At 74.6% G+C, this 54,986-nt stretch carries 51 protein-coding genes and 3 pseudogenes (2 of these 54 running past the window's edge); 20 read left to right on the plus strand and 34 right to left on the minus strand.

The genetic code is table 11. The annotated features are described in order from the left end of the window. Positions 1-137, minus strand: partial view of a hypothetical protein gene (locus ACH4PU_RS19465; protein WP_004947742.1) — the 5' portion only. The gene continues 34 nt to the left of window position 1, outside the view; the window shows 137 of its 171 coding nt (coding positions 1-137); the start codon lies at positions 135-137; the stop codon falls past the left edge of the window. Positions 138-351: 214 nt separating this feature from the next. Between ACH4PU_RS19465 and ACH4PU_RS19470 the strand changes: the two genes are divergently transcribed. Then, the gene (locus tag ACH4PU_RS19470) at positions 352-525 is read left to right on the plus strand and encodes a CsbD family protein (protein ID WP_004947741.1); all 174 of its coding nucleotides are present in this window, start codon (positions 352-354) and stop codon (positions 523-525) included. A gap of 105 nt (positions 526-630) precedes the next feature. Here ACH4PU_RS19470 and ACH4PU_RS19475 read toward each other — a convergent pair whose 3' ends face one another. Then, the gene (locus ACH4PU_RS19475) at positions 631-1,080 is read right to left on the minus strand and encodes an SRPBCC family protein (RefSeq protein WP_185945016.1); all 450 of its coding nucleotides are present in this window, start codon (positions 1,078-1,080) and stop codon (positions 631-633) included. 268 nt (positions 1,081-1,348) lie between these two features. Between ACH4PU_RS19475 and ACH4PU_RS19480 the strand changes: the two genes are divergently transcribed. Further along, positions 1,349-1,615, plus strand: coding sequence for a hypothetical protein (locus ACH4PU_RS19480; RefSeq protein ID WP_398273136.1), 267 nt, complete (start codon positions 1,349-1,351; stop codon positions 1,613-1,615). A gap of 45 nt (positions 1,616-1,660) precedes the next feature. Here ACH4PU_RS19480 and ACH4PU_RS19485 read toward each other — a convergent pair whose 3' ends face one another. The 11 genes from ACH4PU_RS19485 to gvpO form a co-directional block, all read right to left on the minus strand. Continuing rightward, complete coding sequence (locus ACH4PU_RS19485; protein ID WP_398273138.1) at positions 1,661-3,718, minus strand: phosphocholine-specific phospholipase C; 2,058 nt, start codon at positions 3,716-3,718, stop codon at positions 1,661-1,663. A 191-nt stretch (positions 3,719-3,909) separates the two neighbouring features. Next, entirely contained in the window at positions 3,910-5,721 is a 1,812-nt protein-coding gene (locus ACH4PU_RS19490) for an FAD-dependent oxidoreductase (protein ID WP_398273140.1), read from the minus strand. A gap of 418 nt (positions 5,722-6,139) precedes the next feature. Beyond that, positions 6,140-6,526 (minus strand): hypothetical protein, encoded by a 387-nt coding sequence (locus ACH4PU_RS19495; protein ID WP_398273143.1) that lies wholly within the window; start codon positions 6,524-6,526, stop codon positions 6,140-6,142. Between the two features lie 133 nt (positions 6,527-6,659). Next, the gene (locus ACH4PU_RS19500; protein WP_398273145.1) at positions 6,660-6,947 is read right to left on the minus strand and encodes a gas vesicle protein K; all 288 of its coding nucleotides are present in this window, start codon (positions 6,945-6,947) and stop codon (positions 6,660-6,662) included. A 7-nt stretch (positions 6,948-6,954) separates the two neighbouring features. Beyond that, positions 6,955-7,185 carry a gas vesicle protein gene (locus ACH4PU_RS19505; RefSeq protein ID WP_398273147.1) on the minus strand — a complete coding sequence of 77 codons (231 nt, stop codon included), beginning with the start codon at positions 7,183-7,185 and terminating at the stop codon, positions 6,955-6,957. After that, positions 7,182-8,099 (minus strand): GvpL/GvpF family gas vesicle protein, encoded by a 918-nt coding sequence (locus ACH4PU_RS19510; RefSeq protein WP_398273149.1) that lies wholly within the window; start codon positions 8,097-8,099, stop codon positions 7,182-7,184. The genes ACH4PU_RS19505 and ACH4PU_RS19510 overlap by 4 nt, the downstream gene beginning before the upstream one ends. Then, a complete protein-coding gene (locus tag ACH4PU_RS19515; RefSeq protein ID WP_398273151.1) occupies positions 8,096-8,482 on the minus strand; it encodes a gas vesicle protein in 387 nt (128 codons plus the stop codon). Before ACH4PU_RS19515 ends, ACH4PU_RS19510 begins: the two co-directional genes overlap by 4 nt. Positions 8,483-8,581: 99 nt before the next feature. Beyond that, positions 8,582-8,788 (minus strand): gas vesicle protein GvpG, encoded by a 207-nt coding sequence (locus ACH4PU_RS19520; RefSeq protein ID WP_004947707.1) that lies wholly within the window; start codon positions 8,786-8,788, stop codon positions 8,582-8,584. Further along, positions 8,788-9,507 (minus strand): GvpL/GvpF family gas vesicle protein, encoded by a 720-nt coding sequence (locus ACH4PU_RS19525; protein ID WP_398273153.1) that lies wholly within the window; start codon positions 9,505-9,507, stop codon positions 8,788-8,790. The genes ACH4PU_RS19520 and ACH4PU_RS19525 overlap by 1 nt, the downstream gene beginning before the upstream one ends. Beyond that, on the minus strand, positions 9,504-9,920 hold the full coding sequence (locus ACH4PU_RS19530; protein ID WP_185945007.1) for a gas vesicle structural protein GvpA: 417 nt from the start codon (positions 9,918-9,920) through the stop codon (positions 9,504-9,506). The genes ACH4PU_RS19525 and ACH4PU_RS19530 overlap by 4 nt, the downstream gene beginning before the upstream one ends. Before the next feature lie 161 nt (positions 9,921-10,081). Beyond that, entirely contained in the window at positions 10,082-10,453 is a 372-nt protein-coding gene (gvpO, locus tag ACH4PU_RS19535) for a gas vesicle protein GvpO (protein WP_398273155.1), read from the minus strand. Positions 10,454-10,649: 196 nt separating this feature from the next. Here gvpO and ACH4PU_RS19540 point away from each other — a divergent pair, with 196 nt between their 5' ends. Continuing rightward, a complete protein-coding gene (locus ACH4PU_RS19540; protein WP_398273157.1) occupies positions 10,650-11,105 on the plus strand; it encodes a VOC family protein in 456 nt (151 codons plus the stop codon). A gap of 38 nt (positions 11,106-11,143) precedes the next feature. Here ACH4PU_RS19540 and ACH4PU_RS19545 read toward each other — a convergent pair whose 3' ends face one another. Both ACH4PU_RS19545 and ACH4PU_RS19550 read right to left on the minus strand, forming a co-directional pair. Then, positions 11,144-12,484 (minus strand): UDP-glucose dehydrogenase family protein, encoded by a 1,341-nt coding sequence (locus ACH4PU_RS19545; RefSeq protein WP_398273159.1) that lies wholly within the window; start codon positions 12,482-12,484, stop codon positions 11,144-11,146. A 530-nt stretch (positions 12,485-13,014) separates the two neighbouring features. After that, entirely contained in the window at positions 13,015-14,127 is a 1,113-nt protein-coding gene (locus ACH4PU_RS19550) for a PP2C family protein-serine/threonine phosphatase (protein ID WP_398273161.1), read from the minus strand. Positions 14,128-14,251: 124 nt separating this feature from the next. Here ACH4PU_RS19550 and ACH4PU_RS19555 point away from each other — a divergent pair, with 124 nt between their 5' ends. Together ACH4PU_RS19555 and ACH4PU_RS19560 are read left to right on the plus strand one after the other, a co-directional pair. Next, positions 14,252-15,049 carry a maleylpyruvate isomerase family mycothiol-dependent enzyme gene (locus ACH4PU_RS19555; RefSeq protein ID WP_398273163.1) on the plus strand — a complete coding sequence of 266 codons (798 nt, stop codon included), beginning with the start codon at positions 14,252-14,254 and terminating at the stop codon, positions 15,047-15,049. Between the two features lie 573 nt (positions 15,050-15,622). Next, complete coding sequence (locus ACH4PU_RS19560) at positions 15,623-16,195, plus strand: signal protein (protein ID WP_398273165.1); 573 nt, start codon at positions 15,623-15,625, stop codon at positions 16,193-16,195. Between the two features lie 15 nt (positions 16,196-16,210). On the opposite strand, the gene ACH4PU_RS19565 is transcribed toward ACH4PU_RS19560, so the two are convergent. Then, the gene (locus ACH4PU_RS19565; RefSeq protein ID WP_398273167.1) at positions 16,211-16,717 is read right to left on the minus strand and encodes a hypothetical protein; all 507 of its coding nucleotides are present in this window, start codon (positions 16,715-16,717) and stop codon (positions 16,211-16,213) included. Between the two features lie 173 nt (positions 16,718-16,890). Beyond that, entirely contained in the window at positions 16,891-19,548 is a 2,658-nt protein-coding gene (alaS, locus tag ACH4PU_RS19570; protein ID WP_398273486.1) for an alanine--tRNA ligase, read from the minus strand. Between the two features lie 210 nt (positions 19,549-19,758). On the opposite strand from alaS, the pseudogene ACH4PU_RS19575 reads away from it, so the two are divergent. Beyond that, positions 19,759-20,346, plus strand: a pseudogene (locus ACH4PU_RS19575) (phosphatase PAP2 family protein); the annotation flags it as partial. Between the two features lie 245 nt (positions 20,347-20,591). On the opposite strand, the gene ACH4PU_RS19580 reads toward ACH4PU_RS19575, so the two are convergent. The 3 genes from ACH4PU_RS19580 to ACH4PU_RS19590 all read right to left on the minus strand — a co-directional run bounded on the left by ACH4PU_RS19580 (position 20,592) and on the right by ACH4PU_RS19590 (position 23,873). Further along, entirely contained in the window at positions 20,592-21,305 is a 714-nt protein-coding gene (locus ACH4PU_RS19580; RefSeq protein WP_398273489.1) for a response regulator, read from the minus strand. 16 nt (positions 21,306-21,321) lie between these two features. Continuing rightward, positions 21,322-22,746 (minus strand): sensor histidine kinase, encoded by a 1,425-nt coding sequence (locus tag ACH4PU_RS19585; protein WP_398273169.1) that lies wholly within the window; start codon positions 22,744-22,746, stop codon positions 21,322-21,324. A 191-nt stretch (positions 22,747-22,937) separates the two neighbouring features. Then, positions 22,938-23,873: an NADP-dependent oxidoreductase gene (locus ACH4PU_RS19590; protein ID WP_398273171.1), complete on the minus strand. Its 936-nt coding sequence runs from the start codon at positions 23,871-23,873 to the stop codon at positions 22,938-22,940. A gap of 117 nt (positions 23,874-23,990) precedes the next feature. Between ACH4PU_RS19590 and ACH4PU_RS19595 the strand changes: the two genes are divergently transcribed. Then, positions 23,991-24,389: a winged helix-turn-helix transcriptional regulator gene (locus tag ACH4PU_RS19595; protein ID WP_398273173.1), complete on the plus strand. Its 399-nt coding sequence runs from the start codon at positions 23,991-23,993 to the stop codon at positions 24,387-24,389. Between the two features lie 27 nt (positions 24,390-24,416). Here the strand turns inward: ACH4PU_RS19595 and ACH4PU_RS19600 are convergent, their stop codons facing one another. Both ACH4PU_RS19600 and ACH4PU_RS19605 read right to left on the minus strand, forming a co-directional pair. Then, a complete protein-coding gene (locus ACH4PU_RS19600) occupies positions 24,417-24,893 on the minus strand; it encodes a VOC family protein (protein WP_398273175.1) in 477 nt (158 codons plus the stop codon). A 139-nt stretch (positions 24,894-25,032) separates the two neighbouring features. Further along, positions 25,033-26,805, minus strand: a complete 1,773-nt coding sequence (locus tag ACH4PU_RS19605) for a protein-arginine deiminase family protein (protein WP_398273177.1) — start codon at positions 26,803-26,805, stop codon at positions 25,033-25,035. A gap of 580 nt (positions 26,806-27,385) precedes the next feature. Between ACH4PU_RS19605 and ACH4PU_RS19610 the strand changes: the two genes are divergently transcribed. Together ACH4PU_RS19610 and ACH4PU_RS19615 are read left to right on the plus strand one after the other, a co-directional pair. Next, entirely contained in the window at positions 27,386-28,873 is a 1,488-nt protein-coding gene (locus ACH4PU_RS19610; RefSeq protein ID WP_398273179.1) for an amino acid permease, read from the plus strand. Between the two features lie 359 nt (positions 28,874-29,232). Then, entirely contained in the window at positions 29,233-29,991 is a 759-nt protein-coding gene (locus tag ACH4PU_RS19615) for a transglycosylase SLT domain-containing protein (protein WP_398273181.1), read from the plus strand. A 76-nt stretch (positions 29,992-30,067) separates the two neighbouring features. Here the strand turns inward: ACH4PU_RS19615 and ligD are convergent, their stop codons facing one another. Next, the gene (ligD, locus tag ACH4PU_RS19620) at positions 30,068-31,030 is read right to left on the minus strand and encodes a non-homologous end-joining DNA ligase (protein ID WP_398273183.1); all 963 of its coding nucleotides are present in this window, start codon (positions 31,028-31,030) and stop codon (positions 30,068-30,070) included. Positions 31,031-31,605: 575 nt separating this feature from the next. Between ligD and ACH4PU_RS19625 the strand changes: the two genes are divergently transcribed. From ACH4PU_RS19625 to ACH4PU_RS19645, 5 genes and pseudogenes are all read left to right on the plus strand, one after another. Further along, entirely contained in the window at positions 31,606-32,418 is an 813-nt protein-coding gene (locus ACH4PU_RS19625) for an ABC transporter ATP-binding protein (RefSeq protein ID WP_398273493.1), read from the plus strand. Positions 32,419-32,423: 5 nt separating this feature from the next. Next, complete coding sequence (locus ACH4PU_RS19630; protein ID WP_398273185.1) at positions 32,424-34,976, plus strand: FtsX-like permease family protein; 2,553 nt, start codon at positions 32,424-32,426, stop codon at positions 34,974-34,976. 36 nt (positions 34,977-35,012) lie between these two features. Further along, a pseudogene (locus tag ACH4PU_RS19635) lies at positions 35,013-35,435 on the plus strand (erythromycin esterase family protein); the annotation flags it as partial. A gap of 196 nt (positions 35,436-35,631) precedes the next feature. After that, positions 35,632-38,001 carry an Orn/Lys/Arg decarboxylase N-terminal domain-containing protein gene (locus ACH4PU_RS19640; protein ID WP_398273187.1) on the plus strand — a complete coding sequence of 790 codons (2,370 nt, stop codon included), beginning with the start codon at positions 35,632-35,634 and terminating at the stop codon, positions 37,999-38,001. A 277-nt stretch (positions 38,002-38,278) separates the two neighbouring features. Then, positions 38,279-39,076 (plus strand): maleylpyruvate isomerase family mycothiol-dependent enzyme, encoded by a 798-nt coding sequence (locus tag ACH4PU_RS19645; protein ID WP_398273189.1) that lies wholly within the window; start codon positions 38,279-38,281, stop codon positions 39,074-39,076. A 309-nt stretch (positions 39,077-39,385) separates the two neighbouring features. Here ACH4PU_RS19645 and ACH4PU_RS19650 read toward each other — a convergent pair whose 3' ends face one another. Continuing rightward, a complete protein-coding gene (locus ACH4PU_RS19650; RefSeq protein WP_398273191.1) occupies positions 39,386-41,497 on the minus strand; it encodes a HelD family protein in 2,112 nt (703 codons plus the stop codon). 57 nt (positions 41,498-41,554) lie between these two features. Then, positions 41,555-42,550: an Acg family FMN-binding oxidoreductase gene (locus tag ACH4PU_RS19655; protein ID WP_398273496.1), complete on the minus strand. Its 996-nt coding sequence runs from the start codon at positions 42,548-42,550 to the stop codon at positions 41,555-41,557. Between the two features lie 203 nt (positions 42,551-42,753). Between ACH4PU_RS19655 and ACH4PU_RS19660 the strand changes: the two genes are divergently transcribed. The 3 genes from ACH4PU_RS19660 to ACH4PU_RS19670 all read left to right on the plus strand — a co-directional run bounded on the left by ACH4PU_RS19660 (position 42,754) and on the right by ACH4PU_RS19670 (position 44,753). After that, positions 42,754-43,599, plus strand: coding sequence for an RNA polymerase sigma-70 factor (locus tag ACH4PU_RS19660; RefSeq protein ID WP_398273193.1), 846 nt, complete (start codon positions 42,754-42,756; stop codon positions 43,597-43,599). Between the two features lie 62 nt (positions 43,600-43,661). Then, on the plus strand, positions 43,662-43,928 hold the full coding sequence (locus ACH4PU_RS19665) for a hypothetical protein (RefSeq protein ID WP_398273195.1): 267 nt from the start codon (positions 43,662-43,664) through the stop codon (positions 43,926-43,928). 27 nt (positions 43,929-43,955) lie between these two features. Continuing rightward, a complete protein-coding gene (locus tag ACH4PU_RS19670; protein ID WP_398273197.1) occupies positions 43,956-44,753 on the plus strand; it encodes a DNA-formamidopyrimidine glycosylase family protein in 798 nt (265 codons plus the stop codon). Between the two features lie 10 nt (positions 44,754-44,763). On the opposite strand, the gene aac(6') is transcribed toward ACH4PU_RS19670, so the two are convergent. Beyond that, positions 44,764-45,246, minus strand: coding sequence for an aminoglycoside 6'-N-acetyltransferase (gene aac(6'), locus ACH4PU_RS19675; RefSeq protein ID WP_398273199.1), 483 nt, complete (start codon positions 45,244-45,246; stop codon positions 44,764-44,766). A 106-nt stretch (positions 45,247-45,352) separates the two neighbouring features. Between aac(6') and ACH4PU_RS19680 the strand changes: the two genes are divergently transcribed. Further along, complete coding sequence (locus tag ACH4PU_RS19680; protein WP_398273201.1) at positions 45,353-45,988, plus strand: TetR/AcrR family transcriptional regulator; 636 nt, start codon at positions 45,353-45,355, stop codon at positions 45,986-45,988. Between the two features lie 98 nt (positions 45,989-46,086). Next, positions 46,087-46,533, plus strand: coding sequence for a hypothetical protein (locus tag ACH4PU_RS19685; protein ID WP_398273203.1), 447 nt, complete (start codon positions 46,087-46,089; stop codon positions 46,531-46,533). A 30-nt stretch (positions 46,534-46,563) separates the two neighbouring features. Here the strand turns inward: ACH4PU_RS19685 and ACH4PU_RS19690 are convergent, their stop codons facing one another. Genes ACH4PU_RS19690 through ACH4PU_RS19705 form a run of 4 tightly spaced genes read right to left on the minus strand, consistent with a single transcriptional unit; the run spans position 46,564 to position 49,734 of the window. Further along, positions 46,564-46,767 carry a hypothetical protein gene (locus ACH4PU_RS19690; RefSeq protein ID WP_398273205.1) on the minus strand — a complete coding sequence of 68 codons (204 nt, stop codon included), beginning with the start codon at positions 46,765-46,767 and terminating at the stop codon, positions 46,564-46,566. Continuing rightward, positions 46,743-47,558 (minus strand): hypothetical protein, encoded by an 816-nt coding sequence (locus ACH4PU_RS19695; protein WP_398273207.1) that lies wholly within the window; start codon positions 47,556-47,558, stop codon positions 46,743-46,745. Before ACH4PU_RS19695 ends, ACH4PU_RS19690 begins: the two co-directional genes overlap by 25 nt. Before the next feature lie 29 nt (positions 47,559-47,587). After that, positions 47,588-48,562, minus strand: coding sequence for a 2-hydroxyacid dehydrogenase (locus ACH4PU_RS19700; protein WP_398273209.1), 975 nt, complete (start codon positions 48,560-48,562; stop codon positions 47,588-47,590). Then, complete coding sequence (locus ACH4PU_RS19705; RefSeq protein ID WP_398273211.1) at positions 48,559-49,734, minus strand: lactate 2-monooxygenase; 1,176 nt, start codon at positions 49,732-49,734, stop codon at positions 48,559-48,561. Before ACH4PU_RS19705 ends, ACH4PU_RS19700 begins: the two co-directional genes overlap by 4 nt. 114 nt (positions 49,735-49,848) lie before the next feature. Here ACH4PU_RS19705 and ACH4PU_RS19710 point away from each other — a divergent pair, with 114 nt between their 5' ends. Beyond that, on the plus strand, positions 49,849-51,012 hold the full coding sequence (locus tag ACH4PU_RS19710) for a PucR family transcriptional regulator (RefSeq protein WP_398273213.1): 1,164 nt from the start codon (positions 49,849-49,851) through the stop codon (positions 51,010-51,012). 277 nt (positions 51,013-51,289) lie between these two features. Here the strand turns inward: ACH4PU_RS19710 and ACH4PU_RS19715 are convergent, their stop codons facing one another. The 4 genes and pseudogenes from ACH4PU_RS19715 to ACH4PU_RS19730 all read right to left on the minus strand — a co-directional run. Then, on the minus strand, positions 51,290-51,808 hold the full coding sequence (locus tag ACH4PU_RS19715) for a hypothetical protein (protein WP_398273215.1): 519 nt from the start codon (positions 51,806-51,808) through the stop codon (positions 51,290-51,292). A gap of 228 nt (positions 51,809-52,036) precedes the next feature. Continuing rightward, positions 52,037-52,364 (minus strand): annotated as a pseudogene (locus tag ACH4PU_RS19720) (hypothetical protein); the annotation flags it as partial. A 294-nt stretch (positions 52,365-52,658) separates the two neighbouring features. After that, on the minus strand, positions 52,659-54,161 hold the full coding sequence (locus ACH4PU_RS19725; protein WP_398273217.1) for an MFS transporter: 1,503 nt from the start codon (positions 54,159-54,161) through the stop codon (positions 52,659-52,661). Positions 54,162-54,468: 307 nt separating this feature from the next. Next, positions 54,469-54,986, minus strand: the 3' portion of a protein-coding gene (locus ACH4PU_RS19730) for a hypothetical protein (RefSeq protein WP_398273219.1). Its footprint extends 34 nt past the window's final position; the window shows 518 of its 552 coding nt (coding positions 35-552); its start codon lies beyond the right edge, outside the window; it ends in the stop codon at positions 54,469-54,471.

A 54,986-nucleotide genomic window follows, 5' to 3' on the forward strand; every position in this document is an offset into this window, starting at 1 on the left:
GAGTCGACGGAGCGCACGAGGAAGCCGAGCAGCCAGATGACAAGCACCGCCACCGCGACCCACCACAGAATCTTCACGGCGAATCCGGCACCGAAAAGGATCAGGGCGAGGAGCAGGACGAGAAGAAGGGGAACCATGTAAATCAACCTCCGACGTGTCGTCTTCCCGATGCTTTCGCTTTTATCCGCGCTTCCTTTCTTCATGCCAGGCCGATGCGGATTCGAGACCGAACTAGCCCGGCGCGCGTACGACTTCAGTGCGCCGGTGACCGATGGGTTTACGGGGAGCCGGCCCGGGCAGCCGCCCGGATGAAATCGACACGACCGCCATCGACACTGAGGAGTTATCGAGATGAGCGCTCAGGAGAAGGCCAAGGCCAAGGCGGAGCAGGCCAAGGGCAAGCTCAAGGAGCAGGCCGGCCGGGCCGTCGGCAACGAGAGCAAGGAGGCCGAGGGCCGGGCCGACCAGGCCAAGGGCGACCTGCGGGGCGCCAAGGAGAAGGCGAAGGACGCGTTCCGCGACTGACCTTCTTCCGGTGGGACCCCCGAGGGGGCCGCGGTCCTCGGACCGCGGCCCCCTCGCCGTTCCGGAACGCGGTGCGCTCCGGGCGCGCACCCGGCTCGCTCGGGCTTACACCCGGCCGCGCCACCGGCCCGTCTCCAGGCCGCGCGACTCGATGAACGTCTTGAACCGCTCGAGATCGCCCTTGGCCTGCCGGCGGACGAACCCCAGCTTGTCGCCCACGGTGTCCACCACGCCCTCCGGCGTGTGGTCGAACTGGAGCATCACCTTGGTGCGGGCCGCGTCCAGCCGGTGGAACGTGACGACGCCGGCCTGCCGGACGTCACCGTCGACCGTGGTCCACGCCACCCTTTCGTCCGGGATCTGCTCGGTGATCACCGCGTCGAACTCCCGGCGGACGCCGTCCGTCTTGGTCACCCAGTGCGTCAGCGTCGGCGAACGCTGCTCGATCCGTTCCACGCCCTCCATGAATTGCGGGAACTCCTCGAACTGTGTCCACTGGTTGTACGCGGTGGTGACCGGAACGGCGACCTCGACGGATTCCTCGATCTGCGACATGCTGCCTCCTCGCGCGGTACGTACGCGCTGTGTGTAGGGGAGGAAAGGCGGACACCTCGCGGATGCCCGGGAATCCGGCGGGCAGGCGTGCCTTTTCGGCGATGTGGAGGGGCACATTCGTCGCCGGAGAACCACACGTCCCGGCGGCAATGCCGGGAACACCCCTTTGCGTGCGCCCTTTTCCGCGCCGGTACGCGCCCCGCAGAATGGACGCCCCGGCGGCACGGGAAGGAATGTACGGAAAGTATGACGAGAGGGACGGAAGCGGATGAATCACGCCCATGCGGACCATCCGGGTTTCGTCGCCCTCTCGGCCCGGCTGACCGGGCGGGACGAGGACGAGCTGCGGGCGACCGGGCTCGTCCGGCTGTACCACGACGCCACGCTGGAGCGGGTCGGCCGGGAGGCCGTCGGGCGGTTCCTCGACGACCTCGACGCGGCCGGCGGCGACCCCGACGCGCTGGTGGACCCGGAGTCGCGCGGGATCGCCCGGGCCATCGTGCACCTGTGGCGGACGGGCGTCTGGCCGCCCTGACCCGCGAGCGGTGACGGGGGGAGCGGCCGGACGCCCGGACCGGGATCAGCGGGTGGCGATGGCCGGGTCGCTCACTCCGGAGGCGCCCGTCTCGACGTGCCCGGCGAAGCGTCTCAGGAACACACCGTCCTCGTGCGACACCACCGACACGTCGTACCAGCGCTTGCCCGCCCGCGTCCGCACCGTGTGCCGCACGGTGGCGCCCGGCCGTACCGTCACGGTCTCGGCCGGGCCGCCGTAGGCGTCGGTGACGGTCAGATGGCAGTCGGCCGTGCCCCGCTGGGTCAGCGTGAGGTCGAGGTCACCGGTGGCCGCGTTGTGGCGGGCGGTGACCTCGGGGCCCGCGGTGCCGCCGGGGCCCCTGAAGCTCCGGAGGAAGCCGTTCGGGCCGTGCACCGTGAGGTCGTAGACGCCCTTGGAGTAGGCCGTGTTCCAGGTGTCGGCGATCGTCTTCCCGGCCTCCGCGGTGTACGTCCACGGGCCGTCCGTGCGGTTGGGCGAGGTGACGAGGAACTGTGCGCCCGCCGCCTCCCCGCCGCCGAACGCCAGGGTGAACCGGCCGGTCGCCGGCGCCGCCGCCCCGTCGGTGAACGGCGCGTAGGGCAGCGGCCGGGTGGGACGGGAGCCCGGCTCCTGGCGGGGGAGGGTGCCGGTCGCGGGCGGCTTCGGTACGTAGTCGGGGTGGCGCAGCCGGTCCGGGGGCCGGTAGCCGTCCGTGGACGGCAGCGCGGCGGTCCCGGTGCTCGCCCGGCTGAAGTCGAAGGCCGAGGTGAGATCGCCGCAGACCGCCCGCCGCCACGGCGAGATGTTGGGCTCGCGCACCCCGAAGCGGCTCTCCATGAACCGGATGACCGAGGTGTGGTCGAAGACCTCGGAGCACACGAAGCCGCCGGTGCTCCACGGCGAGACCACCAGCATCGGAACGCGCTGCCCCAGCCCGTACGGGCCCGCCGCCTTGCCGATGCTCCCCTTGTAGAGGTCAGGCCCCGGGTCGACGGTGGACAGTCCCTGAGCCGCGGACGCGGGCGGGAAGGGCGGGACGACGTGATCGAAGAAGCCGTCGTTCTCGTCGTAGGTGATGAACAAGGCGGTGCGGCTCCACACCTCCGGGTCGGCGGTCAGCGCGTCCAGCACCTGCGCGATGTACCAGGCACCGTAGTTGGCGGGCCAGTTCGGGTGCTCGCTGTACGCCTCCGGCGCGGCGATCCAGGAGACCTGCGGCAGCCGGCCGGCCTTCACGTCCGCCTTGAGGACGTCGAAGAGGCCGTCGCCCTTGCGGACGTCGGTCCCGGTGCGGGCCTTCTCGTACAGCGGGTCGCCCGGCTTGGCGTTGCGGTACGCGTTGAAGTAGAGGAGCGAGTTGTCGCCGTAGTTGCCGCGGTAGGCGTCGCCGGTCCAGCCCCACTTGCCCTTGGCGTCCAGGCCGTCGCCGACGTCCTGGTAGATCTTCCACGAGACCCCGGCCTTCTCCAGCCGCTCGGGGTAGGTGGTCCAGCCGTACCCCGCCTCGTCGTTCCCGAGGACCGGGCCGCCGCCCTTGCCGTCGTTGCCGGTGTACCCGCTCCACAGGTAGTAGCGGTTGGGGTCGGTGGACCCGATGAACGAGCAGTGGTACGCGTCGCAGAGGGTGAACGCGTCGGCGAGGGCGTAGTGGACCGGTATGTCCTCGCGGGTGAGGTACGCCATGGTGGTCGCCGTCTTGGCCGGCACCCACTGGTCGTAGCGGCCCTTGGCGAACGCCCGCTGGCCGCCCGCCCAGTCGTGGTTGAGGTCCTGGAGGAACTGCATGCCCAGGTGGTCGGCCTCGGGGCGGAACGGCAGGATGTCGCGTTTGCCGTCCGACTGGTGCCAGACGGACTTTCCGCTGGGCAGGGTCACGGGCCGCGGGTCACCGAAGCCGCGGACGCCCCGCAGGGACCCGAAGTAGTGATCGAAGGAACGGTTCTCCTGCATCAGGACGACGATGTGCTCGACGTCCCGGATGCTGCCGGAGCTCCGCCGGGCCGGAATGGCGGCGGCGCGGGCGATGCTGCCGGACAGCGCGGTGAACGCGGCGGTGCCGCCGGTCAGCTGCAGGAACCGCCGGCGGTCGATCTCTCCCATGGGCAAGGTGACCTCTGAGGGTGTGTGGGGGAAGGGGGACGAAGCGCTCCAAGGACAGCGAGGCGGGTGGAAGGGGTGATGGCGACACTGTGACGCCGGGGGGTACGGGAGGGGAACAGGGTGTCCACGCCATACCGGAGCCCCTGGAACTCCGGAGCCCTGGAACCCCGTAGCCCCCGGCGCGTTCTGGGTCAGCCGACGTCCAGAATGTGTCGCAGCCCCTGCCGCCAGCGCTGCCGGTCCAGCGCCCGGGCCGCGGCGAACTCCGGCGCCTCGTACCCCCGGAACGTCCGCACCTCCGCCCCGCCGCCCCCGCCCGTACCGCCCGCCGCGGCCAGGATCGCCCCGGCGGCCCGGCGCCCGGCCTCGTTCGCCGTCTCCATCGACGCGAAGTCGATGTTGCTGTACGTCCGGACGTGGTCGGCCGCCAGGAACAGGTTGCCCACGGCGGTGGTGGCCTCCGGGCGCAGGTCCCAGGAACCGGCGGTGTTCATCAGGAACGGATCGTCGTCGCGCAGGCCGCCGCTTCCGTCCTCGGTGATCGCCTCGTCCAGGTACCAGGTCTCCAGCAGGGCGTCGTCCAGCGGGGCGTGGTCGGCGAGGTGCGCCTTCATCTGCGCCCACACCTCGCGGGCGACCTCGGCCCGGGTGCAGCGCCGGGCGGGCTTGCCGTAGAGGATGCCCGGTGTCTCCCACTCGGAGATCACCACGGACAGCGACTCCCGCACCCGCCCGTCGCCCCAGGTCCGGGCGAAGGGCGCCGACCAGACCCGGGACTGGGCGATGGACGCCAGCTTCCAGGGGGAGTCCACGTGCACGACGTGGCCCCGGATGCCGGGGGCCTGCTCACGGAGGTAGTACTGGATGCCGCTGCACCAGGTGTGCCGCAGCCCGTCCATGGCCGCCAGCCGGGGGTCGGCCGACCGGAGGGCGGGGTTCCAGAGGCGGACGGCCCGGTCGGCGGGGAGGGCGACGACGAACCAGTCGGCGTCGATCCGTTCCGTCGTGCCGTGCGCGGTCCGGGCCGTCGCGGAGGCGATCCGGCCGCCGCTCAGGTCGAGCCGCTCCACGGTGCGGCCGAAGGCGAACCGCACACCGAGCGCTCGCAGGTGGGCCGCCCAGGGGTCGAGCCACGCCTCGCTGGTCGGCGCGTCGAAGACCCGGTCGAACGGGCCGCCGGCGTCACTGCCGCGGCCCGCCAGGTCGTAGAGGATGGACTCCATGCCCTGGCCGCAGGTCCGGGTGCTGGCGACGGGCGCGCGGAGCGCCTGCAGCAACTGGACGCCGCCGCCGAGGAACTTCTGGTAGTCCTCCGACATCCCGTCCGCCCGGATGAAGTCCCACCAGCGCACGTACTCCCACTGCCCGAACCGGCGTTCCGTACAGCTCGTCAGGAGCATCACCGCCTGCTTGGCGAAGAACAGCGCCTCCCACGGTGGCAGGCGCACGCCCTCCTGGAGCAGGCCGGCGAGCGAGGCGATCAGCAGGTTCGCGTCGGAGAGCGACGACGGGACCCACCGGTCGACGGGGACGGGGATGTCCGGACGCCCCGGGACGCGGGCGAACTCGACCCACCGCACGGGGGTGAGGCGGGAGTGGACGCTCTCCCCGCCGGGCAGCGGGATGCGGCGGAGGGTGTCCGGGAGGTTGTGGTAGAAGCCGAACACCCCGCGGTGGCCGTGCTCGCCGGGCAGGTCCCGGCGGCCCCCGGTGCCGGTGTGCGGGACGTACAGGGAGCGCGCCTTGCCGCCGGGGACCGTGCGCCGCTCGTACACCGTCACCGCGAAACCGCGCTCCGCGAGCTCGTGGGCGACGGTGAGACCGCCGACGCCGGCGCCGATCACGGCGACGCGGCGGCCGCCGGCCGACCGGGCCGTCCGCCGGACCGCGGACCGCGCGGTGCCCGGCGCCAGGCCGGACGCGGCGCCCGCCGCCGCCCCGAGGAGCAGGGCGCGACGGCGGGGGACCGCGGACGGTCCGGCGGCTGCGGGCAGTTCGGGCATGGAGCGCACCCCTTCCTCCGGAGCCCGGGCCGGACGGGCCCGGGTGCTCACGGCGGACGCTACGGGCCGGGTGTGCGCCGGGGGCGGAAAACACCGCCGGGTCCGTCGAACGGGTTGCGGCAGCGCCCGCGGCTGCCACCGTCCCACCTGCCGGTACGACCATGGGAACATCGTTTGATGAGGAAGCGGGAGCGCGCGTGCGAGCGCTGCGGACGGCTCGGCCGGAGACGCCGGCGCACGTGCCGGAGGTGCCGGACCGAGCGGTTCGAGGCGGCGGACGCCGTGGCTGACATCGCCGAGACGGCGGTGGAGGTGGGGGCGCTGCGGGCGGTGGCGCGCGGGGTGAGCGCCCTGCTGCGAGCGTTCTTCGAGTGACCTCGGCGGGCCGCTCGCCGAGGCGGGGGAGCGGCCCGCCGGTTCAGCGGATCGGCCGGAACGAGAAGTACGTGTGGGACGGGTCGTTCCAGGAGCGGCCGGAGGTGACGAGCGCGGTCGCGCTGCCGACACAGTCGCTGCTCGGCCAGAGGTGGACCGTGCGGGTGGTCATGTTGGTGCCCCGGACCGCGCCGGCCGAGGTCATGTTGTAGCAGACGCCGACCTCCGGGCTGAGCTCGATGCTCCGCCGGCCGGCGCTGTCGAACCATTCGACGTAGCAGGTGCCGCCGCCGGGCGGTGGGCAGGCCGGCTCCAGGGGCCCGGCGGCGGCGCGGCCCGCCGTGCCGGGAGCCGACTGGGCGAAGCCGGCCGACCCCAGGACCAGGGCGGCGGTGCACAGGAGACGAGGGAGGGCGGGGTGACGGAGCACAGGATTCCCCTCTCCGTCCGGAATCGCGGGGATGCGTGGTTCATCCGGACTTCTCCGTCATGGTCATGCCTGTCCGCACGGCCGTCCATCACCCGAACGAGCGGATCCGCAGGGGCAGTCGGGGCCCCGCCCGTCACTGGCGTCCCAGGAGCGACCCCAAGGGGCCCAGGTCCAGATCCAGTTCCCCGGGGTCCAGACCGTACTGCCGGCAGAGGCCGTCCATGCGGTCGGCGAGCAGCATCAGGGTCATGCCGATCCGCTCCTCCTGCTCCTCGGTGAGATCGCCCTGGTCGACACGGCGCAGCGCCTGACGCTCCATCAGCTCCCGGAGGAGTTCGAGGATGGTCAGGATGAGTTTCATCAGGTCGCGTTCGACGGTGTCGTGATCCAGCTCCACGCGGCGGTTCGCGGCTGCGCTCATGTCTCCGTCATCCCTCCGTCGCTCGTCCGTCGATCTCGACCGGGTCCCGCCAGTCGTCCCAGGGCGAGGGCACGCGGGCGTCCACGGAGCTGATCAGGGCCCGCAGATTGATCCGGACGAGGTCGACGTCCGCGATCCGCAGGGTGAGGTCGCCGGTGAGCACCACCCCGCCGGCGAGCAGCCGGTCGAGGAGGTCCACCAGGGACAGCCGCTCCGCCGGGAGCCCGTCACCGTTCACGGCGCCTCCGGGACGCAGGGGTCGTGAGTGACGAAGGAATAGGGGGCCCACGGTCCCGTCAGCCGGATCCGGAATCCGTCGGGGGCCCGGTCCGTCAGCTGAGAGACCGTCCTCGTGAACTCCTCCGCGCGATCCCGCGGCACCAGATAGGCGGCGTTGAGGAGGTTGCGGCCCGGGTGCGCGGCGAGCGGGGAGTTCTGCGGAGGGTACAGCCGGACCGCCTCCGCCAGGGCGGCGAGCGTCTCGTGCACCGCCTCCGCCTGCCGCGCCTCCTGCCGTGCGCCCGCCTCGGCGGCCCGGCGCTCGGCACCGCGCCGCCGCAGGTAGTCGCGGCCGGACGGGGGGCCGGACGGTTGCGGCGGTGCTTCCGCCGGTGCCGAGGTGGCGTAGACCGTGACGCCCCACTCGACGCGGCCTTCCAGCCGGTCGAGCGCGGTGCCGAAGGCCTCCCGGCCCGCCGTCAGCATCCGCCGCAGCCCGTTCTCGTCGTGGTAGACGGTCGCCAGCCGCAGCGGCAGCGCGCAGGGGAAGAGGGAGACCGCCGCGTCGACCACCCGCTGGTGGCCGCGGGCCACCCGCTCCAGCCACGCCAGGTCCTCCAGCCGCTCGCGCAGCGCCCCCTCCTCGAACTCCGCCGCGGGCACCCGGCCCACCAGGGCCGCGAACCCTTCGTGGCACACCTCGCGCACCGGCTCGCCGGCCACGCCCGTCACCGTCTCCGGCACGTCCCGGGCCGGGCCGGTGTCCCGGGCGACCGCGTAGGCGTACAGCAGCTCGCCCTCGGCGACCGGCCGCCCTCCGGCCACCACCTCTCGTTCCGGCACCGGCTTTCCTTCAGTCACCAATTGCCCCTCCAGTACCGGTTCCCCTTCGGCCACCAGCTCCCCCTCCAGTACCGGCTTTCCTTCGGTCACCGCTCCTCACCTCCCCTTCCGTCCGCCCGCCGGTCCCGGGCGGCCTCCGCCTCCCGGGCCGGCAGGGCCGGCCGCTCCTCCTCCAGCGCGGCGAGGCGCTCCCGCAACCGCTCGTTCTCCTCGCGCAGTTCACGGGAGCGCGCGCCCGAGGACAGCGAGGGATCGCTCTCCCACCAGTCGATGCCCATCTCCTTCGCCCGGTCGACCGAGGCGACCACCAGACGGAGTTTGATCGTCAGCAGTTCGATGTCGAGCAGGTTGATGCGGATATCGCCCGCGATCACCACGCCCTTGTCGAGCACCCGCTCCAGGATGTCGGCGAGGTTGGCCCCCGAACCCTCCGCGGGGGAGCGGGCGTCGGGCAGTCGGCTCGGGAAACTCATGGGTCTCGGGGCTCCTCTGCGTCGTCATCGATACCCCGCGGCGTCGGCCCTTTGCCGTCGGCGTGGCGGGGCGTCGTCCGGGCGGACCGCGCCGGAGGATCAGCCCGGCGGCGCCGGCGAGCGCCTCCGGGCCTCCTCCAGGCGGTCCAGCAGGGCGTCCTCCAGCCGGTCGAACTCCGCCTCGTCCAGCCGTCCGGCCTCCAGCTCCTGTTCCAGCGACCGGAGTTCGCCCTGGATGACGGCCGGGTCGTAGTACAGCCGCTCGGCCTCGGCGAGGACGCGGCGGAGGACCCAGCCGACGAACATCACGCGTCGACGAAGCTGTACGGCGGCAGCGGACCGTTCACCTTCAGGTCCAGCTGTGGGTGGGCCCGGCGCAGCCGGTCGGCGGTGGTCAGCAGCCGCTCGGCGGCCGACTCCGGCACCAGGAGGGAGAGGTTGAGGAACCAGCCGCCGCTCTCCGGCCCCGGCCGGCACCCCTCCGCCAGCGGCTCCAGCGTGTCGCGCACCAGGTCGGCGTCCCACGCCTCCCGGGAGCGGACCGCCTCCGCCACCTTCTCCCCGAACCGCAGCCGGTCCTCGTACGTGCCGCCACCGGCCTTCCGGTTGGCCTCCGCGAGAGCCCGCAGCTCCGCGTTCTCGGCGAGGACGAGGTGCAGGACCACGTCCTCGTGGTGCACGGCCTTGATGTTGTACTCGACGCGGCCGGTCAGCTGCTCCAGCTTCGACCGGTAGTGCTCGGCGTGCTCCGTCAGCACCCGGAGCACGTCGTCGTCGCTCTCGCAGACGCTGCCGAACCGCATGGGCAGGACCGAGGACTTGCGGCCGGCCTCGGACAGCACCTGCTGGTGGGCCAGCAGGTCGCGCCGCTTGGGCCGCAGCTCCTCGGGGCAGTCGCTGACCACCGCCGCCAGCCCGGCTTCCGTCACCAGGCGCACCGGGCGCGGTGGTTCGCCGATGCCGGTCAGCCCTTCGGGCAGTTGCGCGCGCTCGCCGGCGGTGATGCCGTAGACGTAGGTGCTCACTCGCTCTCCTCCTTCTTGCTCCGCGAGGAGCTCCGGCGGGTCCCGCTCGACTCGCCGCCCCCGCGGGCCTGCTGGAAGGCGTCGGTGATGGACTGGGCGGCGCCGGACAGCGCGCCCTTGCTCTTGCCGCGGGCGCCGCTCTCGGTGACCTCGCCCACCAGGTCCGGCAGCCCGGCGCTCCGGTGCGGGCCGGCCTCCAGGTCGAGGCGGTTACAGGCCTCGGCGAACCGCAGGTACGTGTCCACGCTGGCGACGACGACACGTACGTCGATCTTCAGGATCTCGATGCCGACCAGGGAGACGCGGACGAACGCGTCGATGACCAGGCCGCGGTCGAGTACGAGCTCCAGGACGTCGTACAGACCGCTGGTGCCTCCGGCACCCCCGGACTGCTGCGCCGGGACAACACTCATGTCGGGAACTTCCTCTCGTGGCCGACGGACCGGCGGCAGCGGGCGGTCCCGCGCGCCGGCGGACGGCGTCCGTCGGGAGTCGGTACGGCGGTGTCCGCCGCGGACCGGTTCCCCCGCGGACGCTGCCCGTTGCGGACGGTTTCCCTCGCGGACGGTGTCCGTCAGGAGTCGGTCCTGCCGCGTTCGTAGCGCCGCGCGCGGCGGTAGCCGGTGAGGTTGCCCTCGGGGTCGAGGGTCACCAGGTAGAGCCCCATCACACTCATCGTCTCGGGGACGCGGGGGATCTCCTCCACCTCGATCTCCACCGTCCAGCCGTCGGGGGTCCGTTCGAAACCGGACACTCCTTCGGGCCGCAGCCCGGCCAGTTCGGCGAGCTGGTCGCGGGCCGCCCGCAGGATGCGGGGCACCGGGATGGTGACGGATTCGCCGTCTTTCTCGTGGTCTTGCTTGTCGTCTTTGTTGGCTTCTTTGATGTTTTCGGCGTCTTTGGTGTCTTCAACGCCTTTGCCGTCGGATTCGGACTTGGCTGTCATCTGGAGCCTCTGGGTCGTCTTCAAGGACCTCGTCAGTGCGCGTACCGCGTGAAGCCATGGCCAAACCCCCTGGGCGGGTGGCTCGTTGTCCGGCCGGGAAGCCGGTCGTAGGCCGACCGCCCTCGGCCGTGCGCCGTAGGAACGGGTGGCCCCGGGACGGAAGAGGCGAGAGTGACCCCTGTGTAACAGTGTGGCCATGACACACACCTGGCCCGAGCATCTGGCCGTGGGCGCCGTGCGGTTCGCCCGGCCCACGGCCCACTACGACGACGTGCTGACCTTCTACGCGGACGACCTCGGCCTCCCGGTCCTCGCCCGGTGGCGCGACCACGACGGCTACGACGGCGTCGTCCTCGGACTGCCCGGCACCTCCGTGCACATGGAGATCACCCAGCACGGCACACCGCCCCGCGTCCCCGCGCCGCACCCGGAGAACCAGCTGGTGCTGTACCTGCGCGGACCCGAGGCCCGGGACGCTGCCGTGCGCCGGCTGGAGGAGCGGGGCCGCCGGCCGGTGGCCCCCGCCAACCCGTACTGGGCCCGGCACGGCGCCGTGCTGTTCGAGGATCCGGACGGCTGGCTGGTCGTCCTGGCGCCCTGGGTGTTCGGCAGCGACCCGCAGCCGGGCGACGCGCGGGCGGACGGCGTCTGACGGGCGGAGCCCCCGCTCAGATCTTGCTCAGCCCTCGCTCAGGCCCCCGTGATCCCGGCGGACCCCGCCGGGTCCGGGACCCCGGCCGCCGGCCGGTTGCCGATGCCCCGGTAGCGCAGCGGCAGCCGGGCCAACTGCCAGGGCCGCAGGCAGTTCTTGCCGTCCACGACGACCCGCGGGCGGGCCAGCCGTGCCCCGAGGTCCGTCCAGTCGGCCTCGACGACCTCCGGCCACTCGGTCAGGATGACGGCGGCGTGCGCGTCGCGGACCGCCGTCCGCAGGTCCGCGACGGGTTCGGCGCCGGGGAAGAGGGCCGCCAGCCCGTCCTGGCCGAGCGCCGGGTCCCAGATCCGCACCCGCGCGGTCTCCCGGATCAGCGCGGGGACCAGCGACAGGCTGGGTGCCGCCCGCATGTCGTCGCTCCACGGCTCGTAACGGGCGCCGAGCACGGCGATCACCGACCGGCGGAGGTCCTGGCCCAGCTCCCGCCGGAGGATCTCGCGGACGACGCCGGGCTGGGTGGCGTTCACCTCGATGACCGCGTTCAGCAGCGGGGTGCGCACGCCCAGCCCGGCGGCCCAACGGGCCAGCGCCAGCGTGTCCTTGGGCAGGCAGGAATCGCCGAAGCCCAGCCCCGGCTGGAGGAACGCGTGCCCGATGCGCGGGTCGTAGCCGACCGCCTGCATCACGTCGTCCACGTCGAAGCCCGGCGCGGAGCACAGCCGTGCGATCTCGTTGGCGAAGCTGATCTTCGCGGCGAGGAAGGTGTTGCTCGCGTACTTGGCCATCTCCGCGCTGGCCGGGGTGGTCACCACCCAGGGGCAGATCACCCCGTCGTAGAGGCTGCGGAGCAGCGGGAGCACGCGGCGCGACCAGACGCCGACGACGAGCCGGGAGGGGGCCGTCCAGTCCTCCATGGCGCTGCCCTGGTTGAGGAACTCGGGATTGCTGGCGAACCGGTCCCGGAGGTCCGGCCGGGCCGCGAGCAGCCGGTCGCTCGTGCCGGGCGGCACCGTCGACTTCAGCACCACACAGGCCGCCGGGGACAGCCCCGCCGCCTCGGCGACGGCGGCGGTCACCTGCCGGAGGTCCGCCGTCCCGTCCGGCGCGGGCGGTGTGCCCACCGTGACCAGCACGGCGTCGAAGGGCCGCTCGGCGTGGGCCGGCGGGAGCGCGCCGGCGAAGGAGAGCCGGCCGGAGGCGAGGGCGAGGGACAGCTGGTCCTGGAGCCCCGGTTCGACGACCGGTGCACGCCCCAGCGCCAGGGCCTCCAGCCGGTCCCGGTCCTGCTCGATGCCGGTGACGAGATGCCCGGCCTGGGCGAGGGCCACCGCCCCGGTCACCCCGACGTACCCCTGGCCCACGACGGCTATGCGCATGACGACTCCCCGGTGCCGAACGGTGATGCCCCCGAAGAGCCGGGCGGCATGACGCCGCCCCGCACCGCTCCAGCGTGCGGGCTCCGGCCGCCGGGGGCGAACGGATGTGGCGAACGGGTGACGGCGGGGGCCGTCGCCCGGACGCGGCTGCTCCTCCGGGCCGGGGCAGGACTTCGCGGGGCGGCTGCCTTCCGGGCCGGGCTGCCTTCCGGGCCGGCCCGGGCGGCTGCCTTCCCCCGTTGCCAGGCCGTCCCCCGGGCCTTCGGCCGCGCCTCCCGGGCTCCGGTCGTTCCTCCCGGGCTCGGGCTGTCCCTTTCGGGCTCCGGCTGTCCCCTCCGGGTGGCAGCCGTCCCCCAGGCTCCCGGCTCCCCGGCGCCGATCCCCGAAGGGAGGACAGGCGGAGCGCGCGGCCTCGCGAGGGTGGTGCCGCGAGGGCGCCCGCCCCGGGCCGGACCGATGGTGTGGCGGCGGTCGCCGTCCGGCCGCCGCCCGATCACCCGGCCGCTGCCGCCGCCCCGCAGGCCGCCCGCTCAGCCCACGCGTGCGACGGCGATCAGGGCGACGTCGTCGTCCAGCGCCCCGCCCGCGTGCGCCAGCAGATCCTTGTGGACGCGGTCCACCAGCCGCCGCGGATCGTCCTCCCGCCAGCCCGCCACCCGCTCGGCGAGCGGGTAGAAGCGGCCCTCGGCGTCCCGGGCCTCCACCGCGCCGTCGGTGTAGAGCAGGAGGACGTCGCCCGGGCCGTACCCGAAGGACTCGGCCACGTAGTCGTCCTCCGACACGTCCCCGCCCAGGCCCAGCGGCAGCGCCGGGTCCCGGACGGTCAGCGGGACGGCCCGGCCCCCGCGCAGCAGCAGCGGCGGGGGATGGCCGCAGCTGATGACCCGGACGACGGGCTCGGCGTCGGGGAACTCCAGGACCGCCGCGGTCACGAAGGTCTCGGACGAGGGCTCGGGCCCGCCGTCCGCCGGCTCCACGGTGTCCCAGTAGATGGTGTTCTGCAGGTGGGCGACCAGCCGGGGCAGCGGCGGGTCGCGGTGCGCGGCGGCCCGGAAGGCGCCGAGCAGCAGGGCGGCGTCCCCGACCGCGTCCAGCCCCTTGCCCCGCACGTCCCCGATCAGCAGCCGCGTCCCCTCCCGGCTGCGGACGGCGGCGTAGAGGTCCCCGCCGATCTTCGCCTCCGCGGCGGCGGCCCCGTACACCGCGGCCATCCGCAGTGGCCCGCTGCGCGCCGGGAGCGGCCGGAGCAGCACGGACTGGGCGACGTCGGCCACCAGCCGGACCTGTGCCAGCTCCCGCTCGTGCCGCTCGTGCGCGTAGCGGAAGACCACCACGACGGCGGAGATCAGCAGCAGGCCGATGATCTGCGCCTCGTGGTTGAAGGTCGTCAGCCCGCCGTGGAAGATCCCGATCACCACCTGCGCGGCGACGGCCAGGGCCCCGACCGCGCCGGTGACCAGCGGTCCGGCGAACGCCGCCGTGATCGCCGGGGCGACCACCAGCAGTGGGCCGAGGTGGACGTCCGGGCCGGACAGCAGGTCCACAGCCACGATGACGGCGATGAGCGCCAGCGGCACGGCCAGCAGCGTGTGACGGCGGTGCCGGGCCGGCCCGGCACCGGACGGTCCGTGCGAGCGGCGCATGTCTCCTGCTTACACTCCCCGGCGCCCGGGCGCCCGCCGTGCGGGGGCGTACGGTGCCGGGCACCGCTCGGCGGCCGGGGAAAACGAATGTCCTGGCGCCGTCCCGCCTCACTATCGTGCACCCATGAGCGTCCTGACCTTCGACCGCCACCGCGCCGAAATCACCGGGCAGGCCAAGCGGTTGCTCTCCCACGTCGACGGTGTCCCGCTGACGGCGCCCGTCGCGTCCTGCCCCGGCTGGACCCTCGCCCACCTCCTCCGGCATGTCGCCGGCGCCCTGACCTGGGCCGGGACGATCGTCGCGAGCCGGGCCACGGACCCCGTACCCCACGACATCGTCGACGACGTCGAGCCCCGCCCCGGCGACGACCCGGCCACGCTGACCGCGGAGCTCGCCCGGGCCGCCGAGCGGCTGGCCGAGGCGCTGGGCGAGGCGGGCCCCGCCACGGCCGTGTGGTCCCCGGGCCCCGTCGTGACCACGGGTTTCTGGGCCCGCCGGATGGCCCACGAGACGGCCGTGCACCGGGCGGACGCGGCCCTGGCGGCCGGCGTCCGCTACACCCTCGACGACGCGGTCGCCCTCGACGCGCTGGACGAGTGGACGGTCTTCGCGGCGCTCCCGGAGGCGTACGGGCCCCGGCCCGGCGCCCCCGACCTGCTCGGCCCCGGCCGCACCCTCCGCTTCGAGGCCACCGGCACGGCGGCGGACCCGCTGGGGGAGTGGCTGATCGACCTGACCGGCGGCGCCCCCGTCCGGCGCCGCGCCGCCGGGCCGGCCGCGGTCACCGTGCGCGGCACGCCCGGCGACCTCCTGCTGGCCGTCTACCGCCGGCCCGTTGCGGAGGGGGCCGTCGAAGTCCTCGGCGACGCGGCCCTGTTCGACCTGTGGCGCACCCGGGCCGGCTTCTGGCTGGAGGAATGAGCGCCGCGCCCCCGCGCGGAAGGACTCCGTCCATGGCGTCCTGGTGGTGGGCGGGCCGTTGTCGACACCGTCGTTCGCGTCCCCTCCCTCCCGCCGCCGCACCGGGACCCCGTACCCGGTCGGGTACCCGTCGTTCGGCCGGGGACGGGCCACCCACCCCTATGCGGTACAACAGGGGACGGGAAACCCGAGGGGGGACAACGACGTGCACGGCCTGTTACGGATCGGGGTACGTGCGCGACCCCGACACCGATGAGCAGAGTGCCTGCGAGACCTGTAGCGGAACCGGGCAGACGGAACACGGCTGGGAGCGATCGCAATGTGCCACAAGTGCAACGGGTCGGGCTTCATCTCCGAACACCCGGGCGGTGACGTGAAACTCACCCGCCCGTGCCCCGTATGCAACCGGATCGAGGATGTCCGGTCCCGCCCGGCGCGCAAGCTGCCCACGTGGATCAAGAGCCTGTCCGAACAGCGTGAGTGAGGTCACCGGACGGCCCCGTCCGATCGTCTCCCCGAGGCGGCCGGGGAGGGACCCCATCTCGTCGACCGGGGTCCTCGTACTATTCGCACATGCGATTGATACGTTCCGCCGCCCTCCTCCTCGGTGCCGGCGCGCTGCTGTTCACCGCCGCGTGCTCCTCGTCCTCCGGGGACGGGGAGAGCGGCAGCGCGCCGGCCAAGCTGTCCGCCGCCGACCTGCAGAACCGCTGGTGGGGCTGGACGGCGGCGGATCCGCAGGGTGCGAATCCGATCGACGACCGGGACGGGCGGCTCTGCGGCAAGAACCAGGCGACCGACGTCTGGTTCCTGGCCGGCACCCACGGCGGCCCGGCCAAGCGCTCCTGCCGGGTGCCCACGGGCGTTCCGATCGCGTTCCCGCTCGTGAACCAGATCGCTTCCAAGAGCGGTTGCGACGCCTTCCTGGCCACCGCGAAGGGCACCGCCACCCTCGACGGCAAGGCCCTGGAGCCGGAGCGCCTCACGGGCACCCCGGTGAAGGGGGCGGGCTCCGGGTCCCTGTCCTGCGGCCTGTGGATCCAGGCCGGGCCCCTCTCCGCGGGCACCCACACCCTCCGCTTCGAGGGCTCCGCGGGCTCCTTCTCCACCGCCGTCGACTACCGCCTGGAGGCGGCGGCCCGCTGACGGGCGGTCGGGCCGTCACTCCACGAGCGAGGCCCGCATCCGGTCGATGGCCCGCAGGATCTCGTCGCGGTTCTTCCCCCGCTTGATCCAGGCGGGCAGCCGGCCGATGTACGTCATCTTCCGGTGGTGCTCGTACCACGGGGGCCGCTCGCGCAGCGTCGCGCCCACGAACCGCCGGAGCAGGTCGAGCTGTTCGAGGTTGTACGCCCACAGCGGGCCGTGCCGGGTCTCCGTCCGCAGCCACAGGGGCAGCCGGAAGTACGGGTCCGTGGTCTCGCACCACCGGTAGACGGTCCGGCCTTCGTACCGGCGTGTCAGACCGCAGGCACGGCAGACCAGCCGCCGCTCCGGCAGCCCGGGGGACCGCGACGCGCGGGGCTCCGCGTCGTCGGGGAGCTCCGGGGCCGCGATGACGCGGGCGGCCTTCTCGCACCGGGGGCAGTGCACGAGAACCAGGTCGGCGAACCCGTGCTTGGTGAACAGCGGGTCCTGGAACCGGGACGGCGGGGGCAGCGGAGACATGCCCTCAGTATCGGTGCCGGGCGCCCCGGCCCCGATCCGGGGCCCCCGCCGGCCGTACGCCGGACCGGCCGCCGGCCGGAGCGATCCGGTGGGCGGGAGGGAGGAGCGCGGCCCCCGTGCGGAGGCCGGCCGCCGCCCACCCGTCCGGCCCGGGCGGCGCCCCGCGCCCTCGCTCAGCCGGCGGCGGCCGCCACCAGCCCCGGCAGATCCTCCAGCACCTCCGCGATCCGCCGCGCCGGCAGCCCGCCGCCCTGGGCCAGGTCCGGGGAGCCGCCGCCGCGCCCGTCGAGGAGGCGCTTGACGAGGTCGGAGGCCGAGTAACCCGCGTCGCGGGCGGCGCGGTTGACGGCCACGACGACGATCCCGCCACCGCCCGTCGTACCGCCGACCGCGACCACGGCGGGCCGGTTCGCGGCCAGGCGGCCCCGGACGGCGACGGCCAGGGACCGGGCCGCGTCGGCGCCGCCGTCGGCGGTGGCCGTCACCACGGCCGTCCCGGCGACGTCCACGGCCGTGCCGGCCAGTCCGGCGGCGCGGGCCGCCGTCGCCTCGTCGCGCAGCCGCTGGTTCTCCCGCTCGGTGGCCTTCATCCGGTCGAGCAACGCGGCGATCCGCTCCGGCAGTTCGGCGCGCGGCGCCTGAAGCTGCTCGGCGATCCGGCCCACCAGGTCGCGCTCCCGGGCCAGGTGGTCGAACGCCTCGATGCCCACCGCCGCCTCCAGCCGCCGCATGCCCGCGCCGACCGACGACTCGGAGGTCAGCGAGAGGACGCCGATCTGCGCGGACCGCTCCACATGCGTACCGCCGCACAGCTCGCGCGACCACGCCCCGCCGATCTCGACGACGCGCACCCGCTCCCCGTACGTCTCGTCGAACAGCGCGAGCGCGCCCAGCTCCTTCGCCTCCGGCAGCGTCATCCAGCGGACGTCCACCGGCAGATCGCGGCGGAGCGCCCGGTTGGCGGCCTCCTCGACGTCCCCGCGCACGGCCGGGCCGAGCGCACCGCGCCACGGGAAGTCCAGCCGCAGATAGCCGGGGCGGTTGTACGAACCGGACTGCAGGGCCGTCGGGCCCAGGACCTGCCGCAGCGCGGCGTGCAGCACATGGGTGCCGGAGTGGGCCTGCCGGGCGCCGAGCCGCCACTCGGGATCGACGGCCGCGCGGACGCTCCCGCCCGGGGCCAGTTCACCGGCGGTGACGCGCACCTGGTGCACCACCAGCCCCGGCAGTGGCCGCTGGACGTCCAGGACGTCGGCCTCCACCGAGGCCCCGGACAGCCGGCCCGCGTCGCTGTCCTGGCCGCCGGACTCGGCGTAGAACGGCGTCCGGTCCAGGACGGCGGTCACCACGTCGCCGGTGCGCGCCACCGGCACCGGGCCGGCCGGGCCAAGGAGGGCGAGGACGCGCGCGTCGGTCTCCAGGGTCTCCCACGCCCGCCAGTCCGTCGGCCCGTGCTCGGTCAGGACCGTCCGCAGCGCGGCCGTGTCGGTGGAACCGGACTTGCGGGCCCGGGCGTCGGCGCGGGCCCGCTCCCGCTGGGCGTTCATCAGCGCGGTGAAGCCCTCGCGGTCGACCTCCACGCCCTGCTCGGCGGCCATCTCCAGGGTCAGGTCGATCGGGAACCCGTAGGTGTCGTGCAGCAGGAACGCCTGCCGGCCCGGCAGCGAGCGGCCGCCCGCCGCCTTCACCTCGGCCACGGCCGTGTCCAGGACGGTCGTCCCCTGCTTGAGGGTGTCCCGGAAGGCGTCCTCCTCGCCGTACGCCTGGTCCGCGATGCGCGCGAACCCCTCGGCCACCTCGGGATAGCTGACGGCCATGAGATCGCGGGCCACCGGCAGCAACTCCGGGAGCGCCCGGTCCTGGTGGCCGAGCTGGCGCATGGAGCGGACCGCGCGGCGCAGGATCCGGCGCAGCACGTAGCCGCGGCCCTCGTTGCCGGGCGCCGTGCCGTCGGCCAGCAGCATCAGCGCGGTGCGGACGTGGTCGGCGACCACGCGCAGCCGGACGTCCACCTCGGCGTCGGCGCCGTAGCGGACGCCCGCCAGCTCGGCGGCGCGGTCGAGGACCGGACGGGTCTCGTCCGTCTCGTAGAGGTTGTCGACGCCCTGGAGCAGGGTCGCCATGCGCTCCAGGCCCATGCCGGTGTCGATGTTGCGGCGGGGCAGCTCGCCGAGGATCGGATAGCCGGACTTGCCGGGGCCCTCGCCCCGCTCGTACTGCATGAAGACGAGGTTCCAGAACTCCATGTACCGGTCCTCGTCGACCGCCGGGCCGCCCTCGGGGCCCAGCGCCGGGCCCCGGTCGTAGTACAGCTCCGAGCAGGGCCCGCAGGGACCCGGGACGCCCATGGACCAGAAGTTGTCCTCGTCGCCCCGGGCCACGATCCGCTCGTCGGGCAGGCCCGCGACGCGGCGCCAGATGCCCCGCGCCTCGCCGTCCGAGTGGTGGACCGTCACCCAGATCCGCGCCGGGTCCAGCCCGTAACCGCCGTCCGCGACGGGGGCGGTCGACAACTCCCAGGCGAAGCCGATGGCCTCCTCCTTGAAGTAGTCGCCGAACGAGAAGTTCCCGTTCATCTGGAAGAACGAGCCGTGCCGGGTGGTGCGGCCCACCTCCTCGATGTCCAGTGTGCGCACGCACTTCTGCACGCTCGCCGCCCGCTGCCAGGGGGCGGGCGACTCACCGGTCAGATAGGGCTTGAAGGGCACCATGCCCGCGTTGACGAAGAGGAGCGTCGGGTCGGGGGTGGGGAGCGGGGCGCTGGGGACGACGGTGTGGCCGCGCGCCGCGAAGTAGTCCAGGAAACGGGTACGGATGTCGGCGGTACGCACGGTCGCGCTCACGGGTCCCTTCGTCGTGCCGGCCTCGGCGGTGCTGCGGTGATCTTGCTGTGCGTTCATCGTAGGTGCACATGATGTGCGACAGGGGGACGCGGACCGCTCTTCCGGGACGGTTCCGGGTCCACCCCTGACGAAGGTCAGGGGTGGACCCCGACCTTCGGGCCGGGTGCCCGCCGCCCGCGCTCCCTAACGTCCGGCGGTATGGAACGCACCACACGACACCACCGCCCCGGCGGCACCGCCCGGCCGCTCGGCGCCCTCGCCGTCCTGGCCGCCGCGGCCGGGGTACTGACCTGGGCCGCACCCGGCGGACCCGGACCGAACGGCCGGACCGAGGTCACCGGCGGCCCCTCCGCCTCCCTCTACCGGTCCGTCGCCGGCGCGGCGGGGGACGCGCCCGGGGCCCTGGGCACTCTGCTCTCCCTCGCCACCGAGGGAACCCTGGTCCTCCTGGGACTGCTGTTGCTGTGGACGGGCTGGACCGCGCTGCGCCGCCGCGACGTCCCGGCGCTCGCGGCCGTCCTGCTCGCCGGCACGGCCACGGTCGCCGCCTACGCGGTCAGCGAGTTGCTGAAGGAGGCCGTCGACGAGGAGCGCCCGTGCCGGGCCCTGCGCGGCGTCGGCACCGTCGACACCTGCCCGCCGCCCGGCGACTGGTCCTTCCCCAGCAACCACTCCACGCTCGCCGCGGCACTGGCCGTCGGCGTCGCCGCGGCCCGGCCGCGGCTGGCCGCCGTGGCGCTGCCGGTGGGTGTCCTCGCCGCCGTGCTGCGGGTGGCCGTCGGCGCGCACTACCCGCACGACGTCCTGGCGGGGGCGGTACTGGGCGCGGCGGTCGCCGCGGCTGCGCGCACCTCGCGCTGCGGCCGCTCGCCGTCCGGCTGCTCTCCCGGCCGGGGCTGCCGGGATCGCGGTGGTGGCAGCCGGGCCCGGGATCGCGACCTCCCGGCTCGGAGCCTCAGCACCGTCGCGCGGAGCCGCAGCGCTCCGGCTCCGTGCCGGGCCCCCACGGGTCGGCACCGCGACTCACCGGCTCAGGAACGGAATTCCCCCGTCCCGCCCCGGGCCGCACCAGCCGGAACGCTCATCCCGGCCTCATGGGCGACGACGGCCGCGGCCGCCCGGTTGTCCACCCCCAGCCGGGCCAGGATGGAGCTGACATGCGCCTTGACGGTGCCTTCCACCACGCGCAGCCGCCGGGCGATCTGCCCGTTGGACAGCCCGGCGCCCAGGTGGGCCAGCACGTCCCGTTCCCGGGCGGTCAGGGCGGCCACCCGTTCCCGGGCGGCGGCGCGCCGGCCGGCGGCGGCCCCGGCGCCGCCGCCGGCGAGGTGGGCGACCACCCGGGCGGCCACCTTCGGTGACAGGTAGGCGGCGCCCTCGGCCACGGCGCGCACCCCCGCGATCAGCTCCTCGGGCGCGCCGGACTTGACCAGGAAGCCGGTGGCGCCGCCGGACAGCGCCCGCAGGATGTAGTCGTCCTCGCCGAACGTCGTCAGCATCACGACCCCGGTGCCCGGTACGGCCTCGCGGATCAGGGCCGCCGCCTCGATGCCGCCCGTGCCCGGCATCCGGATGTCGAGGACGGCCACGTCGGGGCGGTGCCGGCGGACCAGCTCCACCGCCTCGCGCCCGTCCGCCGCCTCCGCGACGACGTCGAGCCCGGGGTCGGTGGAGAGGACGGCCCGGACCCCGTAACGGATCATCGGCTCGTCATCGGCGATCAGTACACGGATCGTCTCGTTCATCCCGCTCATCCCGCGCTCACCCCCGCAGCATCGCGAAGGACGCCAGCCGGCCGTCCCGGAAGCAGAGTTGGTACGCGTCGCCCGAGGCGGCCACGAAACGGTCGGCCGTCACCGCGTAGTACTCGCACTCGACCCCCGGTCCCTTGGGCTCGGCCGCCCGTGGCCGGTAGGGCAGCTGACGCTTCGGCAGCAGCGCCGCCACATCGGAACGATTCTGTCCCACGCGCAACGTCGCGTAGGCGCCGGGGCCGAGCACCGAGTCCGTGACCGTCAGCGAGCCCCACACCGTCAGACCGCCGCTCAGCACAGCCAGGGCCAGCACCGGCACGGTGACCGCGGCGGCCAGGGTGCGGCCCGCCCGGCGGCGGGCCCGCCGGTGCTCCGGGGGCAGCGGGACCGACGCCGGAAGCTCCGCCGCCGGTTGCGGCGGTGCCGCGTGCGGCAGCCGGGCCGTCACCGTGAAACCGCCGGTACCGTCAGGACCGTGGCGGAGCTCGCCACCCGTCAGCCGGACGCGCTCGTCCAGCCCGATGAGTCCCCGGCCCCCGGTGGTGAGCCCCTCCGCGGCCGCCGGCGGCGCGGTGTTCCGCACCGACACCACCGTCTCACCGGCCCCGTGCACCACCCGCACCTCCGCCGTCGCGCCCGGCGCGTGCTTCATCACGTTCGTCAGCGCCTCCTGGACGACCCGGTGGGCCGCCCGCTCGACCGGGCCCGGCACCCCGTCCGCGCCGTCCCCGCCCCCCTCGACCCGCGAGGTCACCGCGAGCCCCGAGGCCGCGGCGTTCGCCACCAGCCGCTCGACGCCGTAGTCCGCGGGTCCGGTCGGAGCCCGGTCCGCGTCCTCCCGCAGGATGCCGATGACCTCGCCCAGCCGCTCCACCGCGGCCGCCGCCCGGGCCCGGACGTCCTCGGCCGCCGCCCGGTGCGCCTCCGCCAGACCGGGCGCCAGCTTCAGCGCCCCCGCCGACAGGGCGACCAGACTCAGGTCGTGCCCCAAGGCGTCGTGCATGTCCTGCGCGATCCGGGCCCGTTCCCGCAGCCGGGCCTGCTCGGCGACCAGCCGCCGCTCGCGCGCCAGTTGTTCCGCCCGCGACCAGCCCGCCCGGGCCAGCTCCTGATACTGGCGCCATACCCGCCCCGCGAACCACGGCAGCAGCGCCGCCCCCACCACCAGCGTGACGAACACGCTCCCCAGCGGAAACAGGGCCGGTACGGCCAGCACCGCCACGGCCCCCGCCGCCACCAGCCCGCCGAGCGCGGCGGCCATCGGCCAGGTCCGCCCCGAACGGTGCCCCGCAAGAAAGGCGCACACCGCGCCCGGCAGCGCCCACCACAGGGAGTCGGCCCCCATCCCGGCCGCCAGCACGGCGGCCGGAGCGAGCACCGTTCCCGGGTCGCGGAGCAGCGGGGGCTTGTCGATCGTCGTCGTTCCGTACACCCGACGCACCGTACGCGGCCCGCGGAGCGCGCCGGAACTGCCGGAAGTCGTATGGACAGGCGCCCGGCGGGAGGCTCTGAAGAACGGGCCGGGTGCCGGCCGCGCCGTCGGAACCGGAGCCGGAACCGGAGCCGGCGAGTGGTGCCATCACGCCGCCGGGTACCGAGCCGACAGCGGCGGGGGGGCGCCCGTCAGGGTGTCAGGACCACTCGCCCGCGCAGCCCGCCCTCGGCCAGCCGGTGATGGGCCCGCGCGGCCTCGGCGAGCGGGAGGACGCCGGCGACGCGGGGGGTGAGCCGGCCGGTGTCGGCGAGGGCGGACAGCCGGGCGAGGCCGGCGGCGTCGGCCGCGACCCACAGCTCGGTGACGGTGATGCCGCGCAGCGGGGTCGGCGCCGCGCCGCCGACGACGGAGACGAAGGCGCCGCGGTTGCGGACCGCCCCCAGGGCGGCCACGCCGAGCACGGCGGCGTCGAGGACGGCGTCCACGCCGCCGGGGACGAGGGCGCGGACCGCCTCCGCCGGGTCGGCCGAGCGCGGGACGAACCACTCGGCGCCCACCGAGCGGACGAACGCCTCGTCCTCCTCCGCGGCGGAGGCCACCACGCGCAGCCCGCGCCCGGCCGCCAGTTGCACGGCGTACCCGCCGACCGCGCCGGCCGCCCCCGTGATCAGCAGGGTGGCCCCCGGGGCCAGACCGAGGGCGTCCAGGGCCTGATCGGCCGTCAGGCCGTTCAGCGGCAGGGTGGCCGCCTCGGCGGCCGAGAGGCGGGCGGGGGCCGGCGCGAGGGCGGCCGCGTCCAGGACGACCTGGTCGGCGTAGGTGCCGAGCGAGAGGTCGAGCCGGTCCCGCAGGCCGATCACCCGGTCGCCCGGAGCGAACTCCGTGACGCCCGGTCCGACTTCGTCCACGCGTCCGGCGACGTCCCATCCGATGCCGGTGACCTCTCGCGGTGCCACCAGCCCCGCCGCCGCCAGGGTCCCGGCGCGGGTCAGCGCGTCCACCGGGTTGACCGCGGCGGCCTCGACCCGCACCCGCACCTGCCCGGCGCCCGGCCGCGGCACCGGCACCTCGACGAGCTCCAGGGCCTCCGGTCCGCCTGCCGTCCGTACGACGATCGCCCGCATCCTCGAACACCTTCCGTTCCGTTCTCGCGTTCGGCTGAACGGCCACGACCCTAGGGAGAGTTACTCTCTCTGGGGAAGAAGGCACTTCACAGTGGCCACCGCACCCGAAGGAGAGCCATGGGCACCACGACGCCGGACACGACCGCCGAGGCGCGGGCCGCGTACGACGCCTACCTGGCCGAATGCCCCGCCCGGCAGCTGCTGGACCGCATCGGGGACAAGTGGGTCAGCCTGGTCGTCAACGCGCTCGCCGAAGGCCCGCAGCGCTACTCCGACCTCGCCCGCCGCCTGGTGAGCGTCAGTCAGAAGATGCTGACCCAGACCCTGCGGAACCTCGAACGGGACGGCCTGCTCACCCGGACGGTCACCCCGGCGGTGCCGGTCCGGGTCGACTACGCCCTGACGCCGCTCGGCGAGACCCTGGTGCCGCTGATGCGGGCCATCAAGGCGTGGGCCGAGAGCAACATGGACGACGTCCTGGCGGCGCGCGCCCGTTTCGACGCACCGGCGGACTGACCCGCGAAACGGCGGGCGCCCGGTGGGTCACCCCTCTCCGGCCGCCGCCTCCTCCAGCTTCGCCACGTCGATCTTCGTCATCTCCAGCATCGCCCGCATCACCCGGCCCGCCCGCTCGGCGTCCGCATCGCTCAGCAGATCGGTCAGCCGGCGCGGAATGATCTGCCAGGAGAGGCCGTAGCGGTCCTTCAGCCAGCCGCACGGCCCCTCCTCGCCGCCCTCGGCGAGCCTGGCCCACAGTTCGTCGACCTCCTCCTGCGAGGTGCAGTCGACGTAGAGGGACACGGCCTCGTTGAAGGTGAAGCGCGGGCCGCCGTTCAGGGCGATGAACTGCTGCCCGGCGAGTTCGAAGGTCACCGTCATCACCGAACCGGGCTCCCCGGGCCCGGCCTCGCCGTAGCGCTGGACGTGCACGATCCGGGAGTCGTCGAAGACGGACGTGTAGTGCGCGGCCGCCTCCTCCGCCTGGTCGTCGAACCACAGGAACGACGTGATCTTCTGCATGACGCTCTCCTGACCGCTTCGCGAACACGGTGTTCTCGGGGCACATCGGGCATGGCCCGGCGCTACTCTGCCGTGCGCCCCGGGGGGCCCACAATGTGTACGTCACCCGAACGGCCGCGCGGCGCGATCTGACGGTACGTCAGGGAACCTGCCGGAGCGCGTTGGTGGCGCAGTGGACCTCGCCGCCGCCGAGGTGGGCCCAGGAGAAGTCCTCCACCCAGTGCACCCGTACCCCCTGGGCGCGGAGCCGCCGTTCGGCCTCGTCCCGGAACAGGTCCCGGCCGCCGACCCGGGGGCCGTGCGGGGCCGGCGGGGCGAAGTCCCGCGCGGTGAGGGAGAGTCCGTTGGCGAGCGCGGGGGAGAGGGCGCGGTGGCGGCGCACCCCGCCGCCCGCGTCCTCCTGGGCGTACAGCACGGGCAGCGGCACCAGTTCGTCCCGCCGCAGCCCGGTGGCGCGCAGCAGCACCGACAGCTGCCCGTCGATCCGCCGCGCGGCGTCCGCGTTGTCGCCGGTCCGCCGCTCGTGGTCGAGCATCTGGTCGACGGTCGGCTTCTCCCGGGCGTCGGTGTCCGCGAACGGCACCTGCCCGCCCTCCCCGGCGCGGTGCGCGCGGCGCAGCAGGTCCAGCGCCAGCCGGGGGTCGGAGTAGGCGAGCGTCCAGCCGCGCGCGTTGCCGGCCCGGACGACGTGGACGGTCTCGTCGACGTGGCCGACCAGCAGCCAGGACGTGTCGAGGACCAGCGGCTCCTGCCGCCCCTGGGACCGCAGCATGGTCACGAACGACGGGTCGGGGTGGCGCTCGGGGGTGGCGCCGTAGAGGATCCGGCCCTGCGGGTGGCCGGGGTACGGCGGCAGGGACTCGACGTTGCCGGTGAAGTTCAGCAGCTCGTCCACGCCCGCGTCGCGCCGGGTGGTGTACTGCTGGACGATCCCCACGCCGGGCCCGCGCAGATCGCGGTAGAGCAGCCGGCCGGCCCGGCGGAGGCTCGCGGCGCGGCCGTCGGGGGACGTCCAGTGGTTGGGGGAGCGCAGCAGGATCCGCATGGTGCGGGGGCCCTCGGGGGTCTGTTTGGTGACGTAGCCGGGTTCGGCGATGTCCTGCCGCCACACGTCCCGCCACCACTCGGCCGTCCCCGGCTGGAAGCGCAGGGCGCGGGCGGGCAGGCCGGAGTCCCGGGCCGCCGTGCGCAGCGAGCCGGCGAAGGCGTCCCAGCCGCCCGGGCGCCGGCTGGAGACCGGCACCTCGGCGGGCTGCCCGGTACCGGGCCCGGGGGCGGCGGCGAAGACGTGCCGGGCCGGCTGGAGGTCGTGCTGGAGGAGGACGGGCACCACGCGCAGCCGGACCGTGGCGCCGCGGGTGGCGCCCCGGTCGGTGACGGTCAGGGTGACGTCGACGCGGCCGTCCCAGCGGGCCCGGTCCCGGACGACGTCGCGGCCCTCCACGGCCAGCCGGACGCCGCGCCGCAGCTCGTCGGCCCCGAGCGGGCCGCCGGCCCCCAGCGAGACGTACCGTCCGCCGCGCTCGACGAAGATCCGGGCGTAGCGGGCCTGCGCGGCCGGTACGGACACCCGGGCGCTCGCCCCGGCACCGGTGGCCGTCGGCGGCACCCGCAACGGGGTGAGGTCCTCCAGGTCGGCCGCGCCGTTCACGACCTCGTCGGCGGCGTCGTTGCAGGCGGCGAGGCGCTCGTCCACGGCCGTGTCCAGCCGGTCCAGGTCGCCGGGGCGCAGGGTGCAGCGGCGGGCGTCGTCGTCGAGGTTGGGCAGCAGCTCGGTGCCCTGGGGCGCCAGCAGCCGGGGCGCGGCGGCGGGCGCGGCCTGCGCGCCGGCGGCGGGGACGAGGGCGGCGAGCACCGCCGCGCAGGCCAGCGGGGAGACGAGGGACACCCTCGTGACGGGTCGGTGTGTCATGGACGACACTCTTCCGGCGGGGAACCGGCCCGGCGTCGTCCGGCGGGGTGATCGGCCGCTGCATCCTTCGGACCGGTCGCGGCAGGAATCCGTCCTCTTCCCGGGGGAGGCCGGGAAAACGGCGGCGGATGCGCCTTACCGCCGGAAACGTTGCGCAGTGTAGTCGAACGTCTCCCGCGTCCTGCTCGTGACCTGCGATCTTGCCGTTCGCAGGTTACTTAGCGTGAGTTTTCAAAAATGTCAATTCTCCGCAAACTCTTGACGGCACCTTCACGCGCCTCACACCATTCCCGCATGGACTCGTCAGACACCCAGGAGATCGCCACGGCGTACCCGCGCCGGCAGCACGGCGTCCTCCGACATCGCCCCACGGGGCGACGGCACCCCTCGGGGCGCTGACGTCCGACGTCCGGCGGGAGGAGTCCACCCCCCACTTCCGTATGTCCCGGACTCCCGATCCATCCCATCCCGCTCACACCTTCTGCATCACCAGGACCGGCGTCGCCAGCCGGAGCCCGGGCGGTGTCCCCTGCCGGGACGCCCTCCGGTCCTGCCCCCACGAACGAAGGCGAAGACATACATGAGCGACCGCACTCTCACTGCGGCCGACACGCCCACCGGTGTGTCCGCCCCGGTCACGACGTCCGCGCACGTGGACGCCGGTGACGCGGGCTACAGCAAGGACCTCAAGTCCCGCCACATCAACATGATCGCGATCGGCGGAGCCATCGGCACCGGCCTCTTCCTGGGCGCCGGCGGCCGGCTCGCGAACGCGGGACCCTCCCTGTTCATCGCGTACGCGATCTGCGGCGTCTTCGCCTTCTTCGTCGTCCGGGCCCTCGGCGAGCTCGTCCTCTACCGCCCGTCCTCCGGCGCGTTCGTCTCGTACGCCCGCGAGTTCATGGGGGAGAAGGGCGCCTTCGCCGCCGGCTGGCTGTACTTCCTCAACTGGGCCACCACCGGCATCGCCGACATCACGGCCGTCGCCACGTACACCCACTACTGGCACCTGTTCAGCGACATCCCGCAGTGGGTCCTCGCGCTGATCGCCCTCGCGGTCGTCCTCACCGTGAACCTCATCTCCGTGAAGTACTTCGGCGAGATGGAGTTCTGGTTCGCGATCATCAAGGTCGGCGCCCTCGTCGTCTTCATGGCGATCGGCATCTTCCTGCTCGCCAGTCAGCACGAGGTCGGCGGGCACACGCCCGGCCTGTCCAACATGCTCGGCCACGGCGGCCTCTTCCCGTCCGGCCTGATGCCGATGCTGCTGGTCATCCAGGGCGTCGTCTTCGCCTACGCCTCGGTCGAGCTGTGCGGCGTCGCCGCGGGCGAGACCAAGAACCCCGAGAAGATCATGCCCAAGGCGATCAACTCGATCATGTGGCGTGTCGGCCTGTTCTACGTCGGCTCGGTCGTGCTCCTCACGCTCCTGCTGCCGTACAACGCCTTCACCGGCGGCGAGAGCCCGTTCGTCACCGTGCTGTCCAAGATCGGCGTGCCGTACGCGGCCGGCGTGATGAACCTGGTGGTCCTCACCGCCGCGCTCTCCAGCCTCAACTCCGGCCTCTACTCCACCGGCCGCATCCTGCGCTCGATGGCCATGTCCGGCTCCGCCCCGAAGTTCACCGGCCGCATGAACAAGGGCCAGGTCCCCTACGGCGGCATCCTGCTCACCGCGTTCTTCTGCGTCCTGGGCGTCGGCCTGAACTTCGTCGTCCCGGACAACGCCTTCGAGATCGTGCTGAACTTCGCCGCGATCGGCATCATCGGCACCTGGGGCATGATCATGCTCTGCTCGCTGCTCTTCTGGCGGCGCGCCAAGGCGGGCCTGGTCTCCCGCCCCGCCTACCGTCTGCCCTGGGCGCCCTACACCCAGATCGTCACGCTGGTCTTCCTGGCCGGTGTCCTGGGCCTGATGGCGGCCGACAAGGGCGCCAGCCGCGACACCATCCTCTGCCTGCCGCTGATCGCGGCGGCCCTGGTCGGCGGCTGGTTCCTGGTCCGCGGCCGGGTCGCCCGCACCCAGCGCGAGGCGGAGCTGCGCGAGGCGGCGACGCCGAAGGCGTAACGCCGACGGAACGACGGCACCGGGCCGCGCTCCCCGCGAAGGGGGCGCGGCCCGGCGCGTTTTCGGTCGCGGGTCGTGGCGGGACGTCAACGGGGAGCGGCGGCCGCTGTGAGGCCGCGCATAGGGCCCCGATCACATACGGGCTCCTTTAGTGCTGTGGCTTCCCGAATTCGCGGGGATTTCCCGGTTCTTCAGGGCCGGTGAACGATGCGGGGGAGTAGGTCACAGTGCTTGTCGGGGTTTTCGAGCGCCGCTAAGAATGGTGGGACCGCACGGCGCCGTCCGACCGAGAACGGCGCTTTTCTTTGCGCCGGTCCAGGCCCGTCGCGGTTCCCCGATCCGAAAGGTTCACCCTTCTCATGCGTTCCACTCACTCTGGCTATACCCGTCTGACGAAGGCCCACAAGTTCTCCGCCGCGGCGCTGACCGCCGCCGGTGCCGCCGCCGTCGCGTTCGGTGCCGCCTCGCACGCCGTGGCCGCTCCGGCGCCGGTCAAGCCGGTGGCCTGGAACGCGGAGACCTTCGCCCAGACGCAGGACGCCGAGCGGGCGGACGCCGCCGACAAGGCGGCCGAGCAGGCCCGGACGGACGCCGCCGCGGCCAAGCACGCCGCCAAGGCCAAGGCCGACGCCGACGCCGACGCCAAGGCGAAGGCGGATGCCAAGGCCAAGGCGGATGCCAAGGCGAAGGCTGATGCGGACAAGGACCGTGCGCAGAAGCAGGCCGCGAACCGCTCCACCGCCCGTAAGCCGCTGCAGAAGCCGGCCGCTCCCGCCGCTCCGGCGCCGAAGGCGTACGGGAATGACCTGGAGGGCTGGATCTCGCAGGCCCTGGACATCATGAAGGCCAAGGGCATCCCGGCCTCCTACGACGGTGTGAAGCGGAACATCATGCGGGAGTCGACGGGTAACCCGCACGCGATCAACGACTGGGACGTCAACGCGGTCAACGGTGTGCCGTCGAAGGGTCTGCTGCAGATCATCGACCCGACGTTCAAGGCGTACCACGTCGAGGGCACGTCCTGGGACATCTACGACCCGGTGGCCAACATCGTCGCGTCCTGCAACTACGCGGCCGACAAGTACGGCTCGATGGACAACGTCAACTCCGCCTACTGACGGAGAGCGAAAAACGCACCCCCGGAGGGCGGCGGCACCGGAAACCGGATGCCGCCGCCCTCCGGCATTCCCCCGCTCACCCGGGGCGCGTCAGATCCGGCCGCAGCCGGTGCCAGATGGGGTGGCGGAGGTGCCCGGCCGGGGTCCAGCCGGTGAGGGTGATCTCGGCGACCAGCCGCGGCTCCACCCAGTGGACGCCGGTCGCGTCCACCGGCCCCGCGAACGGCGAACCGTCCCGGGCCATCGCGTCCAGGAAGCGGGCCAGGTCACGGCGCTCCTGCCCGGAGAGGCCCGAGCCGACGGAACCGACGTACCGCAGGCCGGACGGCTCCTCCACACCGGCCAGTACGGCCCCGGGCAGCCCCGCGATCACTCCCCGGCCCTCCGTCCAGCCGCCGATGACCACGTCGAGCGTGAGCAGGTGCTTCACCTTCCGCCAGTCGGGTGACCGCACGCCCGGCAGGTAGAGGGAGGCCAGCCGCTTGGCGATGACACCCTCGTAGCCGTGGCGCAGCGTGGCGTCCCAGGCCCGCCGCGCATGCCCCTCCAGGTGGGTGGGGACGGACCAGCTGCGGCCGGTCAGCCCCATGCCGTAGAGGATGGCGCGGCGCTCCCCGTAGGTCGCGCCGAGCAGGGAGCGGCCGCTCAGGTGCATGACGTCGAAGATCATCAGGTGGACGGGGTACTCCATCGCCAGGTGTGCCGCGCGGCGCGGGTTGGCGATGCCCATCCGGCGCTGGAGCAGCCCGAAGTCCGGCCGGCCCCGCTCGTCCAGCGCCACCAGCTCGCCGTCGAGCACCGCGGACCGGCCCTGGAGCTGCGCGCCCAGCTCCAGCAGCTCCGGGTAGGTGGCCGTCACGTCGTTCCCGGCCCGGCTCATCAGCCGCACGGTCCCGTCCCCCGTGGTGCTGACCACGCAGCGCACCCCGTCCCACTTCACCTCGAACCCCCAGCCCGCGTCCTCGCCGTCGGCCGGCAGCGGGCCGGGGACGGTCAGCATGGGCCGGATCTCGGGGAGCCGGGCGACGGGCAGCGCCATATCTCCGATGATCAGGGCAATGCCGGCTTTTCGCAGGTCATTCACCCGTGCGGGGCAGCGGCCGCGCGCTCGTCTCGGTCAGGTCCGGGCCCCGCTGTCCGAGGGGCCCGATAGCCTCGCATGACCAGTGACTCCCTGTGTCCGCGCCTGTCGGCGCGCCGGAAAGCAATCGAGGTCGTCGTAGGTGCTGTGCGCGATATGCCAGAGAACGCCGGCTGTGGGGGCGACGGGGTGCTGCGCCGCCTGCGCGGTCCCCGGTGCCCCGCCGACCGGCGGGCCGGGGTACGGCGGCGGGCCTGAGGCCGCGCCGGGGGCCGGGCCGCTCCCCGCCGGGCCGCCGCCCCCGTACCCCGGGCCCCTGCCCGGCCCCGTCCCGCGCCTCGCGCCCCCGCCGGCCCCGGCGCGTCCCCTCCAGCCCCCGCGCCCCGCCTCCGCCCACCCCGGTGGACCGGGCAGCGCCCCCGCCTGACCTGGGGAAAACCCCACCCCCCGAGCCCGGCTGTCTCCATGGTCCGCCCGTGTCCCCGTTCCGTAGCGTCGGCGGCGTCGACAGCACCGGCGGAGAAAGGGACACCATGGCGTTGCGCCGCGACCGCATACCCACCGAGGAGCGCCGGGGCACGGCCCCGGCGGTCGAGCTACGGGCCGTGCGGCGCCGGTACGGGCGGGGCGAGGGGGCCGTCGAGGCGCTGCGCGGGGTGGACCTCGCCCTGCCCGGCGGGAGCTTCACCGCGGTGATGGGCCCCTCCGGCTCGGGCAAGAGCACCTTTCTGCAGTGTGCCGCCGGGCTGGACCGGCCCAGCTCCGGCGAGGTGCTGCTCGGCGGCGAGGCGATCACCGGGCTGAGCGAGGACCGGCTGACGAAGCTGCGGCGCAGCCGCGTCGGCTTCGTCTTCCAGTCGTTCAACCTGCTGCCCTCGCTCACCGTGCAGCAGAACGTCCTCCTCCCGCAGCGCCTGGCCGGCGAGCGCCAGGACCGCCACCGCGCCCAGCAGCTGCTGGCCGAGGTGGGTCTGGACCGGCACGGCCGGCGCCGCCCCGGCCAGCTCTCCGGCGGCCAGCAGCAGCGGGTCGCCATCGCGCGGGCGCTGATCACCCGGCCCGAGGTGGTGTTCGCCGACGAACCGACCGGCGCCCTCGACACCCGGTCCGCCCACGAGGTCCTGGGCCTGCTCCGGCGGGCGGTCGACGCGCTCGGCGCCACGGTCGTCATGGTCACCCACGACCCGGTGGCCGCCGCCCACGCCGACCGGGTGCTCTTCCTCGCCGACGGCCTGCTCGCCGGCGAGCTGACCCGCCCGGACCCGCAGGCGGTCGCCGACCGGATGGTCGCCCTGACCGCCGCGTCCGACCACCGCCCGGCCCCGATGCCGACGGCGACGGTGTGAGCCGCATGCCGAACGGACTCGCGCGGGCCTCCGTCCGCTTCAGGCCCGCCTCCTTCGCGGGCAGCCTCGTCGCGCTGCTGTTCGCCTCGGCGATCATCACCGCCTGCGGGGTGCTCCTCCAGACGGGCATCACCGCCCACGTCGTACCCGAGCGCTACGCCCACACCCCGGTCGTCGTCGCCGCCGATCCCTACGCCCGCATCACCACCGGCCACGGCGAGAACCGGTCGACCAGCGAGTCCGCGCTGCCCGGCCGCGGACGGGTGCCCGCGGCGCTCGCCGCGCTGATCGCGGCCCGGCCCGGCGTGGCCGCCGCCGTCCCCGAGCAGGCGTTCCCGGTACGGGCCGGGGTCACGGCGCTTCCCGACCTCACCGGACGGCCCTACGGAAGCGCCGGCGTCGCCCTCGCCCCCGGCGCCCGCCCGCTGTCCGACGGTCGCGCGCCGCGCTCCGGCGAGGTGGTCCTGGACGCCGCCTCGGCGCGCGCCGCCCGCCTCGCGACCGGCGACCGCGTCACACTCACCGGACCCGGCGGGACGGCGGCGTACCGCGTCGCCGGCCTGGCCCGGGAGGGCGCGGGCCGGGCGACCGCCTGGTTCGCGGACGCCACCGCCGACCGGCTCTCCGGCCACCCGGGCGCCGTGGACGCCATCGCCGTACGCCCCCGGCCGGGCACGGCCACGTCCGACCTCGCCCACCAGGTCCGGCAGGCCGTCGGCGACGGACCCAAGGTGCTGACCGGCGACGCGCGCGGCGCGGCCGAGGAGCCCGGGCTGACCGACGCCCGGGAGCTGTTCACCGGTATCGGCGGCTCCTTCGGCGGCATCGCCACCTTCACCGCCGTCTTCGTCGTCATGGGCACGGTGGCCCTGGCCACCGGACAGCGCGCCCGCGAGTTCGCCCTGCTGCGCGCGATCGGCGCCACCCCGCGGCAGATCCGCCGCACCATCGCCACCGAGGCGGTGATCATCGCGCCGCTCGCCGGCGCCCTGGGCATCCTGCCCGGGCTCGCCCTCGCCCACTGGTGGTTCGGCGAACTCGACGAGCGCGGGGCCGTCCCCGACGGCGTGCGCCTGGACGTCGGCTTCATACCGCTGACCGTCGCGGTCGGCGCCACCCTGCTGTCCGCGCTCGTCGCCGGGTACGCCGCCGCCCGCCGCTCCGCGCGGCTGCGCCCGAGCCAGGCCCTCGGCGAGGCGTCCGCCCAGCCCGTCCGGCCCGGCTGGATACGCACCCCGCTCGGCCTGGCCGCCCTCGTCGGCGGCGCGTTCCTCGCCGGTCTCGCCGCCGACCAGAACGGCGAGACCGCCGCCAACACCGCCCTCGGCGTCGTCATGTGCTTCCTGCTGGCCGTCGCCCTGCTCGGCCCGCTGGTGGCCCGGCTCTGCGCGACCCTCCTCGGGCTGCCCCTGCGTACCCGCGCCCTCGGCGCCGCCGGGTCGCTGGCCGCCGACAACTCCCGCGCCCAGGCCCACCGCCTCGCCTCCGCCATCACCCCCATCGTGATGGTCACCGCCTTCTGCGGCACCCTCCTCTTCCTCCAGGGCACCATCCGGCACGTCGCCGACCGGAACGTCCGCGACGGCGTCGTGGCCGACCGCGTCCTCACCACCACCGGTCCCGGGCTGCCCGCCGCCACCGCGGAACGCGCCGCCCGCGTCCCCGGCGTGGACACCGCCGTCGGCGTCCTGCGCACCGGAACCCTCCACAAGGTCGGGGACGGGCTGTCGTCCGCGACCGCCCTCGGCGTCTCCGGCGACCCGGCCCGGCTCCCCGCCGTCCTCGACCTCGGCGTCCGGACGGGCTCCCTGGCCGGGCTCGGCACCTCGTCCGACACCGTCGCCGTCGCCACCACCCTGGCCGACAGCCTGCACGTCACACCCGGCGACCGGGTCCCGCTCTGGCTCGCCGACGGCACCCGGGTCCGGCCCCGGCTCGTCGCCACCTACGAGCGGGGGCTCGGCCTCGGCGAGGTGCTGCTGCCCCGGTCCGCCGTCGCCGCCCACGCGGCCACCGCCCTCGACAGCCACGTCCTGGTCAAGGAGGCCCGCGGCGCGGACCGGGCGGCCGTCGCCCGGCGGCTCGCCGAACTGGGCCCGCCCGGCACCACCGTCACCGACGCGGCCGGCTTCGCGGCCGCGGCCGACCGCGACCAGGAGCTCAACGCCTGGGCGAACACCGTGATGGCGGCCGTGCTCGGCGGTTTCGCGGCCGTCGCCGCCGCCAACACCCTCGTCATGACCGTCCTCGACCGCCGCCGCGAGGTCGCCCTGCTCCGCCTGACCGGCACCACCCGCCGCCAGGTGCGCGACATGATGCGCTGGGAGGCCCTCCTGGTGGCCGCCAGCGGTCTGACTCTCGGCGCCGTCATCGTCTGGATCACCCTGGCCCCCATCGCCCGGGGCGTCACCGGCTCCGCCCCCTACGTCTCACCCGTCACCGTCCTCACCCTGACGGCCGGCGCCGTCCTCCTCACCGTCACCGTCACCGCCACCGCCCTCCCCACCCGCGCCCTCCTCCGCCGGGCGCCGCTGGCGGCGGGGGCGGAACGGGGGTGAGACGGCGGGCGGACGGCGGGCCCCGCCCACAACGGCCACATCGGCTACCGCAGCGGCGACCCGGTGAACTACCCCAAGAAGCAAGGCGCGTTCCTTCACGACCGGCTCGGCACGCGCTACGCCTCCGTCGGACTCACCTTCCACCACGGGACGTTCAACGGCGTCGGAGCCGACGACGCCATGCTGGACGCCAACGTCCGGCGGTTCACCGTGGCCGCGGCGCCCGGCGGCAACGAGGACACCCTCGACCGCGTCCGCCACCGCGACTGCCTGCTCGACCTGCGCACGGTCCCCGCCCCCGCCCGCGACGGGCTCCGCACGCCGCGCCCCGCGCTCGACTACGGCACCGCCTACCCCGCGCCGCGCAAACCGGTCGCCCTGGCCCGCCACTTCGACGCGCTGATCCACCTGCACTCCGTACGGGCCTCGGACCGCCTCCCGGCGGGTACCGGCGGCTGAGCCCACCGCGCCTCCTGCCGTGACGCGCCCGGCGCCCGGCCGCGCCCCCCTGAGCCCGGCAACGCCACGGCTCCCCACCCACGGGTGGTTTGAACGCACCCGGCCCGTCGCGCGCCGCCCCGCGCGCCAGACTGGTCGGAGGACGACCCGATGATCCGATGCGGGATCCGGGCGGACCGCGCGCAAGGGGGACGAGATGGCCGTCGGCACCGTGCTGTTCGCGCTCGGCCAGGACCCGCGGGACCAGGGCGCGCGAGGCGAGCAACTGCGCAGGATCCGCGCCGCCCTGGAAGCCGACGGGCTGGAGGTGCGCTGGGCCGGCACCGCGGCCGACGCCCGCGCCGTGCTGCGCACCGAGGCGGGCCTCGCCGCCGCCGTGGTGGCCTGGGACCTGCCCGCGGGCGGCCACGCCGGGGACGAGCCGGGCGGCGCGTCCGTCCTCCGCGGCGCCGGCCGGCGGTTCAAGGACCTGCCCGTCTTCCTCGTCCTCACCGACGAGGCCGACGAGGACCTCGACCGGCTGCCGCTATGGGTCGCGGAGAGCGTCGTCGGCTACGTCTGGCCGCTGGAGGACACCCCCGGATTCATCGCCGGCCGGATCTCCGGCGCAGCCCGCACCTACCGGGAGGCCGTGCTCCCGCCCTTCTTCAAGGCGCTGCGCCGCTTCGACGACGCGCACGAGTACTCCTGGCACACCCCGGCGCACGCCGGCGGCGTCGCCTTCCTCAAATCCCCGGTCGGACGCGCCTTCTTCGACCACTACGGGGAACGGCTGCTCCGCAGCGACCTCTCCCTCTCCGTCGAGGAGCTCGGCTCCCTCTTCGAGCACACGGGCCCCATCGGCGACGCCGAGCGCAACGCCGCCCGCATCTTCGGCGCCGACCGCACCTACTTCGTCCTCCACGGCAACTCCACGGCCGACCGCATGGTCGGCCACTTCTGCGTCTCCCGGGACGAGATCGCCCTCGTCGACCGCAACTGCCACAAGTCCGTCCTCCACGGACTCGTCCTCTCCGGCGCCCGTCCCGTCTACCTCGTCCCCACCCGCAACGGCTACGGGCTCGCCGGGCCGGTGCCGCCGGCCGAGACCGCGGCGGACGCGGTGGCCGGCCACGTCGCCCGCAACCCGCTGGCCACCGACGCCGCGCACCCCCACGCCGAGTACGCCGTCATCACCAACTCCACCTACGACGGCCTCTGTTACGACGCCGTACGGGTCGCCCGGCAGCTCGCGCCCAGCACGCCCCGGCTCCACTTCGACGAAGCCTGGTTCGCCTACGCCCGCTTCCACCCGCTCTACGCCGGCCGCTACGCCATGTCCGTCGGCCCCGACACGTTCCCCGGCCCCGACCGCCCCACGGTCTTCTCCACCCAGTCCACGCACAAACTCCTCGCCGCGCTCTCGCAGAGCGCGATGGTGCACATCAGGGACGCGCCCCGGGCCCCCGTGGACCACGAGCTGTTCAACGAGGCGTTCATGATGCACGGCACCACCTCACCCCTCTACCCCGCCCTCGCCTCCCTCGACGTCGCCGCCGGAATGATGGACGGCCCCCAGGGCCGCTGGCTGATCGACGAGGGGATCACCGAGGCCGTCCGGTTCCGGCAGGCCGTCGTCCGCACCGGGCGGCGCATCACGGCCGCGGGCGACCGGCCCGACTGGTTCTTCGGCGTCTGGCAGCCCGACACCGTCACCGACCCGAGCACCGGGGCACCCCACGACTTCGCCGACGCCCCGCCCGACCTGCTGCGCACCGAACCCTCCTGCTGGGAGCTGGCCCCCGACGCCGCCTGGCACGGCTTCCCCGGCCTCACCGAGGGCCACTGCATGCTGGACCCCGTCAAGGTCACCCTGACCTGCCCCGGCATCGACGCCACCGGCCACTGGTCCGACACCGGCATCCCGGCCCGCGTCCTGACCGCCTACCTCGCCACCCGGGGCATCGTCGTCGAGAAGACCGACAGCTACACCACCCTCGTCCTGTTCTCCATGGGCATCACCAAGGGCAAATGGGGCACGCTCCTCGACGCCCTCATGGACTTCAAGGCGCTCTACGACGCCGACGCGCCCCTCGACCGCGTCCTGCCCGGCGTCGTCGACCGCCATCCCCGCCGCTACGCCGGCACCACCCTCGCCGAGCTCTGCCACTCCATGCACCGGCACCTGCGCGACACCGACCTGGTCACCCTGCTGGACACGGCCTTCCGTGAACTCCCCGAGCCGGTCGCGCCACCGCAGCACTGCTACCAGCGGCTGATCCGCGGCGGCACGGAGCGCGTACGCCTCGCCGACGCGGCCGGCCGCGTCGCGGCCGCCATGGTCACCGTCACCCCGCCCGGCATCCCCGTCCTGATGCCCGGCGAGTCGACCGGCGCCGCCGACGGTCCGCTGCTGCGCTACCTGCGCGCCCTGGAGTCCTTCGACCGGGCCTTCCCCGGCTTCCGGAGCGAGACCCACGGCGTCACGGTGGACGAGGAGACGGGCGACTACGGCATCGCCTGCCTGCGGGCCGACGAGGAGGGCCCGAGCCGGGCGTCGGCGCCCGGCCGGCCGGTCACCAGGTGACGGGGAGCTCCTCGACGCCGTGGACCGTCGTGGCCCGGCGGAAGCGGAGGGCGGATTCGGGGACGGCGAGCCGGAGGGCGGGGAAGCGGCGATGTCCTTTCCCGCGGGGAGGCCCCCGGCGTTCCCGGTGCGTGGAGCGCGCGCTGTGCGCCGGGGATTTCACGACCGGTGGCCTTTTCCGGCGCTGTCCCGGATCGCGGACCGCATCCCGGTCCGGGGCCCCGCCGGTCCCGGGCCGGCTGCGGCTGCCGACCGCCGCCGGCGGTAAGGTCGGCGTATGGACCTCGTAGCCCATTTCCGCCGCGAGACGCGGGCGTTCGAGGACGCCGTCCGGCGCGCCGCCCGCGCCGGGGAGGCGCCCCTGGTCCCCTCGTGCCCCGGCTGGACGGTCAGCGACCTGACCGGGCATCTGGGCTGGGTGCAGCGGTTCGTGGCCCGGATCGTCCGCGACCGCCTCCACGACGCTCCCGAACGCGTGGACACCGCCTTCCTCGACCTGCCCGCCGACCGCGCCGGCTGGCCCGACCCCGCCCACCCGCCGACCCACGGGCCGGTACCGGCCTCCCTCGTCGACTGGTTCGCGGACGGCGCCGCCGCGCTGGCGTCCCTCTTCGCCGAACGGGATCCCGCCGACCCCGTGTGGACCTGGTCGGCGGACCGCACCATCGGCTTCTGGCTGTGGGCGCAGACCTTCGAAGCGGCCGTGCACCGCTGGGACGCGGAGAACGCCCTCGGCGCGCCGGGGCCGTTCGACGCGGAGCTCGCGGCGGGCGGTGTCGGGTGGTTCCTCGGCACGGTCGTCCCGGCCTGGCGGGCCGGCGGCCGGGCGGCGCCCGGCGCCGGCGAGCGGTTCGGCTTCCGGCGCACCGACGGCGAGGGCCACTGGACCGTCCACTTCGACGGCGACACCGTCCGCTACGCGCCGGGCCCCGGCCCCAGCGACGTCGAACTGTCCGGCAGTGCCTCGGACTTGACGCTCTTCCTCTGGCGCCGCATCGCCGCGAAGGGGCTGGCGGGCGTGGAGGGTGACCGAGCCCTCCTGGAGCGGTGGACGGCGCTGGTACCAACGGTCTGACCGTCGTCCGGTGTGCCCCGGCCCCTCCTCCAGAGGGGGCACCCCCGTTCACCGTTTCTCGTGGAGGCGAGCCCCCGCACCCCCCCGCCGCGCCGGCGCGAGGGTCTTCGACGGGGGCGCCAGGGTGGTTGTGGCCTCGCACGGCGCCGTGCCTCCGGTGGCGGCCGTACCCCCCCGGCGCGTCGCGCGCCCTGCTGCCGGAGGGCGCGCGCGGGCCCTCGGCGGACGCCGCCACCGCCAAGGGCCGGCGCCACCCGGGCCGCGGCCGCCCAGGCCCGTCGGCCCGCCACCGTTCTCGTACGTCCGCCGTCACCCCGCCAGCGGCCCCGGCAGGGGCCGGCCGTGGAGGATGTCCAGGCGGGAGACGGCCCGCGTCAGGACGACGTACAGGCGGTGCAGGCCGCGTGGTTCCGCTTCGGCGATGGCGGCCGGCTCGATCACGATGACGTGGTCGTACTCCAGGCCCTTGACCAGGGTCGCCGGCAGGACGGTGACGCGGGCCGCCGTGCCCGTGTCCTCGTCCTCCGCTGTCGCCGGCGTGATGCCGGCGGCGCGCAGGGCTTCCTCCGTCCGGGGCAGATCGACGTCCGCGGTGATCACCGCGATCGCTCCGTCCCGCCTCAGCGCGGCCCGGACCGCCGGTGCCACGGCGGCCACCGGATCGTCGACATGGCGGATCGTCAGTTCGCCGTCCGGGCGCAGGGAGCGGGCCCGCGGTACGTTCACGCCGAGTGCGGGGACGAGCCGGCCGGCCAGTTCCATGACGGGGGCCGGGACGCGGAAGCCGGTCGTCAGCGGCACCACCGCCGCGTGCGGCTTGCCCAGCCGGTCCAGTTGGGCCGCCCAGTCGCGCGGCGCCCAGGGCTCGGTGGCCTGGGCGAGGTCGCCGAGTACGGTCAGCGATCCGAACCTGCTGCGCCGGGCGACGGCCCGGCACTGCATCGGCGACAGGTCCTGGGCCTCGTCCACCACCACGTGCCCGTAGCCCTCGGGGTGTTCGATCAGCCCGGCGACCTCGTCCAGCAGGAGCAGGTCCGCCGCCGACCAGCGGGCGCCGCGGTACGAGCGCGGGGGGCGGTCCCGGCGCAGGGCGGCCTGCTCGGCGGCGGTGAACAGCCCGTCCGCCGCCGCCGCGAGCGTCCCGGCGTCGCCCAGGAGGGCGGCGACCACGTCCTCCGGACAGGTCACCGGCCACACCGTGTCGAGGAACGAGGCCACCGGGCGGCAGCGGCCGACCTTCCGCTCCCAGGCCGCGCCACGCGGGCCGGCCCGGCGCTCGGCCTGCCGCCGGACGAGCGCGACGGCGCGGGCGCGCAGGTGCTCGCGGCCGGTCGCGTACGGCAGGCCCCGGCCGCGGACGTCGGCGACGGCGTCGGCGAGCGCCTCCTCGGGCACGCGCCAGCGGTATGAGCCGTCGGTGACGACCAGCGGCTCCCGGGGAGCGGACAGCCGGGCGTGCAGCGCCCGTTCGAGGACCGCGGCCATCCGCTCGTCGTGTTTCAGTACGGCCGTGTGCGCGTCGTCGGCCGCCCGGACGGGGTGGCGGGCGACGAGGTCGGCGACGGTGAGCTGGGTGACGCCGGACTCGCCGAGCGCGGGCAGGACCTCGGAGATGTAGCGGAGGAAGGTCCGGTTGGGGCCGATGACGAGGAGGCCGCCGCGGCGGAGCCGTTCGGGGAAGGTGTAGAGCAGGTACGCGGCGCGGTGCAGGCCGACGGCCGTCTTGCCGCTTCCGGGGGCGCCCTGGACGCAGACCGAGTCGGCGAGGCCGCCGCGGACCAGGTCGTCCTGTTCCGGCTGGATGGTCGCCGCGATGTCGCGCATCGGCCCGAGCCGGGGCCGTTCGATCTCCGCGGCGAGCAGACCGCTCGCGGCGGCCGAAGCGGCGGCCGGCCCGGCGGCCCGGGCGGGGCCGAGGTGTTCGTCCTCCAGCGCGGTCAGGTCGTCGGGGGCGCCGTCGCTCCCGGGCGCCCAGCCGAACCGGCGGCGTACGGCGACGCCTTGGGGGTCGCGGGCGCTCGCCTGGTAGTAGACGCGGGCGACCGGCGCCCGCCAGTCGATCACCAGAGGCGGCGCGGCCGGGTGGACCGCGACGCGGCGCCGGCCGACGTGATACCGCTGCCCCCGGTGGTCGCCGGCGGCGGGGCCGTCCTCGAAGTCGAGCCGTCCGAAGAACGGCGGGCCGTCCGGTTCCTCCGCCAGCCGGCGGGCGCGGGTCCGCAGGTACCGGCCGAGCGCCTCGGCGCTCGCGCCGTCGCCCGAGACGTCCTCGCCTTCGGTGACCCGGCCCCCGGCGTCGGCCACTTCGTGGCGCGCGGCCTCGCGGCACGCCATCGCGTACTCCCGTTCCTCGGCGAGCGCGGTGCCCGGAACGCCGGCGGCCGGCCGGCGTTCCCCGGATTCCTGGATGTGGGGCGGCATGGGTGAGCGCTTCCTCTCCACGGTGGATGGTGACGCCCCCAGGATAGGTTAACCGAGTTAAAAATATGCCTGGGTTGTGTCCTGGGTTCCCCGGGCGGGCGCGCCCGCCGTGAGCGCCGCCCGCGGCGTCGGCGCGCCCTGGGGGCCGTAGCCCAGGCGGAAGAGGAACTGCGGGCGGTTGGACTCGCCGCCGAGGGCGCTGCGGAGGTCGGGCCACTCCAGGGCCTGGTGCAGCGGGCAGGTGCGGAGGCCGCGGGCGGTGGCCAGCAGGAGGACGCGTTGCAGGGCCTGGCCGGCCCGGAGCCAGTCCGCCGGGCGGTCGCGGCGCGTGACCACCAGGGCGAGCTGCGCGTGGCGTTCGAAGGGCACCGCCGGGGCCCGCCGGGCGCGGCCCGCGCCGGTGAAGTCGCGGACCGGGATCCGGCCCGTCGCGTCCAGCGGCCCCAGCGCGGCGGCCGGGATCCCGTAGGGGAGGTTCCCGGCGTGCACCCAGGCACGGCTCTCCCGGACCCGCGCCGAGTCGCGGCGGTTGCGCCGCTCCGCTTCGGCGGTCAGGGCCAGCATGCGGCGGGTGGCGACGACGCCGGGCAGGTACAGCCGGGCGCCCTCGGTCAGCACGGCCGACGCCAGCTCGGTCAGCGTCCGGGCGGGCACGGGCCGTCCCGTGAACGGCGCCCGGCTGGTACGGCGCAGGGCGACGGCCTCGTAGAGGTCCGGCTGCCGGGAGGTGTCCGGCGGGAGGCCGGTGAGGTCCACGACGGCCACCAGGCCCGGGTCCCCGGCGTCGGGCAGCAGCCGCACCCGCGGCCGGCGGCCCAAGTGCCCCGCCGCCACCCGCAGGTTGAACAGGGCCGCGCCGACGGACAGCAGCCGCGCCCGCCCCGTCGGATCGGCGGCCGGCAGCCACCGGTCCGCGGCCGGGCGCACCTCCAGCCGGAACGTGCCCGGGACCGGACGGATCTCCCACGGCTGCGAGTTGTGGATCGACGGGGCCGCTGCCGCCGCCGTCAGTAGCGTCTCCAGGTCGGTGGTGCCGAGTCGCGCCGCGCCCATCGCCATCAGTCCCCTCCGCAGATCAAGGGTTGTTCCGCCGCCCACGCTGCGTGGCCCGGCGGTGGCCCGCCAAGGGCCGAAAGGCCCCGGTGGACGGGAATCCGGCCCCCGTTCCGCCGCGGCCGGCCGGCTCCCGTACGGTCGTACGAACGGGCCGGTATTCCGGCCGCGCGCCGGAGCGGGGAACGGGGAGACCGGGGACGATGGACGACGTGTTCGAGGGGCAGCGGCCCCTGCTGCTGGGGATCGCCTACCGGATGCTGGGCAGCATGTGGGACGCCGAGGACGTGGTCCAGGAGGCGTACCTGCGCTGGGCCCGCACCGACCGGGAGACCGTCCGCGAGCCGCGCGCCTTCCTCGCGACGGTCGTCTCCCGCCTCGCCCTGGACCAGCTGCGCTCCGCCCGCGTCACCCGCGAGGCGTACCGGGGCGAGTGGCTGCCGGAGCCCGTCGCCACGGACGCGGCCGGGCCGCTGGACACGGCCGAGCTGCGCGACAGCCTCTCCTACGCCACCCTCCACATGATGGAACGGCTCACTCCGCCGGAGCGGGCGGTGTTCGTGCTGCGGGACGCCTTCGAGATGCCGTACGAGCAGATCGCCGAGGTCGTCGGCGCCTCCGCGGCGACCTGCCGGCAGATCCACCGCCGCGCCCTCGGCCACCTCACGGCCGCCCGGCCCCGGCCGCGGCCGTCGCGCGAGGAGCACGAGCGGCTGCTCACCCGGTTCCTGGAGGCGGCGGCCGGCGGTGACCTGGCCGGGCTGAAGGACCTGCTGAGCGCCGATGTGACGGTGTGGAGCGACGGCGGCGGCAAGGTCAGCTCGGCCCAGCGGCCGGTCTTCGGCCGGGACAAGGCGGCGGCACTCGTGCTGGGGCTGGCGGCCAAGTACGGGATCACCGCCCGGCGGTTCGTCGAGGTCAACGGCGAGCCCGCGCTCCGGCTCACCATGCGTGGCCGCGGCCAGGTCATCCTGATCGACGTACGCGACGGCCGGATCCACGCCATCTTCGCCGTCCTCAATCCGGACAAACTCCGATACGCGGAGTGAGGGACGGAACAGGCGTCACGCGGCGTTCGTGTCGTTTGTCCCCGGTGGCTCGTTGGCACGGCATGAACAACCGCATCATGTCGCGCATCGCCGCCGGGTCGCTGCTCCTCCTCTCCGGCGGCCTCGCCACCGCGACCACCACCGCGTACGCCGCCGAAGGCCCGACGGCCGCCCCCGCCCCCGCCGCCTCGGGTGTCACCCAGCGGCTCTCCCACCTCGCCGCCACCGGTGACGCCACGGCGGGCCGGGCCGCATCCTGGGTGGAGGACACCGTGCCGGAGGAGGTGAGCGGCCGGGTGTCCCTCAAGACACCGCTGTCCCGCGACTGAGGGACCGTACGCCGTGGGAGGCGCCGCATGCCCGAGGGCGACACCGTCTGGCGGACCGCGCGGCGCCTCCACCGCGCTCTGGCGGGCACCACCCTGACCCGCAGCGACCTGCGGGTCCCCGCCCTGGCGACGACCGACCTCGCCGGCCGGGACGTCGTCGAGGCGGTGTCGCGGGGCAAACACCTGCTCCTGCGGGTGGACGGCGGCCTCACCCTCCACTCGCACCTCGGCATGGAGGGCTCCTGGCGCGTCCACGCCGCCGGCGAGCGCCCGCGCGGCGGCCCCGGGCACCAGATCCGCGCCGTCCTCGCCAACGACCGCCACGTCGCGGTCGGTTACCGCCTCCCCGTGCTCGAACTGCTGCGCACCGCCGACGAGTCCACCGTCGTCGGCCACCTCGGACCGGACCTCCTCGGACCGGACTGGGACGCGGCGGAGGCGCTGCGCCGCCTCCTCGCAGACCCCGGACGGGCCGTCGGCGACGCGCTGCTCGACCAGCGCAACCTCGCCGGCGTCGGCAACGTCTACAAGTCCGAGATCTGCCACATGCTGCGGATCTCGCCCTGGCTGCCCATGGGGCGGGTGCCCTCACCGGCCCGGCTGCCGGCCCTGGCCCGGAAACTCCTCGACGTCAACAAGGACCGCTCCGCCCGGATCACCACCGCCGATCCGCATCCCGACCGCCGCCTCTGGGTCTACGGCCGCGCGGGCCGCCCCTGCCGCCGCTGCGGCGGGCCGGTCCGCCTCGCGGACCAGGGGGAGCCCGGCCGGGAACGGCCGACCTACTGGTGCCCGCGCTGCCAGGGTGGGTCGGAGGGCGCATGAGTCAGGCGGGTCAGGTGAGTTCGTCCGCGAGCAGGTCCATGAGCAGGGCGTCCTGCCAGACCCCCGAACGGTGGTCGCGCTGGTACGCGCGCAGGATCCCGACCGGCCGGAAACCGAGCTTGGTGTAGCAGCGGACGGCCGCCGTGTTCGCGGCGAGCGGGTCGATGGTGAGCCGGTGGTGTCCGCGCTCGCCGAGCAGCCACCGGGCGAGCGTGCGGAGGGCGTCGGAGCCGAGACCCTCGCCGTGGTGAGCCGTCGTCAGGAAGATGTCCATGCCGGCGCTCCGGAACTCCGGGTGGGTCTCCTCGTCGTACCGGACCGCCCCGACGACCTCGCCCCCGGGCGCGCCGAGGGTGACGGCGAGCATGTCCGCGTAGTCGTCCGGCGGCGACCACCAGCGCGCGACGGCCGGCTCCCGGACGATCCTGTCGAGGATCTCGGCGTCCCCGTTCCCGACGGGCCGCAGCACGACCCTCTCCCCGCGCAGTTCCATGCCGCCATTGTCGGCGGCGGCGGGTGGCGCGCGAAACGGATTACCAGGTCACATAGTGGACTCGGTCAGTTGAGTTCCCTGGTAACGTGCGTGTTAGGGTGACCGCATGGACGGATCGACGGGCCTGCGGGAGCGCAAGAAGCAGCGGACGCGGGCGGCCATCTCCGACACGGCGATCAGGCTGTTCCTCCGGCACGGCTTCGACGGGGTGTCGGTGGCGGACGTCGCGGCGGATGCCGAGGTCTCCAAACCCACGCTGTTCCGGTACTTCCCGACCAAGGAGGACCTGGTCGTCCACCGGTTCGCCGACCACCAGACCGACGCGGCCGACGTGGTCCGCGAACGCGGCCCCGGGGTCTCCGTCCTGGACGCCCTGCACCGCGACTTCCGCGCCCGCCTGGACGCCCGCGACCCCATCACCGGCCTCAACGACGCCGCCGAGGTCCTCGCCTTCCACGGCCTCATCCGCTCCACGCCGACCCTGGTGGCCCGCATGGGCGAGTACCTGGCACGCGAGGAGGAGGCCCTGGCCGAGGCCCTCCGCGAGACGCTGGACACCGAACGGTCCGAGATCACCGCACGGCTGCTGGCCGGACAACTGGTCGCCACCCGGCGGACCCTCGCCCTGGCCAACTGGGAACACATCGTCACGGGCCGCTCGGCCGACGAGGTCCACCCCGAGGCCGTCGCCGACGCCGACCACGCCTTCTCCCTGCTGCGCGACGGCTTCCACGAGAGCTGACGGACGCCGCGCCCGTCCGGGGCCGTCTTCGCGCACGGCATATGATCGACGGCCGGTCCGGGCCGTCCGCCCGGGCCGTCGCCGTCGGAAGAGGAGACATGCGCAAGACAGCCATGGCCGTCGTCACGGTCGCGACCGCCGCACTGCTGGCCGGTTGCGGTGGTGGGGACAAGAGCGACGACAAGGCCGGCAAGGACACGTCCGCGTCGCGGGGGCCGAAGGCCCAGCCCAAGGAGGACGCCGACAAGGGGACGTCCCACCAGGTGACCCTGGAGGTGCGGGGCAAGGGGACGACGCAGATCTACTACAACCTCGACGGCAACGGCGCGCAGCAGGTGACCCTGCCCTGGAAGAGGACCGCCACCATCACGCCGGAGGGCGCGGAACGCAAGGTCGGCCGGCTGGTGAGCGTGGTCCCCGGCTCGTCGCAGGACGAGAACGGGATGCTGCGCGCCGGGTCGTGCACCATCGTCGTCGACGGGAAGAAGGTCGCGGACAACCAGGACGGCAAGAGCAACAAGCCCTGTGAGTACAAGGTGAAGTAGCCGCCCGGCGGGTCTCTCCGGGCCGTCGGCTCACACGCCGCCCGCGAAGGCCCGGAAGCGGAACCTGCCCTTTCCGGCGCTGACCAGAGCCTCCTCGAAGCCCGCCGCCCCGAGCCGGGCCGCCGGCGTGCCCGGCGGCACCGGCACACAGGTGTCGCCCCGGTGCCCGCCGGCGTTCGGCCACGTCGGCGGGCGGGGAAGTCCGGCCGTCAGGAGCAGCTCGCGTCCGCGCACAGCCGCCACGGCTCCCAGGCCACGAAGGGTTCCCGCTCGGTGGCCGTCCAGTAGCGGTCGCGGTTCCACTCCCGGGCGACCAGCCGCAGCCGGCCGTCGGGGAGCTGGGTGACGGACGGCGCGCTCAGGCCGACCCCGCTCTCCGGCACCGGGCCCGTGGCACGCACCCCGCCCCAGTGGTCGTCGGTGGTCGCGTACTGGCTGCGCACCTCCATGGCCGCGCCGGTGGACCGGCTCGCGGCGAAGGCGTGCAGCCGGCCGCCGCGGTCCTTGAAGAGGGTCAGACCGCCGTGGTACGGAGGCGGCGCCAGCTCGAAGCCCTCCGCCGGGGGCCATTCGTCGTCAGGCGTGCGCAGCACGGTGTGGCAGAAGCCGCCGTAAGAGGAGAAGAACACCTCCAGCCCGCCGACGGAGTTCTCCACCGCGTCCACCTCGTACAGCTTGGGGCCGACGGGCGTCGCGCTCACCCGCTCCCAGTCGCCGTACGCGCCGCCCGGCTCGTCCTGCGACCGGTGCCAGACGAAGGGCAGCCCGCCCATCGTCGAGGTGTCGTAGAACTGCTGGAACTGCTCGGTCCGGCCGTCGGCGCGGACGGCCGACACCAGTGTCCCGGCGACGGGCCGGTCGGCCCGGCCGAGGGCCGTGGTGTCCGTGCCGCACGCCTGCGCCACGGTCCGGGCGCTCGCGGGCGGGGCCGCGGCGACCCCGCCCGCGAACGCGGGCAGCAGCGCCAGGACGCCGCACAGCAGGGCGCGCGCCAAGCGGCCGCGGGGGGCTGTTCTTCGGTGCATGTCACAACCTCCGGTCGGGGAAGGGGGATTCAGGAGACCACGTCGCGCGGCGGTTCGCCCTCGAAGTACTCCAGGACGTTCTGCACGGCGGCGAGCGCGATGCGTACCAGCGTCTCCCGGGTGACGCCCGCGACGTGCGGGGAGAGGACCACGTGCGGGGCGCGCAGCAGCCGCAGCGACGCCGGGGGCGGCTCCGGGTCGAAGACGTCCAGCCCGGCGCCGGCCAGCCTGCCCGCCTCCAGCGCGTCGGCGAGCGCCTCCTGGTCGATCAGGGCGCCGCGGGCCGTGTTCACCACGAAAGCGGTGGGCTTGAGCAGGGCCAGCCGCCCGGCGTCCAGCAGGTGCCGGGTGGCGTCGGTGAGCGGCGCGTGCAGCGTCACGTAGTCGGACGTGCGGAGCAGCTCCTCCAGCTCGACGCGGCGGGCGCCGAGCCGGGCCTCGGTCTCCGGCGCCGCCGCCTCCGGACCGCTGTAGACGATCCGCATGCCGAACGCCACCGCGCGCAGGGCCACTTCGGTGCCGATGGTGCCCAGCCCCACGATCCCCAGCGTCTTCCCGGACAGCTCGGTGATCGACGACTGGAGGCGCGGCAGCGCCCAGTCCCCCTCGGTGAGCGCGGTGTGCGCCGGGACCAGCCGCTTGGCGAGGGCCAGCATCAGGGCGAAGGTCTGCTCGGCCACGTTCTGCCGCTCCGCGGTGCTGGAGCCGATGGTGCAGACGGGGATCGAGCGCGCGCGGGCGGCGTCCAGGTCCACGTAGTCGTAGCCGTGGCTGGCGCACTGGACGAGTTCCAGGACGGGCGCGGCGGCGAAGTGCGCGGCCGTCAACGGCCCGAGGCCGGTGATGACGACGTGCGCCTCGCGCAGCGCGGTCGGGTCCTCGTCGGCCGTCTCCACGACGGTGACCCGGGCCCGGCCCGGGAACAGGCCGGCGAGCGCGGCACCGGCCGCCCGCCCGCCGACGTGCGGGGAGACCACGGCCAGGACATTCTTGAGCTCGCTCACAGCGCCTCCCGGACGAGGTCGGCGGGGCCCGGCGAGGCGGGGCCCGCGTGCCCGGACAGGGCCAGGGTGAGGTCCAACTCGGCGAGCAGGCACCGGATGACGTGGTCCACGCCCGCCTGCCCGTCCAGGGCCAGCCCGTACACGTACGGCCGGCCCAGCAGCACCGTCCGCGCGCCCAGCGCGAGGGCCTTGAACACGTCGTCGCCCGTGCGCACCCCGCTGTCGAACAGGACGGTCAGCCGGTCGCCGGCCGCCGCCGCCACGCCGGGCAGCGCGTCGGCGGCGGCCACCGCGCCCGCCACCTGCCGGCCGCCGTGGTTGGAGACGACGACGCCGTCCATGCCCGCGTCGGCGGCGGCCCGCGCGTCGTCCGGGTGCAGCACGCCCTTGAGCACGATCGGCCCGTCCCAGTGCTCCCGCAGGAACGCCAGGTCGGGCCAGGTCTTCCCGGCGTCGGAGAACATCCCGAGGAAGTGCCGGACCGCCGCCTCGCGGTCCTCCTCCACGGGCTTGGCCAGCCCGGCCCGGAACGCCGGGTCGCTGAAGTAGTTGGCCGTGCCGACGCCGTGCAGGAACGGCAGGTACGCCTGGTCCAGGTCGCGGGGGCGCCAGGACAGCAGCGGCGTGTCCAGGGTGACGAACAGGGCCGTGTAGCCCGCCGCCCGGGCCCGGGACAGGAAACTCCGGGCCACCTCGCGGTCCTTCGGCCAGTACAGCTGGAACCACCGCTCGGCGTCGCCCATCGCCTCCGCGACCCGTTCCATCGGGGTGCTGGACGCCGACGACAGGACGTACGGGACGCCGAGCGCGGCGGCGGCGCGGGCCGCGGCCGGCTCGGCGTCCGGATGCGCGATCTTCAGGATGCCGACCGGCGCCAGCGCGAGCGGCGCCGGCAGCCGGCGGCCGAACAGCTCGACGGACAGGTCGCGTTCGGCCACGTCCCGCAGCATCCGCGGCACGATCCGCCACCGGTCGAGGGCGGCGCGGTTGGCGCGGGCGGTGCTCCCGGTGCCCGCCGCGCCGATCATGTACCCCGCGGGGCCGGCGCCGAGCCGCCGTTCGACCAGCTCCTCCAGCCGGCTCGGATCGGCCGGCAGCCTGGGGACCGCCCCCGACAGGCCGTTCAGGTAGATCTCGTACTGGTAGTCCGCCCAGCGCGGCGTGGTCGTCATGGGTCCGTCCCGCCTCCGTCCGTGGAACCGCTGCGTTCCGGCAGCGATCCTCACGGCGGCGACGTGCCCCGTCCACGGTGGTGCGCACGGGGTGAGTACTGCGACCATCACGGGGTGACGAACGAACGCGAGCGGATCCGCCGGGAGCTGGTCGCCGACCCGCGCGTCGTCGAGGCCGTCGTCGACGCGGTCCACGAACGGGTCCCCGCCTACGCGGACCTGGACGGCGGGCGCCGCGGGGAGGTCCGGGCCATAGCGGCCTGGGCGCTGGAGCGCTTCCTGCACCTGTGGGCCGTCGACGGCGACATCGGCCCGGCCGACCTGCGCCGCTTCCGCGGCATCGCGGCCGCCCGGGCGGCGGACGGCCGCCCGCTGCCGGCCGTGCTGCGGGCCTACCGGGTCGCCGCCGCCGTGCTGGTGGACGAGATCGCGGCCCGCGCCGCCCCCTCCGCCGCCGCCGACGCGTTCGCCCTCACCCGGCAGCTCCTCACCACCCTCGACACCCTGTGCGAGGTGATGGACGGTTCCTACACCGCCACCAGCGACCGGCTGGCGGGCGACCGCGCGCAGGCGCTGCGCCTGCTGCTGGACGACCTCATCGCCGGCCGGCACGCGTCCGTCGGCGCGGTGACCGACCGGGCCGCCCGCCTCGGCGTCGAACTGCCGTACCCCTACTGCCTGCTGGTCGTCGGGCCGGGCGCGGGCGACCGCCCGGCGGACCCCGCGGAGCTGCTCGCCGTGCTCACGGGCCCGGCCGCCGGTACCCCGCTGGCCACCGCGCAGGGGCCGCGCACGGTGCTGCTGCTCCCGGCGGACGCCGCCGCGGCGGCCCCCGGGGTGCTGGGGGAACGCGGTCTGCGCGGCTGCGCGATCACCGGCGAGGGCCTGGACCGGATCGCCGTCGCCCACCGCCTCGCCGCCGGCGCCCTCGCCACCGCGCCGGACCACGCCCACCGCCCCGGGCGGATCCTCACCGACGCCGACGCGCACGTCCTGGCGCTGCTCGCCGGACATCCGGCCACGGACGCGGAGCACATCGGCCGGCTGGTCCTCGGCCCGCTCGCCCGGTCCGCCCAGCGGCACCTGCTGGAGGCCCTGACCGCGTACCTCGACACGGGCTCCGCCACCGCCGCCGCCCGCGGCCTGCGGCTGCACCCGCAGTCCCTGCGCTACCGGCTGCGCCGGGTCCGCGAACTGACCGGCCGCGACCCGCGCGACCCGTGGCAGCGGCTCACCCTCGACATCGCGCGGACGGTGGCGGGCCCGCCGCCCGGGTAGGACGACGGGCCCGGGGGAGGGGCGTTCCGGGTCAGCAGCCCTTGAGGACCGCCGCCAGCTTGTTCTTCTCGGCGCTGTCCGCCGTGAGCTTGTAGTCGTGCTTGACGGTGGTGACCCACATGCGCACGTACGTACAGGCGTAGTCGGCGCCGGGTGGAGCCGATGAAGACGCGACGGTGGCCGCTCTTGGCCCACACGCCGTGCGGGTGGTCGTCGCGGTGGACGACCTCGACCTGCGCGGTCGTGCCCGTGCCGGGAGCCGTGCGGCGGAGATACGTCAGCTCAGGCCGACGGCCTCCAGGGCGGTGGTCCAGTTGGTGGCTATGGCCTTCTGCGCCGGAGCCAGCTTGATCGTTCCTGCACAGACCGCCTTGTACAGCTTGTACTCGACGGTGTCCTTGTCGGTGGCGCTGGAACCGCCCGCGTCGTAGCGGGGCTCGGGCCACAAGTTCTGCTCGCTCTTCGGGTTGCCGCCCAGGGACAGCGGTATGAGGTGGTCTTCCTCGTAGTCCGCGGTGTCGGTATCGCTGTAGCCGTACTCGGCGATCTGCTTCACCTTCAGCGCGTTGGTGTAGCTGGTCGACGGACGGATCGAGGAACTGTAGCCGGAGACGCAGATCGTGGAGTTGATCGTGGACTGCGTGACGGCCGAGTTGAGCGCACCGGGCTGGCAGGTGGGATCCTGCAGCGGCAGGTAGGCCTGCGAGCAGCTGGCGGCGTGCGCGGTGCCGGTGGTGACGATCAGGCCGCCGGTGGCGAGTGCCAACGAGCAGACGGCGACGGCAATTTGGCGCATGTGGGGCATGGCGTAACTCCTGGATGGAAGACTCACTTCGGCAAGCGTCGAAGTGTCGATGACATGACAACAGTCGCTTGTCTATGCGGGTAGATCAATGCGGTGAACAGCTGGTTGCCGACAGGTGGCCAGGGGCGTCCGCGGCGTGATCGGGCAGTCCGTGCTCGGTGGGGTCGGCCGGACCGGAGTCTGAGTGGACGGAGCTCAGGGCGTCAGGTGCTGTGGCGAGGAAGCGCCGTCGTAGGGGGAGTACCAGGTGCCCGCGACGGCGGCGCAGCGGTCGTCCTGCTCGACGCCCTGGCCGTCGCGCTGGAGGACGACCTCGCGGGTGTTGCACTCCCCGTGCTGGGTGATCCAGTGCGGGAACTGGGCCCGGCTGTAACCGTTCAGGGTGCCCTCGGGGCGGACGGTCAGCTCGTTCACGTAGGAGCGCGCGGTGGCGGCGTCCACCGGGGCGGGGCGGCGCGGCCTGGGCGCCGGGTGCGTTGAGGACGATCGTGCCGGTCAGGGCGGCGAGGCCGGCGGTGACGGATATTCGACGCGCGTAGAGACGCATGCGTGACGCTCCCGGGAGGTGGGCGGAGGGCAATCGCGGATCAGGCTGATGGCACGGGGTGTCCGGGGGGTGAGTGCCGGGCAACACAATGGCGGCGTGCGCATGTCAAAACAAGTGTTCTGAAAGTGATCTCACTCTCGAAAACCGGATCCGGCCAGGAGTGGAACGGGCGCGTGGGCATGCGGAAGGCCCGCACGCGGTGGGTGCGTGCGGGCCTGGTCCCGGTTTCCGGCCGGGGTCACCGGTCGTGGCGGAGCGTCAGGAAGTGCCGATGGGTCAGGGCATGCCGGCAGGTCAGGGCGTGCCGGTCGGGGCGCCCGTGTCCGCGCTCGCGGCTGTGAGCGGGGTGGCGATGTCCTCCAGCGAACGGCGCTCGGCGGGCAGGGCGAGGAAGCCCGCCACCACGCCCGCGACCGTCATCAGCGCCGCGCCGATCCGGAACGCCAGCACCGTGTCGCCGACCACCCCGGAGCCCGTCAGCTTGGCGAACAGCAGCGGGCCGGTGATGCCGCCGGCGGCCGTTCCGACCGCGTAGAAGAACGCGATGGCCAGCGCGCGCGTCTCCATCGGGAAGATCTCGCTCACCGTCAGATAGGCGCTGCTCGCGCCCGCCGAGGCGAAGAACAGCACCGCGCACCAGCAGGCCGTCATCGTGGCCGCCGTGAGCGAGCCCCGGCCGAACAGCCAGGCGGTGCCGAACAGCAGCAGACCGCTCAGCACATAGGTGCCCGTGATCATCGGCCGCCGGCCGACGGTGTCGAAGAGGCGCCCCAGCAGCAGCGGGCCGAGGAAGTTCACGAAGGCGATGACCGCGAAGTAGTAGCCCGTGTGACCGGAGGGCACCGAGAAGAAGTCGGTGAGAATCGAGCCGAAGCCGAAGGTGATGGCGTTGTAGAGGAACGCCTGGCCGATGAAGAGCGCCAGCCCCAGCGCGGACCTGCGGGGATAGTCGCGGAAGACGGTCCGCGCGATGGTCAGGAAGCCGACGCTGCCCCGTCGATGGATGGTGATCTTCCGGTCCACCGGCTCGCAGGCGCGGCCGGTGTCGGCGGCGACCTGCCGCTCGATGGAGCCGACGAGTTCCTCCGCCTCCTCGCCCCGGCCGTGGATGAACAGCCAGCGGGGCGACTCGGGAACGTTCCGCCGGACCAGCAGGATCACCAGGCCCAGGACCACGCCGAGGCCGAAGGTGAGCCGCCAGCCGAGCCAGGCCGGGAACAGGGCGGTGTCGAGCATGAGGACCGACAGCAGCGACCCGCCCACGGCGCCGATCCAGAAGCTGCCGTTGATGATGAGGTCGACGCGCCCGCGGTACGGGGCCGGTATCAGCTCGTCCACCGCGGAGTTGATGGCCGCGTACTCACCGCCGATGCCGCAGCCGGTGAGGAAGCGGAAGAGGAAGAACCACCAGGAGTGGAAGGAGAGCCCCGTCATCGCGGTCGCGGCCAGGTACACCGCGAGCGTCAGCATGAACAGCCTTTTACGGCCCAGCCGGTCGGTCAGCCACCCGAAGAAAAGGGCGCCCACACAGGCGCCCGCCACGTACAGCGCGGCGGCGAGGCCGGTCACCTGGGCGGAGGAGATGTCGAGTCCGCTGCCGTGCTCGGACAGCCGGGAGGCGATGTTGCCCACGACGGTCACCTCGAGGCCGTCGAGTATCCACACCGTGCCGAGGCCGATCACCACCATCCAGTGCCACCGCGACCACGGCAGCCGGTCCAGCCGTGCCGGGACGGACGTGGTCACCGTCCCCGAGTCACCCCCCGCGCCGTCGGAACGTTGTTCGACCGTTGCCATGACGCACCTCCCGGACAGCTCGGCCGGAAACCCCGCGCTCCCGGCCGGACGTCCCGGCGTCTGCCCCCGGTGGTCGGCGGCACACCCGGTGACCTGGGTCGCGTGAGGCTCACGGGACGCGCGCGGCGAGCGCCGCGCGAGCGGGTGAGGCAAGGAACGTGCGTGGTGTTGTCAGGGGCCGGCCCGGGAGCACGACGGGTGCCCCGGACCCCGGTCCGGACGGAGCCGGTCCTTCCAGTTTCTCTCGGAACCGGCCGACGGCCCACCCGGGGCGCGGGAGGCGGTGTACGGCCGGGGCCCGCCGGGGTCACCGGACGAGCAGGTCCCCGTCGGGCACGTCCGCCACCGCGACCACGGCACGCGGCTGCCCGAGCGCCCGGGCCACGGCCCGCGCGACGCCCTCGGCGTCGGGGCCCGAGGGCACCGGGACCCGCTCGTCCGGGCCGTACGCCTCGACGGCCTTGGTCAGATAGCCCGGGTGCCAGGCGCCGAGCGCGCCCTTCACCTCCACGGACCGCACCTGCCGGTGGCCGACCCGGGCCCGCAGGGCGGGCAGGATCGCGTCCGAGCGCAGCTCGCCGGGCACCTGGAACAGACTGGCGTGGGCGCCCACCAGGCCGCCGCCCGCGAGCCGCACGGTCACCGTCAGGCAACTGGTGACGCTCGGGTACAGCAGCGGCGTGCCGGGGGCGGCCTCGCGCACCTGGCCCTCGGTGATCCGGACGGCGTCCCCGGGCACGGCGTGCGCGGCCGTGACGCGCGCGCCCGTGGCCGGCCGGGCCTCGGCGGCGGTCGCGGTCGCGGCCGGCAGGGCCAGGGCGAGGA

The sequence above is a fragment of the Streptomyces sp. NPDC021100 genome, assembly GCF_044333095.1.
Classification (GTDB): domain Bacteria; phylum Actinomycetota; class Actinomycetes; order Streptomycetales; family Streptomycetaceae; genus Streptomyces.

Bases quoted from the DNA above. Each gene is read 5' to 3' on its own strand.
- ACH4PU_RS19470 (WP_004947741.1), top strand. From the start codon at position 352: ATGAGCGCTCAGGAGAAGGCCAAGGCCAAGGCGGAGCAGGCCAAGGGC.
- ACH4PU_RS19475 (WP_185945016.1), bottom strand. From the start codon at position 1,080: ATGTCGCAGATCGAGGAATCCGTCGAGGTCGCCGTTCCGGTCACCACC.
- ACH4PU_RS19480 (WP_398273136.1), top strand. From the start codon at position 1,349: ATGAATCACGCCCATGCGGACCATCCGGGTTTCGTCGCCCTCTCGGCC.
- ACH4PU_RS19485 (WP_398273138.1), bottom strand. From the start codon at position 3,718: ATGGGAGAGATCGACCGCCGGCGGTTCCTGCAGCTGACCGGCGGCACC.
- ACH4PU_RS19490 (WP_398273140.1), bottom strand. From the start codon at position 5,721: ATGCCCGAACTGCCCGCAGCCGCCGGACCGTCCGCGGTCCCCCGCCGT.
- ACH4PU_RS19500 (WP_398273145.1), bottom strand. From the start codon at position 6,947: ATGAGCGCAGCCGCGAACCGCCGCGTGGAGCTGGATCACGACACCGTC.
- ACH4PU_RS19515 (WP_398273151.1), bottom strand. From the start codon at position 8,482: ATGAGTTTCCCGAGCCGACTGCCCGACGCCCGCTCCCCCGCGGAGGGT.
- ACH4PU_RS19520 (WP_004947707.1), bottom strand. From the start codon at position 8,788: ATGTTCGTCGGCTGGGTCCTCCGCCGCGTCCTCGCCGAGGCCGAGCGG.
- ACH4PU_RS19530 (WP_185945007.1), bottom strand. From the start codon at position 9,920: ATGAGTGTTGTCCCGGCGCAGCAGTCCGGGGGTGCCGGAGGCACCAGC.
- gvpO (WP_398273155.1), bottom strand. From the start codon at position 10,453: ATGACAGCCAAGTCCGAATCCGACGGCAAAGGCGTTGAAGACACCAAA.
- ACH4PU_RS19540 (WP_398273157.1), top strand. From the start codon at position 10,650: ATGACACACACCTGGCCCGAGCATCTGGCCGTGGGCGCCGTGCGGTTC.
- ACH4PU_RS19545 (WP_398273159.1), bottom strand. From the start codon at position 12,484: ATGCGCATAGCCGTCGTGGGCCAGGGGTACGTCGGGGTGACCGGGGCG.
- ACH4PU_RS19550 (WP_398273161.1), bottom strand. From the start codon at position 14,127: ATGCGCCGCTCGCACGGACCGTCCGGTGCCGGGCCGGCCCGGCACCGC.
- ACH4PU_RS19555 (WP_398273163.1), top strand. From the start codon at position 14,252: ATGAGCGTCCTGACCTTCGACCGCCACCGCGCCGAAATCACCGGGCAG.
- ACH4PU_RS19560 (WP_398273165.1), top strand. From the start codon at position 15,623: ATGCGATTGATACGTTCCGCCGCCCTCCTCCTCGGTGCCGGCGCGCTG.
- ACH4PU_RS19565 (WP_398273167.1), bottom strand. From the start codon at position 16,717: ATGTCTCCGCTGCCCCCGCCGTCCCGGTTCCAGGACCCGCTGTTCACC.
- ACH4PU_RS19580 (WP_398273489.1), bottom strand. From the start codon at position 21,305: ATGAACGAGACGATCCGTGTACTGATCGCCGATGACGAGCCGATGATC.
- ACH4PU_RS19590 (WP_398273171.1), bottom strand. From the start codon at position 23,873: ATGCGGGCGATCGTCGTACGGACGGCAGGCGGACCGGAGGCCCTGGAG.
- ACH4PU_RS19595 (WP_398273173.1), top strand. From the start codon at position 23,991: ATGGGCACCACGACGCCGGACACGACCGCCGAGGCGCGGGCCGCGTAC.
- ACH4PU_RS19600 (WP_398273175.1), bottom strand. From the start codon at position 24,893: ATGCAGAAGATCACGTCGTTCCTGTGGTTCGACGACCAGGCGGAGGAG.
- ACH4PU_RS19605 (WP_398273177.1), bottom strand. From the start codon at position 26,805: ATGACACACCGACCCGTCACGAGGGTGTCCCTCGTCTCCCCGCTGGCC.
- ACH4PU_RS19610 (WP_398273179.1), top strand. From the start codon at position 27,386: ATGAGCGACCGCACTCTCACTGCGGCCGACACGCCCACCGGTGTGTCC.
- ACH4PU_RS19615 (WP_398273181.1), top strand. From the start codon at position 29,233: ATGCGTTCCACTCACTCTGGCTATACCCGTCTGACGAAGGCCCACAAG.
- ligD (WP_398273183.1), bottom strand. From the start codon at position 31,030: ATGGCGCTGCCCGTCGCCCGGCTCCCCGAGATCCGGCCCATGCTGACC.
- ACH4PU_RS19625 (WP_398273493.1), top strand. From the start codon at position 31,606: ATGGCGTTGCGCCGCGACCGCATACCCACCGAGGAGCGCCGGGGCACG.
- ACH4PU_RS19630 (WP_398273185.1), top strand. From the start codon at position 32,424: ATGCCGAACGGACTCGCGCGGGCCTCCGTCCGCTTCAGGCCCGCCTCC.
- ACH4PU_RS19640 (WP_398273187.1), top strand. From the start codon at position 35,632: ATGGCCGTCGGCACCGTGCTGTTCGCGCTCGGCCAGGACCCGCGGGAC.
- ACH4PU_RS19645 (WP_398273189.1), top strand. From the start codon at position 38,279: ATGGACCTCGTAGCCCATTTCCGCCGCGAGACGCGGGCGTTCGAGGAC.
- ACH4PU_RS19650 (WP_398273191.1), bottom strand. From the start codon at position 41,497: ATGCCGCCCCACATCCAGGAATCCGGGGAACGCCGGCCGGCCGCCGGC.
- ACH4PU_RS19655 (WP_398273496.1), bottom strand. From the start codon at position 42,550: ATGGGCGCGGCGCGACTCGGCACCACCGACCTGGAGACGCTACTGACG.
- ACH4PU_RS19660 (WP_398273193.1), top strand. From the start codon at position 42,754: ATGGACGACGTGTTCGAGGGGCAGCGGCCCCTGCTGCTGGGGATCGCC.
- ACH4PU_RS19665 (WP_398273195.1), top strand. From the start codon at position 43,662: ATGAACAACCGCATCATGTCGCGCATCGCCGCCGGGTCGCTGCTCCTC.
- ACH4PU_RS19670 (WP_398273197.1), top strand. From the start codon at position 43,956: ATGCCCGAGGGCGACACCGTCTGGCGGACCGCGCGGCGCCTCCACCGC.
- ACH4PU_RS19680 (WP_398273201.1), top strand. From the start codon at position 45,353: ATGGACGGATCGACGGGCCTGCGGGAGCGCAAGAAGCAGCGGACGCGG.
- ACH4PU_RS19685 (WP_398273203.1), top strand. From the start codon at position 46,087: ATGCGCAAGACAGCCATGGCCGTCGTCACGGTCGCGACCGCCGCACTG.
- ACH4PU_RS19695 (WP_398273207.1), bottom strand. From the start codon at position 47,558: ATGCACCGAAGAACAGCCCCCCGCGGCCGCTTGGCGCGCGCCCTGCTG.
- ACH4PU_RS19705 (WP_398273211.1), bottom strand. From the start codon at position 49,734: ATGACGACCACGCCGCGCTGGGCGGACTACCAGTACGAGATCTACCTG.
- ACH4PU_RS19715 (WP_398273215.1), bottom strand. From the start codon at position 51,808: ATGCGCCAAATTGCCGTCGCCGTCTGCTCGTTGGCACTCGCCACCGGC.
- ACH4PU_RS19725 (WP_398273217.1), bottom strand. From the start codon at position 54,161: ATGGCAACGGTCGAACAACGTTCCGACGGCGCGGGGGGTGACTCGGGG.